Here is a 57671-nt window from a genome sequence, read left to right on the forward strand (position 1 = left end):
CGAACAGCTCGCCGAGGGCTTCCAGGTCAGCGTCGGCACCGTCCACAACTACATCCGCGAGGCCGTCCGCCTGCTCGCGACCCGCGGGCGCAGCCTGCTCGCCACCCTCTGGACCTTCGCGTGGACCCAGAGCAACTTCCTCATCCTCGACGGCACGGTCGTACGCACCAACCGTGTCCGCGCCCACAACAAGCTGTACTACTCGGGCAAACACAAGTACCACGGCATCAACCTCCAGGGCCTCATGGACCCCCACGGCCGGCTGATCTGGATCTCCGAAGGGCTGCCCGGCTCCGTCCACGACCTCACCGCCGCCCGGATGCACGACATCCTCCACCTCGTCGACCGCTCACAGCTCTACCTCTACGCGGACAAGGGCTACGTCGGCGGCGAGGGCGACCGACTCCTCGTCCCCATCAAAAAACCCAAGAACAAGGAACTCCCCGACCGCGACACGGAAGCCAACCGGACCCACGCCGCCACCCGCTCACAGGGAGAACGTGGCTTCGCCGTCCTGAAGAACTGGCACATCTTCGACCGCTACCGAGGCTGCCCACGCCGCGTCGGCACGATCGCCCATGCCATCCTTGCCCTGACCACGGACGGCCTTTAGGAAACCGACTTTGAAAAAGCTCATTGATCGCCGGCTGTCGAGAGGGAACCAGCGGCCTGACGCGTCCGGCGATGCGGGGTCTGTTTAGACCATGCGAGCCCGCTTGATACTGTGCGGATTGCTGTATGAATCGTCCGCTTGTTTCACTACTGCCATGGCCACCGAAGCCGTGAGTTTTAGTCGTCTTCGTCCAGCGTCTCGTCGTCCTGTGTTATCCCGTCGCCGTCTGCTGGAATCGCGGTCTGTGAGAGGTCGCGGCGAGATGGCCCCGAATGCCAGGTCACCTCGCCGCCTTGGGTCTTGCGCCACCAACCTGTGGCGCTCCGGAACTCGTCTTCGTTTCCGTAAAGGATCACATAGCCGGGGAGGGCAGTGGCCTGCCATCCGATGGGGAGCACGTTGATGATCTCTTCGATCACCTGCCGGAAGGTTGTGGCCGTACGCGGGATGACGATCCCTGAGGATTTCGTGACCGATTTTCCCTTAGCGCTGGTGTCGTATCGGAAGTTAAATGGCAACGCCTTCTTCAACGTGGCGAGCGTCGCCGAGACGGACGTCTGGGCGCTCGACAGTATAGCGGGGGTTTCCAAGYTTATGGGGTATTCGGCGTCGAAATGGTTAATCTTCACAAGACTGTGATCGCGCCTGCGACCAGGGTCTTTGTTTCCGAAGCCGTTGTTATTCCATGGAACGCCACCGAGAGGAACATACTTGGCGATGAGCATCCGCTCGGGTGCGACCGAGTCCATGTCCTTGTCGACGTACACGCAGACGAAGCTCATGCGGTCGAGCGACAGGCCGGAGCGGCCGGAGATCTTCTTGAGGTGCTGCCAGAGCCTGGCTGGCAGACCCTTCGCGGTCTTGCCGACGTAGACCCGGTTACCGTCCAGGAAAAGGATGTATACACCCGGCCGGTCTTCGACCTGGTCGAGGTTCTCCGAAGTGAGCGGACTCGGCGTGAGTGGGTCCAAGGCTTCGGCGAGCTGGTCTGCCAGCGCCTTGGTGATACTCAGCTTGAACTCAGCGACCGAGTTCAGCGTCATCCGGCCACTCCTCGACGTCGCGCCCTTCAGGTCACGCCCGATCATCGCAGAGCCTCGGACACGGCCGCCCACAGGTGCCGTGCATGCGGTGGAACACAGACCAACCCCCTTTCAAGATCGAAAACTCCGCGGTACGCTTTGCGCATGACGATCGCCGAGGAGTCGCACGTCACGGCACCGGGCAGGACGAGTGTCGAGTTGTTCGCTGGGGGCGGCGGGCTCGCGATGGCGGTTGAGAACGCGGGGTTCCGTCCGCTGCTGCTCAACGAGTTCGCGAGGCGTGCTTGCGAGACCCTGGTAGTGAACATGGCCGACCCGCACGAACTGGACGGCGTGCGACCGCCCCTCGTCCCGGCCCCCGGCCGGCGACCTCCTCTAGTCATCGGCGACGTGGCCAAGGTGGAGTTCGACTACCTACGAGGGGCGGTCGATCTCCTAGCCGGGGGACCGCCCTGCCAGCCGTTCAGTCTGGGCGGGATCGCCAGAGGCGACGAGGATGGACGTAACGGGTTCCCACACCTGTTTCGAGCCATCCGTGAGATACAGCCCAAGGCCGTGATGTGTGAGAACGTGCAGGGGTTGCTACGACCGTCGTTCATGCCGTACTTTGACTACATTAAGCGGGAACTCGCGTTGCCGTTCGAGGAACGGGCTGACGGCGGGTCCTGGCATGAGCATGACGAGGTCTTGCGACACATGCTTGAGACGGCAACTGTCGACCCTCACGAGCGATACGACGTCGAGCACTTCCCCGTGAACGCAGCGGACTACGGTGTCCCGCAGATCCGCCAACGCGTGATCATCGTCGCGTTCCGCCGAGACGTAGGCGTCGATTGGGAACGCTTCCGGGAGCTGGTACGGCCTCGGTACTCGGAGGCGAGACTTCACGAGTCGATGCTCGACGGTTCATACTGGGAACGGTATCCCGAGGTTCCCGACAGAGTCAGGAAACAGGTCCTAGGCCGGATTCCTTCCAGGCCGGCGATCCCGCTGGTGAAGGACACACCATTGGCCTGGCGTACTCTGCGAGATGCGCTCGCGGGCATCGACGGGCAGCCCCCCTTGCCACCCGTCAAGAAACTTGACCGCAAGGAATATAAACTCGGCGGATTCAACGATCACATCGGATGGCCCGATGCCCGAATCTATCCCGGCCACACACCGAACGAACTTGATAGGCCCGCTAAGACCGTCAAAGCCGGAGTCCACGGCGTCCCCGGCGGCGAATCGGTGTTGTTGTTGGATGATGGCAGCCACCGTTACATGACGGTCCGCGAGACTGCTCGAGTCATGACGTTCCCTGACGGTTGGAAGTTGGTTGGGCCGCGTGGGGAGCAGATGCGCCAACTTGGCAACGCTGTTCCTGTCCGACTTGGMCGAATCTTCGCCGATGCTGTCGCGACTGTTTTGGRCGAGGCCGAGAGAGCGTGATGTGACTGACCAGTCCCCCACGGAGTCGGGGCGTTGGAAGGAGATATCGCCACCCGCTCGCGCGTGGAAGGGCAGGCCCGGCCTCGACCGAGCGGCGCGCACTGCGGAACAGGACCGCRCCGCCGGCGGCCGTGACCGGCGACTCGTCGACCTCGGCGATGGCCGAACGGCCAGAGCATCGATTGAGTTGAAGATCCTCCCCAAGACTCGCCGTATTCGCGCATATCTGCGTTGGTCGGACGGCGGGCGATCGCCTGAACGATACATCGGTGAAGTGTCGGAGACTACAAGAACCCGGAACCTCGCAGCGGCCTGGCGCATGGCGTTCGAGCAAGAGCTCCTCATCGCCCCCGACGCCTCAGGCGTCTCCTGGGCGAGTTCACCTGCCGTACGCACAGTGATGAGAGCTAACCGCAGCAGAGACACCAAATCCGAAATCGCACTACGATCTGCCATCCACAAACTCGGCCTCCGCTACCGCGTCGACGTCGCGCCCCTCGACGGACTTCGCCGCCGTGCAGACCTCGTTTTCTCCCGGCAAAAGGTCGCTKTGTTCTCCGACGGCTGCTACTGGCACGGGTGTCCGGTCCACTATCGGCCCGCTCAGCGTAACAGCGACTTCTGGTCGAGTAAGATCGCGAAGAACCGAGAGCGTGATCGTGACACCGACGCAGAACTCGAGTCGGCCGGTTGGCTGGTCATCCGAGTGTGGGAACACGAGGACCCGACGGACGCCGCTCACCRCATCGCGGGCCTTATAAGAGAACGACAAGCCGCCGGGCCTGCGTCCTCTAGGGCTCAAGCCGGGAGGGATAGCGCACGGAAAGCCCCGCATGGTTGACACGCCCAGAAAATGGTACGCGGGGACGGCCCGACGTTAGTTTCTGCCTGACACGCCGGCGAGTACAGCTCGCTAACCTGAGCTTTTTCTGGCTCGATTGGGTGATCACGAGCTACCTTTCAACCCTTGCTGATGTTGAACTTTTCCGCCCGTCCGGCCGGATGTGGTCGTGGCACGGTGCCCCGGCTCTCGTAGGAAGTGGGTGCCCGGTCCATTTCCGGACGATCTTCTAGCTGACGAGTGGCATCTGTCGGGCAGGACTATCTGGGTGGATGGCCCGAGCAGGGTCGTGATCGCCTAGGTGACGAGCGCCGTGGAGCCGTGACTGTGGCGTCAGTAGACGGACCCTGATCCCCGCGAGCCTGGTGTACACCGAGGTCGACTGGTTACCCGATGTATGGCTCGGGGCGTCTCTCCCAGTAGTGGTCGATGCGGAGCCGGGTGGACGGGGTGATGTTCAGATCGGCCAGGTCCGCCTGCGAGAAGAATCGCGCTTCCTTGGCCTCGCTGCCGTCGGCCAGGAGCTGGCCGCCCAGGACGCGGGTCTCGAAGCACAYGGCGAACTGCTGGCGAACCTCGCCGTCGTCGTAGGCGATGACGTGCCGCGGGTCGCTGTACAGCCCGAGGATCCGCACGACTTCGACATCGAGCCCGGTCTCCTCTTGGACCTCCCGCACGGCCGAGTCCGCCAGCCGCTCCCCGACGTCCATCTGCCCGCCTGGCAGCGCCCACTTCCCGTTGTCCGAGCGCCGGATCAGCAGCACTCGCCCTTGTTCGTCGGGCACGACAGCCGTGGCAGCCGGCACGATCGAGTTCGGTTTCGGTGCCGCCGGGTCATCGTAGAAGTCTCTGCGCGCCATAGCTCAAGCCGCTCCTGCGGTAGAAGGGTTCAAGGCGACCGCCGTGCCACGCGTGTGGACCTGGACGCCGGGCCACCCGATGCATGACCGTAGATGAGTCAGACTCAGCTGGATTCGGGCGGCGACACCACCGAACACACYTTTTCCGCATCGCAGTGCACGACAGATCATGATCAACGAGTAGCCGCCCCAAAGACGATCAGCCTCGGACGGCTGGCGGACAAATGAGCGTCGGCGTAGATCGGCTCAGGGGGCGGTGGCGACGTAGTAAGCCTCGGCGACTGGGACGGTGGTGAGAGGGCCGGTGATGTCGCCGACGAGGACGGTCCAGCGGTTGACGGTCTTGTTAATGCCGCCGGTTGACGAGTTCTGGGGTGCCCACACGTCGCCGTGCGGGCCGCAGGAGTAGGAGCCGACGTAGTCCGGATGGCCCTCTGGGGAGCTCCAAGCGCCGCCGTCGCGCAGCCGGCAGTGGTCGCCGTTCGCCAGGAGCAGTCCTAGCGGTGCGGGGTCCTTCGGCGGGGAGACCTTGGCGACGAGTGCCTGCGCGGTCAGTGCGTCGAGAGTCGTCGTGAACGGGTCGCGGAGGCAGAGCATTCGCTGGGCCTGGGGTGTCGGCCAGCAGGCGTCCGCGCCGGCGGCGCTCGGCGAGCAGTAGTAGATGTCACCGCTGACGGCGGCCGGCGAAGGCGACACTCGGCTGGTGTCGCCGCAGTCGATCGGCGAACTCGGGTCATCGTCACTGCCATCGATGGTCCAGCCAGTCGTTGCCTGGCCGCGCCGGTCGACCGGCGCCAGGTTGACCCGCCGGGTGACCGGGTCGTCCAGCGTGCCGGGCGACCCGGACCGGCCCGGGTCGGTGGGTGTCGCCGCGGCCGGAACCGTCGTCGTGGTGGCCGCGGCCGGCGTCGTCGCTGCCCTCTGGCTGCCCGGCTGCTCGTCGCCGACACAGCCAGCGAGCGCGGTCACCGATGCCACCACCAGGATGGCCGCCCATACGCTCACGCCACCTCCGCGCCGCCCGGTCCCACCTGACCTGCCTGACCGCATGGCCACCCCCGACCAGATCCCGCGTTGTCCCACGACCGACGCGCGGACTGTAACCGCACGCCGACCTTCTCTCCCGCCCTTTCCGGCATCCGGCGACACACGGCCACGCACCGCATTCCTGCGCGCGTTGACCAGCAGGCGGCCGCGCCTGCCAGGGCGGGGCGGGGCGGGGCATGCTCTCGGCATCGGCCTCAGCTGGCGCCCTGCGGCGCCCCGGAGACTGGGCCCGGCGAATGCAGGCGGAGGCCCGGCTCGCGGGTCGGGCGACGTCCGGTCCGCGACGCCGAGCGCAGTTCTCGGAACCCACGCCGCTGGACGCCCGACTCAACGGCCGGCACCGCGCTCACTCCGGTCAGCCGTGAGGGACGAAGCCGCGTCCTGGTCGAGACCGCCGGCCTCGTGAAGAAGCTTGTCAAGGGAACCGACCACGGCGCCGACGAAGCGGTTGTTCCGGGGAAGGCCTCCATTGGCGCGAGAGAAGGCCGCGCGGAAACGGCTGCCACTCCACGCCGCGCATCGAACGCGTGAAGTCATTGCCGCACACACATCCGAGTGTTCCGCCTGCTGCACCAATCGCGTCGACAGGTGACTGCTCGAGCGCGCGGAGATATCGCCAAAGATATCGTTTGCCCGGGAAATCCGACGTTTGACGGTCGGTCGGAAGCGGGCCCGTCCCGGCGGGGGGAGTCGCCGGGACGGGTCCCTCACTGCTTTTCTTGGCGGGGCGGTGTCAGAACTAGGCGGCGGTGACCGCGGTGACGGTGGCGGTGGCGACGCGGGCCTGCTGCTGGGCCGTGTAGGCGTCCCGCTCGTTGAGGCGGGGGAACGGCTCAGCGGGCACCGGCACGCCGAGGAAGGCGCACAGTGGCTCCCAGCCTTCGGCTACGTCGAAGACCAGCAGGCGATCCGCCGGGATCTCCCGCTTCACCTCGGCTATGTGGTCCTCATAGACCCGCAGGGCATGGTCCTTGTCGGCGAAGCGCCCGTCGAAGACGCCGTCCCAGATCAGCAGGTTGAGGAGCCTGATCAGTGGCTTGACCTCGTCCGGCAGCTGCTCCGGGACGTTCAGGATCGCCTGGTAGAGCGTGTTCTTCACACTCTCGTACCACTTCTCCGGGTCGCGTACCGAGAGAACTACCTTCGACTCCGGGTCGTGGGCGGCAAGCTCTCGCCAGAAGCGAGCACCCGGCCAGTCCACGGTTGATCTGTACCCGGCGAACAGGGAATCCCAGTCGGCGGGTTTACCTTCGACCACGTCGAGCCAGTCAAAAACGGTTTCGCGCCGTTTCATCAGTTCAAAGCCGTGATGACAGGGGCCGAACCCCAGCTGCTCGAGAGCCCCCTTGAGCGAGAGAGTTCCGGTGCGCCCGAAGCCCGCRCCAACGATGTCGACCATGTCCCTCCTCTGCAGATTGCTTGGACGCAACGCTATCGAGGTGGGTACTCGAGCCGGAACGGAACCCCCCACCGTCGAGGACAAAGAACGCTCACCGGGAGTCAATGCGTGGGCATGATCGGCTGCGTGATAGCCTCACACGTCGCGCCGCAAAACCGCTTTCCTCACCGGAATTACGGTAAAACGCAGGCGCCGTGTCCACCTGAATACCGTGCGCGATACGGCATCGCCGCAGCCGGACTTTCAGAACTGACGGTCACTCGATGCGTAGGCCTTACGTTCGGTCCGGCTATTCACGCGCGAACACCAGGGTGCCATCAACATCTGAAGGACGGCCGCGGATGGCGGACGGCCGCCGCCCGGCCCGGCCCGTTCCCGGCACGGCACGGCACGGCCGGCGCCGGGCACGAGACGGTCCACGGCGACCCTCGGCGGGCCACGGCGGGCCACGGCGGGCCACGGCGGTTCGTAGCCGGCCGTCGCGGTTCGCGGCCGGCTACGAACCGCCGTGGCCGTTCGCGAGACGAGCCATGGGCACGACGAACGACACATACGACGAGTTCACGCGCATGGCGAGGGTGACCGCCGCTCCGGCCGCGACCGGCGGCCAACCGGCTGTCGGCGGACGGCACACCCGATCCACGCCTCGGTACGTCACGATATCAGCGCGGAGGGTGGGACTTCGCGTTCGCCTCTTGCCTGAAGGCATCCGATCTGTTGCCTAGCGACATTCGGTACCGTGTCGCCACGAATGAGGTGAAGCGACAGCGACGAAGCTGATACCAAACGTCATCGACGGGGCCGACGTGAGCGGCTGCTGTACAGGTTTGGTTGCTAGGCTCCGGCGCCGGGAGGTAGGTGCTGATGCCGGACGAGAAGGACCCAGCCGGACCGGATGCACGGTCCGATGAGTCGAGCGCGCCGGCATCGCCGGCGGACACCGACGCCAAGGAAGACGTCAAGGACGCCAAGGACGTCAAGGACGTCAAGGACGTCAAGGACGAGAAGCGGGAACGGAGCGGCAAGAGACAGGGCGCCGCCGCGCCACCGCCGATCATCCTGTCCGCCTCGGGGATTCCGATGGTTCAGGGTGCGGACGCGGCCGGTGGGCCCGCCGGTGGCTGGGCCCTGTTGCCGCCACCCCGGGACCCTGCTTCCGGGCCATGGGGGCTCACCGCCCCTACTCTTACGGATCGTGACCAGCCCGAATCGTCCAGTGACGCCTCCGACGTCGACGAGGCTGACGCCGATGACGACAACGACGTCGACGACGTGGCCGAGGACCGCTCAGCCCCTCGCGGTGACGAGGAGGCCGGCGTGAAGGTCACCGGCCGCACCTCTGGCACTGACCACGGCGATAACGACCTCGACGCGGACGACGACCTCGACCCTGCCGACCTCGACGAGCCGGACTTCGATGACGAGGACGACGAGGACGACGAGGACGACAGCGACGGCGACGGCAGTTCGCCGGCCTGGCAGAAGAACATCTCCGGCGAGCGCCCGCGGCGTCGCGAGCTCGCCCCGGAGGTCAAGGTCGCCGCGTTCGGCATCCTCGCGGCCCTGTTGCTGACGGTCGGCGCCATCGCGCTCTCGAAGTCGCTCGGCGGCTCGTCATCGTCCGACGACACGGCGAGCGTCGACGCCCAGCCCACCGCGAGCGTCAAGCCGCCGGCGACGTCGAAGGTCGGGGACTGTGTCTACACCGAGGACGGGAACGCGCCTGCTCGTGACGTCACGCTTCCGCCGGCGGGGCCCAGCGTCGACACGAATCCCGCCAAGATGGTGATCACCACCAACCTCGGCACGATGACAGCCACTCTCGATGCGGTCAAGGCGCCCTGCACCGTGCACGCGCTGAGTTACCTCGCCGAGAAGAAGTACTTCGACGGAACGACCTGCCACCGGGAGACCTCTGGTCCCGACGCCGGGATCTTCGTCCTCCAGTGCGGTGACCCGACAGGCACGGGCGGCGGTTCGCCCGGATTCCAGTACAAGAACGAGAACACCACCGGCGTCAACTACAACCGCGGCGTGCTCGCCATGGCCAACGCCGGCCCAGACACGAACGGCAGCCAGTTCTTCATCAACTACGCCGATCCGTCCGGGGACGGCGCCCAGGCACTCGCCGGGAGCTACACGGTCGTCGGCCAGATCACCGAGGGACTCGACATCCTCGACAAGATCACCGGCCCTGGTGCCGAGGGTGAGACAGGTGACGGCGCGCCGGTCACCAAGCCGCAGATCCTCTCGCTCACCGTCACCCAGTGACGTCTGACGGCCGGAACATGATCATCTGGTGACAAGTCCGCGGTAACGCACGACGAAATGGTCATCGCGGTCACCCCGGCATCTCTGCGACGATGCCGGGGTGACCGCTCCGCCCAGCCAGCGAGAGCCCGGCGCGCCCGAACGCTTTGGCAAGCCCATCGCGTCGGCGATGACCGTCACCGCGCTCGTCCTCGGGCTCGCCGTGACAGTCGCGGGCTGCGGCGGTGGCAAGGACTCCGCCGGAACCGCCCGTTCTCAGCCGCTCGCGAGCCAGTCATCCCCGGGCGGCTCCTCAGGGGCAGATGAGGCAGCCTCGGCGCCAGGATCCGGCGGGTCGCCCGGCGGGTCCGGCGGCCCGAGCGTCGCTTCCGGCTCCCCAGGCACCGCACCAGCCGACGATCGCGGCAGGACGATGGACTGTGGCGACGTGATCGACGAGATCTCGTCGCCACCCGGTGAATTTTCCATCGTCGCGGGCGACGTCGCGCTTCCCACCCGCGTGCAGTTGCAGGCGAACCGAGACACCAACCTCCCGGCATCCGACCCGCGGGCGTATTTCGCGAAGTATGGCCTGCTCGTTCGCGCCGGCGTCGCGGTCGACCTGGCACTGGCATCGAACCTCGCCAACGAGGCCGCGATCGGCTGGGGCAGAGGCGAACCGGGCCTGGTCGTCCACGTTCCGGCCTGCCCAGCCCATGGGAACGGCGTCACCTGGGTCGTCTTCGCCGGCGGCTACTACGTCAACACCCCGCGCTGTCTGCCGGTGGAAGTCCACACCCCGGCCGGCCGGGAGTCGGTCAGCATCGGCGCCGGCGCCCCCTGCCCCGGCCAACCCGCCGCCTGAACCTCCGCCGTCTCTGAATCCCACCCCACGCGATCCCACCCCACGCACCGCCTCGGCCAGTCCGGCGGACCTGAGACTGGGCGCGGCGGCAGACTTGGTGGCATGGGCGTCAACGTGCCACTGGATCGGTTCGAGGAACTGGTGGTCGAGGCGCTGGACAGCCTGCCGCCCGAGCTGGGCCGGCGGATGCGCAACGTCGCGGTCCTCGTGGAGGACGACTCGGCGGATGGCCTGCTCGGGCTGTACGAGGGCGTTCCGCTCACCGAGCGGGGTGACTGGTACAGCGCGGTTCTCCCGGACCGGATCACGATCTACCGGGAACCGATCTGCGCGATGTGCGCGAACGAGGCCGAGGTCGTCCGCGAGGTTCGGGTCACCGTCATCCACGAGATCGCCCACCATTTCGGCATCGACGACGACCGTCTCCACGAGCTCGGCTGGGCCTAGGCGAGTAGGTCCGAAGTCTGGGCGAGTTGTGGCTGGGCACGGCACGGGCTTCCAAGGTCCTGTCGCCATGCGAGACCTGAAGCCCTCTGGACCGGCCCGAGTCATRCTCGTTGGGGCCTGGTCCTATCCCCTCAGGGGGTGTGGTGGCCAGGACGACGGTCTTCGCCCCCACGGGCCATGGCCAGATCCCCTGGGGCACGACGGCCAGGTCGTCCGGTCCCTGATCGCCCACTGACCACAGATCGGACCTACTCGTTTAGCCTCCCGGCTGCTCTCGCCTCCCAGCGGCGAACGGAGCTGCCACGGATCGAAACAAACTGGTTACCGATGGCGACTCGCCGGGGATGGCGGCGTGCGGCCGGGGTACGGATTGAGCACATCCGCTGCCCGAGGGGCGGAGGGGGCGGAGGGGCGCCGAGGGGCGGAGGGGGCGGAGGGGCGCCGAGGGGCGGAGGGGGCCGAGGGGCGGAGGTAGCAGGTGGCATCCGTTGAGCCGCATCTGGACCGGCCCGATCGCCGACGGCCGAGCACCTCGCGGGTCTACGACTACTTTCTTGGCGGCTCGAACCACTTCGCTGTTGACCGGGAGCTGGCCGCTCGGTTGTCGGCCACGCTTCCCGACATCGACGCGATCATGCGGGAGAACCGGGCGTTCATGCGCCGGGCCGTCCGCTTCCTGCTGGACGCCGGCATCTCCCAGTTCCTCGACCTTGGCTCCGGCATCCCGACGGACGACGGCCGCGCCGGCAATGTGCATGAGCTGGCGCGGCGGCGGCGCCGCGACCGCGGTGGCGGTGGCGGTGGCGGTGGCGGTGGCGGTCGTGGTGGCGGTGGCGGTGGCACCCGTGTGGCTTATGGCGAGGGTGGCGGCGGCGCCCGTGTCGTCTATGTCGACCTGGACCCGACGGCGGTCGCCCGCAGCCGCGTCGTCCTCGCCGGCGACCAGGACGCGACGATCGTCCAGGCCGACCTGCGCGACCCGGACACGGTGTTCGACCATCCGGACACCCGCCGGCTGCTCGACCTGACCAGGCCCATCGCGGTACTGATCCTGGGCGTCCTGCACGACATCCCGGACACGGACGACCCGCCGAGGATCATCGCCCGGATCCGCGAACGCCTCGCCCCGGGCAGCTTCCTCGCGCTCTCCCAGGGCGCGGTCAACAGCCGCGCCGATACCGGCGGAGCTGTGACGAACGCCTACGACGACGGTTACGCGCGCGGGGCGCCTCGGCTCACGCTGCGCGGCCATGCCCAGACCCTCGCCCTCTTCGACGGCTTCGAGCTGGTCGCCCCCGGACTCGTCTTCCTTGAGGACTGGCGCCCGTATCTGGACGACGACGCCGACCGGCTCGCCTCCCCTGCCCGCGCGACCGGCGCCACGTCGGGCTTCCGGGCCGCCCTCGCCGGCATCGGCATGCGATGAGCTCTCCACCGCTCCGCGAGCGCTCGAGCACGGGACACGGGGCCGGGACGGGCCGCGAAGGGCGAGGCTCACGGTCCGCGGTGCGGGGGCGGAGAGCAGGAGGCAGGGGGCGGGGGGCGGGGGCAGGCGCGCGGGAGCCTGAGTGCGGGCCTACGAGTGGCGGTGGGCGGCGTGGTGCCGGTGGCCGTCGCGAGCCGCGGGGACCAACGAGCCGCCAGGAACGTTCGGCGCCCCCGGGAAGGGGATGCTCGCCCCGCCGGCGGCGAACGCGACGGCCATCTTGTCGGCGCACATGGGGCGACCGAAGAGGTGGCCTTGGCCGAGGTCGGCACCAAGGGCCAGCATCCGTGCCGCCTGCGCGCGTGTCTCCACCGACTCGGCCGTGACGATGTGCCCCAGCCGATGCGCGATCGAGACGATCCCTTCGACCAGCTGGTCCATGGCCTCGGTCTCCGACCGCCCCGCGAGTAACCCAGCCCGCTCCTCGCCACCGGCACCGCTGTCATCGACGGCGGCGGCGACAGCGACGACGGAGGCCGGGGCATCCACAGCCACACCGACGCCCGAGTCCACACCGACGCCAGAGCCCACCGCGACGCCGGAGCCCACCGCGACGCCAGAGCCCACCGCGACGCCAGAGCCCGCCTCGACGCCGGCTTCAGCCTCGCCCTCGCCGACCGTCTCGTCCGTCTCGTCGTCCTCGTCCCGCGCGCAGAACTGGCCGGCGAGCTTGAGGGCACCGACCGGCAGCGTCGGTAGGTACGCGAAGTTCGAGTAGCCCGTGCCGAAGTCGTCGATCGCGATCCGGATGCCCGCGTCGGCGAGCTGCCGCAACGCCTCGGTCTGGCGGCCGAACGCGTCGATCATCAGGCTCTCGACCAGCTCCAGCTGCAGGCAGCGCGGGTCCAGCCCGGCGCGCTCGACGATGCCCAGGATCACCGGCACGAGGTCCGGCTCCTCCAGCTGGCGCACCGAGAGATTCACGCTGACGAAGGGGTCGTGGACAGCCCCGCCGCGCCCGCCCGCCCCGTCCACGCCATCCACACCACCCGCGCCGGACAAACCGGGCAGGCCGTGCGGGACGGCGACGGCCCCGCCTGGCACCACCTCAGGCACCACCACCTCTGGCATCACCCCGCCTGGCACCGCCTCGCCGGCGGAGGCCGCCAGCCGGGCGGCCGCGGCGGCGCTCGCCCAGTGGGCGGCGTCGCGGCAGGCGGTCTCGAGCACGTGCAGGCCGAGCGGCACGATCAGGCCCGACTCCTCGGCCACGCCGATGAACTCCTCGGGCGAGAGCAGGCCCCGGCGCGGGTGCTCCCAGCGCACGAGCGCCTCGGCGCCCTGAATCGTCCCGTCGGTCAGCCGGACGATCGGCTGGTAGTGCACGACGAACTGGCCGGAGCGCAGCGCCGCCGTGATCGAACGGGTCAGCCGCGCCGTGGCGGCCGCGGCCGCCCCCTGCCGGGAGGCCGAGGGGTCAGGAACCGACCGGTCCGTTCCCCTCTCCGCCAGTCGCCGCGGTGGGCGGCCGTGATCCACGCCAGGAGCGTCGCCACGGTCGGGCCCGCCGCTGTGGTCGGCCCCTGCCCGCGGGTCATGACGGCTGGTGACGTCCTCGATCGTGACGGCGTAGTACGAGCCGCCGACGGCGGTGTCGTCGTCGACCATCGCCGCGGTCAGGCAGACCCACACCTCGCCGTCGTCCAGGTCGGCCTGCCGGTCCAGCCGCCAGAAGCCGTGCCCCGGCCGGCCGGCGCGCACCGCCGCCCACATGTCGATCAGCCCGGCCCGGTCACGTGGCGGGACCAGGTCCCAGACGTCACCGATGGACAGGCGAGTCAGGTCACGCCCGACGATCGCGCGCGCGGTGTCGTTGGCCTCCAGGATCGTTCCCGAGTCGGCGACCACCAAGGTGCCGATACCGGCGTGTTCGAAGACGGACCGGAACCGCCTGTCGCTCAGCCGGCGGGCACGCTCGGCCCCGCGCAGGCCGGCGAGCTCCGCGCCGTGCTTGTCGCGGGCGGCCGCCAGGGCGCCCTTGCGGACCGCCTCGCCGTGCCCGGAGGCGACCGCGCCGAGCACGGCGAACGCGGCCGGCGCGCGGCCGGGGCCCGCGGCGGCGGACAGCGGGGGGCCGAGCACCTCCACGGTCCGGGCAAGGGCGTCGGGGTCAGCGAAGCCGATCCGGGCGAGCCGGGCGCCGACCGTACGGCCCACGACCCGGTCGACCGGGTCGGCGGCGAGCGCTCCGAACAACTGGCCGGTGAGCTCACGCAGCTCGGCGCGCATCCCGGCCGCGCCGACGTCACCCGGCTCCTCGGAGGCGGGCGGCGCGGGCGGCGCGGGCGGCGCGGGCGGCACGGGCGGCACGGGCGGCACGGGCGGCACGGGCGGCACGGGCGTCATCGGCGACGCGCAGGCATCCGCCGGCACGATCGGGTCCCGGTCCACAGCGGCCATGGCTGCCGCGGTGGTCCCCGCGTACGCGTCGGGCGACCCGGCGAGCGCCCGCGGCTGCGCGCGCGAGGACGGGTCGACGCGCGCCGCGGCGCGGGGCAGACGCTCGGCGGTGGGCACGGGTGACGTGAGCTGTGTCGGTGACATCGGCGGGCGCGTTGTCGTCACCCACACCGCGTCGTACCAGCGATCGGCGATCCGGTCGTCCACGGCGCCTTCCCTGCGTTCCGGGAGCTCATTGTGTTCCATCCATGGTCGCAGAGGCCCTTCCCCGGCCTCACACTGGCACCGAGTTCGCCGCGGCCCGCGCCAATACCGCGCCACACCTCCTGGCCAGGCCTGTGGGGCTCTCCGCTCCCAAGCCCCACAGCGGCACGCGACGGCACGCGACGGCGCCCTCGCGTGCCGTCGCGTGAAGAACCGCGAGGTCGCGCGGAGAACCGGGAGGCCGCCGGCCAAGCGGAGGGCCAGTTCCCGAATTGCCGTGCCGTGCGGGCGGGCGGGCGGGCGGCGCACACTCACCCGCCGGGCCGCCGCGAGAATCTGGCCGACCGCCCGGTCCCGATGCCTCACCCATCGAACGGCCCATGGCGGCCCGGTGGACGGGCCATCACGGAACGATGTCGATTACCGAGCGCGCCCGACCTGTTAACAATGACGAATCAAATGGCGCACCGGGCTCGGCGTGGTGCGCGCCTGAAATGCACGGTGGAATGCACACCCGATATGCACGTGCACCCAGCATCATTTGGGCCGGCCGCTGTGCCACAGGTGATTCTTCACACGGACGGTCGCGTCGCCGGGGATTCTTCGGACCCGTCAGCCGGCGCAACGGGTCAGCCGGCCCGCGCGACGGATGAGCCTGGCCGGATCGGCCCTCCGCGAGAAACGGCGGTCGGCGGCCGCGGCGGGGTGTGGGGCATGAGCCGCCGGACACCGTGCCACGGCGGGGGTCACGGCTGGACGAGAGCCACGCCGAGCTGGGCGCCCATGGACATGACGAACCGCCGCCAGGGATCATGGCGGCTGGTCACGCGGCTGTCACAGGCTGGTGGCGATCTTCCTCAGGACGTCGGCGGTGCGAGCCGGGGTGGTGCTGTCGACGCAGAGCCGGTCCATGGCCTCCATGTACCGGTCGACGTCCTCGCGTTTGTCCAGGTAGTTGGCGCCGCCGAGAACCTCGATATAGACGACGTCCGGAATGTCCGCTTCCGGGAAGCGAAGGATGCTGAATGYGCCGCCCTCGGCCGCGTGGCCGCCGAAGTCGAACGGCATGACCTGCAGCGTCAGGGAGGGCTGGCTCATCAGGTCGAGGAGGTGCTCGATCWGCGCCTTCATCGTCTTGGTGCCGCCAATCGGGCGGCGCAGCGCCGMCTCGTCGATGACGACCCACAGGCGAGGCGCGTTATCCCTGGTCAGAAGCTTCTGCCGGTTCATCCGGACATTGACACGGGTGTCGATGATGTCCCTGGGTACACCACGGTTACCCTGAGTGATCACCGCTCGCGCGTAGTCCTCGGTCTGCAGCAACCCGGGGATGAACTGGAGTTCGTAGGTACGGATCAGGGAAGCCGATTCCTCCAGGCCAATGTATGGCTGGAACCAGTTGGGCAGGACCTCGGAGAAGCTCTGCCACCAACCCTGCTGGTTTGCCTCACGGACCATCGCCAGGAACGGCGYCCGCTCTGCCTCGTCGGTCACGCCGTAAAGAGTAAGCAGATCCTCGACGTCGCGTTCCTTAAAACTGACACGACCTAGTTCGAGTCTGCTGATCTTTGACTCGGAACCACGAATGTGGTAGCCGGCTTCCTCCCGGGTTACCCCTTTTGCCTCACGCAGCCGCCGGAGCTGGGACCCGAGCAGGATGCGACGAACGGTCGGGCCGCTGCCCGCCGACGGTGTCGTCACGTCCCGCTCCCTCTGGTCCAGTCGTCACAACGGTTAGCTAGCTTGGCCGCGTTCGCGGCCGCCGTCCAGAGCCGATCAGGACAAAGCCGTCTCGACTGCCCGGTTCGGTAGTCCTCGACACGTCTCCGGCCGCGATCCCACGGTGCCGTCGAGTACGTCGAGGCGGGCGCCTGGTGAGCAAATCCGACATTTGTCGCACCATGGACTATTGCCACAACCTCGCCGGACGCCACGACCCGCGCGGATCCGCCGAACGGAGCCATTCTGCCAGCCCGCCCAACAGTCCCGATAGCTGGGCGGGCGACCAGCACTCCAGCGGCTCCTGGCCAGGAGTTTCTCCCGACGGGGATGTCCACGCGGCCAGGGCAGGGGAGTTCACCGACGATGGCCCTCACGGACGTCCCAGACGCCACCCGTGGACGCGAGGTTGCCCTCACGGGCGAGGCATCCACGGGGTGGGCGGTGCCAGGCGCCGCGAACCGGTCGCGACAGGGCATCGACGGCGCCACGCCGTCGATGGGCGCGCCAAAGGTCGGGACGACCGCCCCTGGGCGCGATGCGCCCTCGTCCGCCACCTGACCCCTCCGTCGCGGTCACGACGCGAGATCTCCCATCCCACGCCCCGACTCACCAGACCCAACCGGCCACGGTGCGTCGCTTGGAGATTCCTACACCATCGGCGGCTGGTTGGCATCAGCGACCTGATCTATCACGTTGCGCGCAGATGACAATCGCATGACGCGTTCGAGCCGCGACGGTAGGTGGACAGTCGCGCCGCGCGGCCACAACCGCGGGGACGCCTTTCCACCGCGACCGCGRGCCGCGCACTTTTCCACAAGGGAGAGCAGTCGCTCCCGCACGACCAGCGGCGCGACCGGAGAATGGCCACTCCTCCTCCACCAGACGGCCGATAGATGCCCGGCTGGCTGGCCGAACTCGGTGCCGAACCGCGGCCGCCAGGCCCCACGCGCCCGCCGCGCCGCCGGGCCCCGCCGCCATCCGAGGGGCGCGGAACGCCCAGGCGCGTGACCGCGTCACGAGGCGGCGCGCCGCGACGGGTGGCATCCGAGGCGGGGCCGCGTCCCACGGGGCGCAGGTCATGGGCCCACRCCTTGGCGGGCCCTCCCGGCGAGCGCATCCGGCCCCGGCATCCGAGCCTGCGGATGTGGCCTTCGTTCGCGCCCAACGTTTGCACATGTCCTCTCCCGGGCAGATGCACGTGCATGCGACCGTGCCATACTGTTCTCGCAAGCAAGAAGCACGATGTATCCGCGACTTCCGAGGCACGGAGGAGGGTGGGCTGGTGCACGCGACTCGAGTTCCGGGTCAGCGGCTCCCAGTTGCCGCCACTTCCTCGGCGCGTGTCGCCGCCGCCAGCCCGGGGTTCCCACCGGATCCGGGGTACCCGCCGGATCGGCGGAGCTTGCGGAGCCCGGGGTTCCTGCCGGATCGGCGAAGCCGATCTGGGAGGTCTGCTGGGACGTCCGGGGCGCAACGCCACACCGGCGTCTCTGGTCCTACTGACCGGGAGTCCTTCCCGAGACGGAGGCCCGGCATGAACGACTGGCACCGCTCGCAGACGTCGAGTCGCTCGCCACAAGCAGGCGGCCTGACCGACACGCTGGACACGGATTCGGGGTGTGCCGCATACGGCGGCAGCCCTCCCCGGCATCCTCAGGAGACCGCCTTGACCATGATCTACAACGGCATGTCCGCTGCCGCGCTGAAAAGCGCCACCTGGCAGAAGAGCCAGCGCAGCAACTCCCAGGGGAACTGCGTCGAGATGGCGCGGCTCTCGGACGACGCCGTCGCGGTCCGCAACTCCCGGGATCCGCGGGGCCCGGCGCTCATCTACACGCTCGCCGAGATCGAGGCCCTGATCCTGGGCGCCAAGGACGGCGACTTCGACAACCTCCTCTGCTGATGCGAGCCTCCGCCGCCATCGACGCCACGTCTGACAGCACTCCGCGCCGGTACGGAGGCCGCATGGAAACCTTGACATCGGAGAAGACGCTGACTGGAGAGCGCATCTTCACGTCGAGCGACCTTCCAAGCCTGTCGCTTCCGGACGCCGACGGTCTTGTCACCTGTCGGTGGTTCCAGGATCCGACGCCCGGCAAGCCGGCGTGGCGTGCGCCGAACCAGACGTTCCGGCCCGGATGGACGGCGGAAGCCGCGGTTGACGACGACGAGAGCCTGGGGCAGCGGGGACCCGGCCAGGTGGCCTTCGTCGTGGTCGACCGCTCCTGGCTGGTCCGGGAGGGCATGGACCGGGTACGCACCCGCGCCGTCGACGCCGTGGTGTTGCACGCCAAGTCCAGCCCTCCCGGACGAACCGCCCTGGCCCTGGCCTTCAGCGCCTACCTGCGCAACCGGCAGCATCGGATGGGCCTTGGCGCTGATGTCGTCACCGCCGCCGTCCGCCCCGAGCTCGCCGGTGCCCCCGGGCTCTTCCGGGTTCCGCACTTCGTCACCGTCTCCGACGGGACGGGCACGGTCGCCGACACCACCATCTGGCAGGTGATGAGCGGCCCGCGGTACGACGCCTGGCTCGGAGGCGCACCCCGCCCCGACCACACGGCGATCGAGACGGCGCTGCCCGGGCTGTTGCGGCTGCGGCACCTGTGGCGCACCGGTCGCCTGGACCGCACCCGCGCCGACACCCTCGCCGCGGTGCTCGACGGCGGCGAGCTCACCGCCCAGAAGATCTTCCGCTACCCGCGCGTCATCCTCCCGGTCGCCACCCGGGCGCTGCGCGGGTCCCTGTAGGACGCACCTAAAGCACTGCCCGCTCAGCAGGGTCGCCGGCCAGGCCGATGCCGCCAGCCAGCCCCGCCAGAGTCCAGCCCCGGCGCACAACGGCGTGTCCGGGGCTCTGGCATGTCCGGGCCGGTCAGACGAACGCGTCGTCGATGAAGCAGTAGGCCCAGTCCTCGCCCGGCTCGAAGGACCGCACGATCGGATGCCCGACGTGGCCCGCGTGCGCACGCGCGTGCCGGCGCGGCGACGAGTCGCAACACCCGACATGCCCACAGGTCAGGCACAGCCGCAGGTGCACCCACCTGGATCCTTCACGCAGGCAGTCCTCGCACCCGTCCCGCGTGCTCGGCTCGACAGCCTGGATCATCTCGGCATGCGGGTCCACTGTCATACCCCCCACCCAACGACGTCGAGCCCCCGAGGACAAGCTCCTCCGAGCCCGAGATGGTTTGGCGGAGGCGGGTCGGGGTTGGGCGGGGTCGGAGTCGGACCGGGTTGGGCGGGAAGGTTGTTTTTGGTTCGCTCCGTCCGGGCACGGCGCTACGGCCCCGTACTCGCTTCGCTCGTGGGGGCTTCGCACCCGATCAGTGACTTCCGCCGGATCTGCTCTGTATCGGGCCCGGCCTTGGATTGGTGACGTTCCAGCGCAAAGCAACCGCGCTGGCGCGGAGGCGCGCCTGCGCGGAGGCCCGGCCACGAGCGAAGCGACGTGGTTGGGCCGCAGCGCAGGTCGCCGCGGCGCCCGTGAGCGCAGGAGGACACGGCGCGGAGGTCCCTTGGGAGCGAAGCGAGTAAGGGGCCGGAGCTCGCCGCCCGCACGGAGCGAACCAGCGACACAGCGAACCAGCAACACTGTCGCCACCAGCGGTAACGTCGAGACCGATGGTTACTGCACGGGCACGGCTGAGTTCGCGACCAGGCAGGCAGGGTGGCAGCTATGCGGATTGACGACGAACCCGTCAGGGAGGCCGCCGGCGCCCCGGCGACCGGTGGCGGCCTCCCCGCGACCGGCGGTGGCCAAATCGTCGACCAGGTCATCGATCTGGTGGGCGACACCCCGCTGGTCCGGTTGACGTCGATGGTCGAGGCCGCGGCGGATCTGCTGGCCGGCGCGCGCGGGGAGCATCGCGGCGCCCCCCGTCGCGGCGCCGAGATTCTCGGCAAGCTGGAGTACATCAACCCGGGTGGCTCGGTGAAGGACCGGATCGCCCTCGCCATGGTCGACGCGGCCGAACGCGACGGGCGGCTGCGCCCCGGGGGCACCATCGTCGAGCCGACGAGCGGCAACACCGGCGTCGGGCTCGCGATGGTCGCCGCGATCCGCGGCTACCGTTGCGTGTTCACCATGCCGGACAAGATCAGCGAGGAGAAGCGGGCGGTCCTGCGGGCCTACGGGGCCGAGGTCGTCGTCTGCCCCACGGCCGTCGACCCGGACGACCCGCGCTCCTATTACTCCGTGGCGCGGGAGATCACCCGGAAGACCCCTGGCGCGTGGAGCCCCGACCAGTACTCCAACCCGGACAACCCGGCCGCGCACCGGGCCACCACCGGTCCGGAGATCTGGCGGGACACGGCCGGCCGGGTGACGCACTTCGTCGCCGGCATCGGCACCGGCGGCACGATCAGCGGCGTCGGCCAGTACCTCAAGGAGGTCAGCGGCGGCCGCGTGCAGGTGATCGGCGCGGACCCGGAGGGCTCGGTGTACTCCGGCGGCAGCGGGCGGCCGTACCTGGTCGAGGGCGTCGGCGAGGACATCTGGCCGGCGACCTTCGACAAGACGGTCGTCGACCGGGTCGAGGCGGTCAGCGACCGGGACTCGTTCCTGATGACCCGTCTGCTCGCCCGGCGCGCCGGGCTGCTGGTCGGCGGCTCCTGCGGGCTGGCGGTCGTCGCCGCGCTGCGGCTCGCCGGCGAGCTCGACCCCGACGACCTGGTCGTCGTCCTGCTGCCGGACTCGGGCCGGGGCTACCTCTCGAAGATCTTCAACGACGAGTGGATGTACGACTACGGCTTCCTCGAGCCGCCGTCGGACGAGCCGGTCGTGGCCGAGGTCCTGGCCACCAAGCGCGGCGAACGCCAACCCACGGTCACGCGCGCCACCGGCCCGGCCGGCGGCGGCCGGGCAGCGGGCCAGGCGGGCCCCCCGGAGCTGGTCCACGTGCACCCGGACGAGACCGTCGGCGCGGCGATCTCCTACCTGCGCGAGTACAACGTGTCGCAGATGCCCGTGGTTCGCCACGAGCCGCCGCTGCGGGCGGCGGAGGTGGCCGGCGCGGTGCTCGAGCGTGAGCTGCTCGCGGCCGTGTTCGCCGACCGCGCCGCGGTGGACGCGCCGGTGTCGGCGCACATGTCCGCGCCGCTGCCGACGATCGGCGCGGGCGAGCCGCTGTCCACCCTGGTCGAGGCGCTCGGTGGCGACGATCCGGCGGTGCTCGTGCTCGACAACGGCAACCCGGTCGGCATCCTCACCCGCGCCGACCTGCTCAGCTTCCTGGCGGCCCGGTGACCGCCGCCGAGGCGGCCGGGCGCGACTGGGGCGGTTTCGAGACGCTCGCGGTGCATGCCGGCCAGGAGCCGGACCCGGCGACCGGGGCCGTGGTCGTCCCGATCCACCCGGCGTCGACGTTCGCGCAGGACGGCATCGGCGGGCTGCGGGCCGGTTTCGAGTACGCCCGCTCCGGTAACCCGACGCGCGCTGCGCTGGAGACGTCGCTCGCGGCGTTGGAGGGCGGCCGGGTCGGGCTGGCGTTCGCCTCCGGGCTCGCCGCGGAGGATGCCCTGCTGCGCGCCGTCTGCCGTCCCGGCGACCACGTCCTCATTCCCATCGACGCGTACGGCGGCACCTTCCGGCTCTTCCACCGCGTCTACGCGGAGTGGGGCCTGGAGTACACCCCGGTCGACCTGTCGGACCTGGACGCGGTCAAGGCCGCGCTTCGCCCCAGCCCCGGCGACGGGCCGGCGGGATTCGGCCTCGCCAGCGAGGCCGGCGGGGCTGGATCGCCCGGCGGGTCCGGCGGAACCGAGCGGGGCACGCGGCTCATCTGGTGCGAGACGCCGACCAACCCGCTGCTGTCGATCGCGGACGTCGCGGCGCTCGCCGAGCTCGCGCACGCCGCCGGCGCGCTGCTCGCCGTCGACAACACGTTCGCCTCGCCCTACCTGCAGCGTCCGCTCGCGTTGGGCGCGGACGCCGTCGTCCACTCGACCACCAAATACCTCGGCGGCCACAGTGACGTCGTCGGCGGAGGTGTCGTCGTCGACGACCCCGAGCTCGGCGAGCGGGTTCGGTTTTTCCAGAACGCGACGGGCGCCGTTCCCGGTCCGTTCGACGCGTGGCTGGTGCTTCGCGGCATCAAGACGTTGGCAATTCGGATGGATCGGCACTGTGCGAACGCCGCGGCCGTCGCCGACATGCTCGTCAGTCATCCCGGGGTGGCCGAGGTCCGCTACCCGGGTCTTTCCTCGCATCCGGGGCATGAGGTCGCCGCCGGGCAGATGCGCGGCTTCGGCGGCATGGTGTCGTTCCGGCCGCGCGGCGGCGCCAATGCCGCCGCCGAGATCTGCCAACGCACCAGGTTGTTCACGCTGGCTGAGTCATTGGGCGGGGTGGAGTCGCTGATAGAGCACCCGGGCCGGATGACACACGCCTCGGTCGCCGGTTCGCCGCTCGCGGTGCCGGACGACCTGGTCCGGCTGTCGGTCGGGATCGAACTCGCGGACGATCTCGTCGCCGATCTTCGCCAGGCCCTCGATGCCACCGCGGCCGCCACCGCCCGCGGGGCCTGAGGGGCTGTCCGCCGCCCCGGGCCACGAGAGTTCCCGATTCCACATGCCGATTTGGCATTTTCGCCCATCGCTACACTCCGCGACGATCAAGGACGAGCGGCCGACGGTGGCGGGCGCCCACACGTCCATCACGGACCCCGAAACTGTTTACTGAAGGTAAGCAAAACGAGTTTGCCAGCGCGCCCAAGCGGGTACGCAACGTGATTTTGACGAGGTCAGCGCCCGGCAACCTCACAACTCTCTCCGGGGCATTCCCCGCCCGAAATGGCCATTAAGATCACCATCTGTAGTCGCTGAGGCACATACCCGCTGGTAATGGACATGCCGGCGATGCCGGAAACCGTCGACGCACTACTGTCCAGACTGGGTGTCGCAACAGTGGCGCGAGCACTGGTCACGGGGACCATCGGTGACGCAGAGCCATGCAAACCGCGCGGACCACGCGATCATCGCCACAGGGCGCCCACTGCTAACCGACCACGCAGCGCTATCGGGAGGGGTGGGGCGTGGGGACTGGAAACCCAACAGTCACCGGAGCCTGGCCGGCGGCACCGCCGCCGGGGCCGCGCTCGAACAGTGACGAGGCCGAGGGCATGACCCCGTCGGCTACCGGCACCGCCAGGCGGAAGGGCCCGGCGGGCGGCCAGGCGGGGGCGGCCAGCGACGAGGCGCTGTCGACCGGCGAGCGCGCCGGGCGGCTGCTGCGCGAGCTGCTGACCGGCACCGCTGAATACCGCCGCATGTGGGAATCCCGAGTACGCCGGGCGAGCGCGCAGGAGCCGAGCTTCGCCGCGGTCGCCCGGGTGATCGCGGAGTACCTGTGGAATGCCGGCATCGTCTCCGAGGAGGACCAGGAACTCGACCGAGCACTCAAGGACCGGGTAAGCCGGGCTCTCGGCGGCGGCCGCATCTCCGCGCAGACGATGGAATGGTTCATCGAGGCGTTTGGGATGCGCCGGCATGAGGCCGGGCTCTGGGCGGCGTTCGCCGGCCTGACCGACCCGGGCGTCGACGTAAGTTCCRGCACCCTGCGCGGCGGCCCGGCCATGATCATGCCGCAACGGCATCGCACCGTCGCGGTGTTCGAACGCTATCGGTTCGACGCCACCGGCTCGCTCGTCGAACAGCGCACCTTTCAGGTGATCTCCGCGCAGGAGGACGGTGTCGGAATCTATCCATGGGTGCTGCGCACCGACGCGACCGAGAGCGCGGTCCTCATCGGCGGCGCGCTCGGCGCCCGGCACGCGTACAGCTCCCGCCTGACGCTCATCGAGGTCGAGCTCGAACGGGCGCTCRCCAGGAGCCAGCGGCACGCGCTGGAGCTCCACGCCCGCTATCCGACGGGGCTGCCGACGCAGGAGGTACGCCGCGCCGCGCGGGCCAAGACCGAGAACGTCGACATGCTGATCCAGTTCGACCCCGGCCTGCCACCGCGGGATCTTCGCTGGACGGTGTGGAGCACGCACGAGGGCGGCCTGATCGTCGACGAGGAACCGGTACCGCTCTCAGCGGACGGCACGGTCCACCGCTTCCTGCCGGCCGTCCATCACGCGGTCGTCGGCTTCCGCTGGACCTGGGGCTAGCCGCCAGCGCGGATGGCCGCCGGGGCGGGGCTGGCGCCTCCGCCCCGGCAGGCCGTCGGCAAGACGCTCACCACGGAACCGCCCAGGGCGGGCACCAGCCTGGGCCGGCACCACCAAGCGCCGCACCACCAGCGCTGGCACCAGCCTGAGCTGGCGCGCGGTGCCAGGCTCAGCCGCGGGTGGCCGGGGGGACGCGGGCTATGAGGGCGTCGACGTCGGTGCCGCGGGGCAGGGTGCCGAAGACGCGGCCACCGGCCTCGCCGAGCCGGGTGGCGCAGAAGGCGTCCGCGACGGCGGCTGGCGCGTGCCGGACCAGTAGCGAGGCCTGAAGCACCAGCGCGAGGCGCTCCACCAGGGAGCGCGCGCCGAACTCCAGCTCGTCCGGCCCGAGCCCGCCAAGCTCGTCCAGATCGGCGCGCACCGCGGACCACGCGATGTCGAGCCGCTCGTCACCGCCGGCCGCGAGCTCCACCTCGGCGCGGTAGGCGTCGAACGCCACCGGCTCCCGGCCGAGCGCGCGCAGCACATCGAGGGCGTTGACGTTGCCCGCGCCCTCCCAGATGCCGTTCAGCGGCGCCTCCCGGTAGAGCCGCGGCATGCCGGACTCCTCGGCGTAGCCGTTGCCGCCCAGGCATTCCAGCGCCTCGGCGACGAATGCCGGCTGCCGCTTGCAGATCCAGAACTTCGCCAGCGCCGTCGCCAGGCGCAGGAAGGCGCGCTCACCCGCGTCGCCGCGCGTGCCCCGGTCGACCGCGCCCGCGAGGCGCAGCACCAGCGTGGTCGCCGCCTCCGACTCGAGCGCCAGGTCCGCCAGGACGTTGCGCATCAGCGGCTTGTCGACCAGCAGCGCGCCGAAGGCGGACCGGTGCCGGGTGTGGTGCAGCGCCTGGATCAGCGCGGCCCGCATGCCGCTGGCCGAGCCGAGCGCCGAGTCGAACCGCGTCATCGCGACCATCTCGATGATCGTCCGCACGCCGCGCCCCTCGGGGCCGACCAGCCAGCCGACGGTGTCGTCGAGCTCCGGCTCGCTGCTGGCGTTGGAGCGGTTGCCGAGCTTGTCCTTCAGCCGCTGGATCCGGAACGTGTTGCGGTCGCYGTCCGGCAGCACCCGGGGCACGAGGAAGCAGGACAGCCCGCTGGGCGCCTGCGCGAGGACCAGGAACAGGTCGCTCATCGGCGCGCTGGTGAACCACTTGTGGCCGCGCAGCCGGTACCCGCCGTCCCGGTGCGGCGTGGCGACCGTCGTGTTGGCGCGCACGTCGGAGCCGCCCTGCTTCTCCGTCATCCCCATGCCGGCCATCAGGCCCAGCTTGGTGAGAGGCGGGGTGAGGCCCGGGTCGTAGACGCTGCTGGTCAGCAGCTTCTCGTAGGCGCCTGACAGGTCAGGCGCGGCCCGCAGCGCGGGGATCACGGCGTAGGTCATCGAGACCGGGCACGTGTGGCCCTGTTCGACGGTGCTCCAGACGTGCAGCCCGGCGGCGCGGGCGACGTGCGCGCCGGGGCGTGAGCTGCCCCAGGCCGAGCCCGCCAGCCCCTCGCGCACGGCGACGTCCATCAACGCGTGCCAGGACGGGTGGAAGTCGACCTCGTCGATCCGGTTCCCGTACCGGTCGTGGGTGCGCAGCTCCGGCGGGAAGCGGTTCGCCTCGTCGCCCCAGCGGGCGGCCTGCTCCGAACCGGCTAACCACCCGAGCCGGTGTAAGTCGTCGAGGTAGAAGCCGGCGCCCTCCCGCTCGACGCCCTCGACGAGCACCGGGTCGTCCGCGACGTCGTAGTCGCCGAGCGGCGGCGGCTGGTTGCGTATCTCGTGTGTCGTCGTCGGCCGCGACTGAACCTGTTCGCGCCCGACTCGCGCGCCGGTCCGCCCGGCAGACTCTGGTGCCGTCGACCCTGATGCCGTCGACTCTGGTGCCACCGTCACGAGCCGCGCCTCCCCACCTGCTCGCCGGCCGCCGGCCGGCATCGCCGCCAGCCACGGACGCGGGCTCGCCGAGCCCGACCACGCCGACTCAGCGAACAGGGTATGCCTGTGTGTCAGCGGTAGCTAAGAAACTCGCGGCCCGCCGCATCGATGTGGCTGTGCTCGTTGTACGAGATAAGACTCGTTCCAGACCGGCCAGAGACAATTTTGGTGATGCTTCCGTTAATCATCACTCGATTGAGCGAGATGATGCCGTCGACACGCAGGTCGAGCAGGCGCGCGCACATCGCCGCGATCGGCCCGGCGGAGGAGAAGACCACCGCGGTGCCACCGGAGCCGAGCCGGCGCACCAGGCCGTCGAGCGCGTCCCCCACCCCGTCGCTGAACGCGACATAGCTGCCAGGGCCGGTGGCCGTGCTCGCGATCCACTCCGACAGCGCCACGTCCAGCAGCCCCTGGTAGGAACGGGACGACATGCCCCGCGATGGCGGCAGCCGGCCCTCGCCCCCCGGCGCGCTCCCCACGTCCGCGTGCCGGTTGATGATCCAGTCCTGGTCGTACTCGTTCCACCGGTTGTCGGTTTCGACCTCCCCGGACCAACCGGCGACGGCGACGTCCGCGCCGGCGGCGACGTTCACGCCGGCGGCGGAGTCCGTACCGGCGGCGGCCGGGGCGGCCGAGCTGGCGGAGTCCGCGGCGCCGTTCGCCAGGGCCGCCCCGCCCGCCGCGGCCCCGACGGCCGGCCCCTCGGCGAACGCGGCCAGCGCGGCGGCGGCGGTCCCCCGCTGGCGGCGCAGAGTGCCGGCCACGGCGAGGTCCGCCCGCACGCCGCGGGCACGCAGCTCCGCGCCGACCAGCGCCGCCTGCCGGTAGCCAAGCTCGGAGAGCACGTCATAGTCCGCGGTCCCGAACGACGCCTGCCCGTGCCGCACCAGGTAGATGACGCTCAACGCCAGCCCTCCCCACCAACCCGCCCGGCTGCTACCGGTTTCCAGGTTCAGCCCGAGCGGTCCGGCTGCCCAAGCTATCCGGTCTGCATCCCCAGGTGYGATGGGTACGAAGCCAGCCGGGCGTCCCCGGCCCGGCTGTGGCTGGGCGGTGGCCAGGCGCCGATCAGYTGGTCGCGAGGGTCTCGACCGACAGGTCGCCGACGGCGTACTGCTGGCGTAGGCGCTTCTTGTCGAACTTGCCGACCGACGTCTTCGGCACCTCGGGGATCATCGCCCAGCGCTCCGGCAGCTGCCAGCGCGCGACCTTGCCCGACAGGAACTCGCGTAGCTCGGGGAAGGTCACCTCCGTGTCGGGGTGGAGCACGACGAGGGCGAGCGGGCGCTCACCCCAGCGCTCGTCCGGAACCCCGATCACGCTCGCCTCCGCGACCGCTGGGTGGGCCATGAGCAGGTTCTCGAGCTCGACCGACGAGATCCACTCGCCGCCGGACTTGATGACGTCCTTGGCCCGGTCGGTGAGCGTGAGATAGCCATCGGCGCTGATGTGGCCCACGTCGCCGGTGCGCAGCCAGCCGTCGCGGAACTTGTCCTCGTCGTCGAGGCCGTAGTAACTGCTGGCGATCCAGGGCCCGCGCAGCTCCAGCTCGCCCGCGCTCCGGCCGTCCCACGGCAGCTCCTCGCCGTCCGCGCCGATCAGCCGGGCAGCCACGTTCGCGTCGAACCGGCCCTGGGTGAGCCGGTAGGGCCAGGCCTGCTCGGGGCTCAGGCCCACCGGCGGACGGGCCACGGTGACCATCGGCGACGTCTCCGTCATCCCGTAGGCGTGAATCAGCGTGATCCCGAGCCGGTCGAAGTCCTCCATGAGCGACGGTGGGCAGGCCGCGCCGCCGACGACGGCCTCCTTCAGCGAGGAGACATCGGCCGCGCCCGGGTTGGCCGTGAGATAGGCGTGCAGGCCCTGCCAGATCGTCGGGACGCCGGCCGCCTTGTTCAGCCGGGTCGCCTCGATCATCTTCGCCAGCGGCTCCGCCTGCAGGAACGGGCCGGGCAGCACCATCTCGGTACCGGTGAGGAAGGCGATGTAGGGCAGGCCCCAGGCGAGCACATGGAACTGCGGCACGATGGAGAGCACCCGGTCGGCCGCGGACATGTTCAGCATCGACGGCATGGCCGACGCCATCGAGTGCAGGAAGATCGACCGGTGGCTGTAGACGACGCCCTTCGGGTCCCCGGTGGTGCCGGACGTGTAGCACATCGCGGCGCCTGAGCGCTCGTCCACGTCGGGCCAGGCGAACTCGGCCGGCCGCCCGGCGAGGAGCCGGGCGTAGTCGTGGACGCCGATCGGCCGGCCGGCGGCCAGGGCGAGCGCCTCGAGGTCGGTGCCGGCGTCGGCCGGGCTGTTGACGACGACGTGCTCGATGGTCTTCATCGCCGGCAGCAGCGCGCTCGCCAGGGGCAGCAGGGTGTGGTCGACGAGCAGGACCTTGTCCTCGGCGTGGCTCGCGATGAAGGCGATCTGCTCGCCGGGCAGCCGCAGGTTCAGCGGGTGCAGCACCGCGCCCATCGAGGGCACCGCGAAGTAGGTCTCGACGTGCTGCTGGTTGTTCCACATCAGCGTCGCGACCCGGTCGCCCCGGGCGACGCCGAGCTCGACCAGCGCGTGCGCGAGCCGACCGGCGTTCGCGCCGGCCTCCGCGAAGGTCGCCTCGACCAGGCCGCCCCCGGGCTGGGCCGTGAACATCCTCTGGTCGGCGAAGACGGTGGTGGCATGCTCGAGGAGCCGCCGGATCTGCAGCGGCACGTCCTGCATCGTGCTGATCATCGGATGCTGCCTCCGTCCTTTCGAGCGCGGGACCGTGGGTGCGCGAAACCGTACGAGGTGGAACGTTGACCCGACAACCATCTCGACCGCCGCAAGCCGGGCAGTTGCCCCTTTCAGGCCCTTAGAACCAGGACCAAACGGAATTTCCACGTCCGGAGCCTGGGCAGCCCGAGAGACACGGCCGACCAGGGAGCGGGCTGGGGGCGGCAGACGCGGGCGACACAGCCGCCATCCGGCACGTTCGAGCCAGGTGAGATGTGAGTCAGGTCACCGGCAGTCTGCCGTATTGCGCTCGCTTGAGCCAGATCCGTCATCAGGGCGGTCGGACCGAATGCCCCTCTTGACGAATCCGGCCTGGGCGCCTTCGAGCGGAGCGCCAGGCCTCGCGAGCGGGATGTCAGGGCCGGCGCGACTGCCGTATGGTGTAGCCGATCCATTACCGTTACGACCCGGCCACCCCGGCTCCGTGACTCCGATACCCGCATGGGCCCACACGTGGGGTTGTCAACCAGGGCTTTCGGCGCAACGGTGTCGTCGGGCGTCGCGCGCGTACCAGAGGCGCGGGCACGACGGCGGGCGTTCGGTGACTTTGGGGTGTGCCGAGGCGAGCGAGGTGAGCTGGTGCGAGCCGTAGGATTTCAGCCACTGGGTCGGCGGGAGCCGCCGCGTCCCACCGCGAACCGTGCCACCACGAGCCGCCCCGCCCTGTGTCGTCCCCGCGCGCGCCACGCGTCCGGAGGCCCGGCCCTTCCCCTCCGCGCGGGCGCCACGCCCCGCCTGGCCGGGCGCGTCCGGTGATCTCCTCGGCGAGGCCGGGCTGGCCGGCGGTCGCGACGAGCGGCGCCACGGCGACCACGGCCACGGGGCGCACGGTGGCCCGGGCCGCCGTCGCCGCGTCCGAGGCGGCCGCGGGAAGCGTCGGTACCGACCCCACCCCGCCCCGGGCGCTCGTCGTCGACGACAACGACATGATCCGGACGCTGGTCAGCCGGCTGCTGCGCCACGAGGGGCACACGGTGGACGTGGCCGCCTCCGTCGAGGACGCGCTGGCCCTCCCGACGGCCGACTACCAGACGCTCATCATCGACGTGCGGCTCGGCGCCGGGAGCGGGACCGACCTGATCGAGCGGCTGCGTGCCCAGGACCCGTCCACCCCGACCCGATGCCTGCTGCTGACCGGCGCGATCGACGACGACCTGCCCCTGGACGTCGCCGTGCTGCGCAAGCCGTTCAGCGCCGACCAGCTGATCACGGCCGTACACGGCCTGCGGCGCGCGCGGCGGCCCGCGGCGCACCTGGCCACCGGTCCGGCCGAGCCGTCGGGGCAGTCCGGCACGACGGCGGCGGGCGTCGCGACCACCACCATGATCCCCTCGCCGTCCACCGGCCCGGCGCCCGCGGTCCGGCCGATGGACAGCCCTCGAGGGTCGTCGTCGTGACCGGCCAGGATCTGGACCGCGCGTCCCGCGCCGCGCCCGGCCGCTCGGCACCCGACGCCCGTCAGGATCAGGCCCCCGGTCGAGAGGCACCGGCCGCCGGACCTGTAGCGATCATGGAAAGGGCGCCGTCGGGCCGCTACGGTTTGCCGGTGGATGGCGGATCGGCCAGCACGTGGGCCAGCCGGCGGGCGGCCGGCGTCATTTCGGTATCCGCCTCCGCTCCCCCCGGCCCGACGCCCGACGCCCGGCTGGCGCCCACCGCCGAGGCGCGGGCGGCCATGGCGGCGCGGGCATCCCGGCCGGCCTCCCCGGTCACGACCTCCCAGATCGGCTTCCGGACCTTCCAGATCGCGACCTCCCAGATCGGCACCGCCGATCCGGCAGGGACCCCGTCCGCGAGCTCCGTCGATCCGGCAGGAACCCCGGATCCGGCAGGAATCCCGTCCGCGAGCTTCGCCGATCCGGCGGGAGCTCCGGATCTGGCGAGAGCTCCGGAGGCCGGCGCGGGTGAGACACCGGCCGCCGGGCCGCGGGCGTCCGCCGCCGCGGAGGCCTCGGCGGACCCGGTGAGCGAGGACACCCGCCTACTGCTGCGGCTGCTGGTCGCGAACCAGGAACGCGAGCAGCGCCACCTGTGCGACGTCTTCCACGACGGGCCGATCCAGGAGTTCACGGCCGTGCTGCTGGCCTGCTCGACCGCGCGCCGCACGCTGACCGGGCCGGACGCGGAGCGGCTGGCGGACGTCGAGACCCAGCTGCACAACGCCATCGCCACGCTGCGCCTGCCGTCGCCGGCGTTCCGGGCCAGCAACGACGCCCGGATGATCCTGGAGTCGGCGCTGGCGAGCCGAGTGCGCGGCCCGCTCACGCGGACGCTGGAGACGGTGCTCGAGGTCGACGACCCGGCGCCCACCCGCGCCGAGGTCGCCGAGCTGCTGGGCGCCGTCCAGCTCCTGCTGCTCGAGAGCGACCCGCTGCGGCCGGCGGCGCACGCCGCCGTGGCCATCCGGTCGGGGCACGAGGGCATGACGCTGACGCTGCGCGCGACACCCGACCCGATCTCGGCCGCGGCGAGTCCCGACGCGGCCCGGGACGCGTGCGCCAGGACCGAACGGCTGGGCCGGGTCGCCGCGCTGACCGGCGCGCGGATCGTCGAGGAGGCGCCGGGCGGCTCCTGGCGGGCCTCGCTGGCCTGGCCCCGCCCGGCCCCGCGTCCCCCGGTCACCCACACCCGCATCGAGCAGCGCCCCGGTCTCGCCGCCTACCAGCCCCGCCCGGCCGGCGACCGCGACGGCGGCACCTGACAGCCGCCGCACCCGCCGCACCCGCTTGCCCGGCGGGGCGGCGGGGCGGCGGGGCGGCGGGGCGTGCCTGGATAGACGGCGGCCCGAACAGATGGCGGCCGAGCCCGGACAGACGCCGCCCCGGCACACCCGCTAGCCCGGCGGGCTGGGGCCCGGGCGCGCGAGTCCGGGAACCGGAAGCTCGGCGAGCAGATCGAGGAAGGCGGCCGCCCGCGGCGGGAACGCGGCCCGGGCGTAGCCGACGACCGCGACGACCGGGGCATCGGCCAGCTCGACCCGCCGCGCGGCCAGGTCCGCGCCCACGGCCACGCCCGGGACCAGCGCCACCCCGACCCCGGCCGCCGCGAGCCGCGCCGCCGCGTCCACGGTGCGCGACTCGACCGCCGCCCGCGGGGTGAACCCGGCCGCGCCGCAGGCCTCCAGAACCAGGGTGCGCAGGCCGTGCCCCGGCGCGTACATCACCCAGTCGGACGCGGCGAACGCGCTCAGCGGGACGCCCACCCGGCCGGCGCGCGGGTCGCCGGGCGGCACGACCAGCACGTAGCGCTCGTCGCCGAGCCAGCGCACCGGCCCGGCCCAGTCGGGCGGCCGCGCGCCCACCGCGACGTCGGCGCGCCCCTCGGCCATGAACTCCTCCAGGCCGAGCCGGTCCGGGTGCTCGGTGATCCGCAGCGGCACGTCGGCGAACCGCTCCCGGAAACCCACGACCGCCGCCGGCAGCACCCAGGTGGCCAGCGACGTCAGCGTGGCGACGTGCAGGATGCCGCCGTCGAGCCCGGCGGCGGCGCGGGCGCGGGTCACCGCGGTGCCCGCGTCCGCGAGCAGGCCTCGGGCGGCGTCCAGGAAGGCCCGCCCGGCCGGCGTGAGCCGCACCCCGCGGCTGGAGCGTTCCAGCAGGTCCGTGCCGACCTGCCGCTCCAGCGCGCGGATCTGCTGGGACAGCGACGGCTGCGAGATGAGCAGCCGCGCCGCGGCGGCGGTGAACGACCGCTCCTCGGCGACCGCGACGAAGTACCCCACCTGCCGCAGGTCCAGCCATGACCGCGCCTGCGACCGGGCCGGCCGCACGTCCTCGCCGTGCGCCCTCGCCACCGCACCGTCCGCCCGCGCGCCCTCGCGGGCCGGCCGTGCGCCCTCGCCGCGCGCCCTCGCCACCGCACCGCCTCTCCCGACGCTCGTGTCTCCCGCCGTCGCGGCGTCGGTGATCGCGGCTTGTGCCCTCCGGGGGTCGTCGCCGGGCCTGATGAACCGTCTCCGCGACCACCGGAGGGCACAGATGGCGATCAAGGCACCGCCGACCGCCGCTGGCGGGAGATCGGCGGCGGGCCTATAGGGAGCTCCTATAGGGGGAGGCTATAGCTGGGGGCGGGATTGCGTCTTGGACCTCGGGCCGCGGGAGCGCGAACATGTGTTCCGGGCACCGTCGCCCGGTCCTCGGCCCCTGCCGCCGACCCTCGGCGGACGCTCGATCGGAGAGTCATGCGCGACCCGAACCCAGGTGACGCCGCGGGCGTCACGGTTCTCGCCGGCGGACGGGTGATCGACCCGGCGAACGGCATCGACACGATCGCGGACGTGGTCTGCGCGGGCGGCCGGATCGTGGCCGTCGGCCCCGCCGCCGGCGCCGCGTACACGACGCCACCGGCACAGGCCCCGGGAGGCGATGCCTCGGTGGGCGCTGGCCTGGCCGGCACTGGTCTGGCCGGCGGCGCCTCGGCCGAGATCATCGACTGTGCCGGGCTCGTCGTCACTCCCGGCCTCATCGACCTGCACGTGCATGTCTATCCCGGTCTCGGCGACTTCTGCGTGCACCCGGACCGAGCCGGCGTCGAGGTAGGCGTCCCGGTCGTGGTCGACGGCGGCACCTCGGGGGTGCGCACGCTCGGCATCTCCCGCGCGTTCGCGCAGGGCCCGGCGATCCAGACGCGCGTGCTCGCGTTCATGGACCCATGCCTGCTCTACCTGGCCACGAAGGACTTCATCGCCCATCGCCTCGAGATCGCCAACGACCCGCGCAACCTCGATCTCGACGCCGCCGCGGCGACCGTCGAGGAGCACAAGGACTACGTCGTCGGCTTCAAGGTGCGGGCCACGACCACCGAGGACGACCGGGTCTCGCCGTTCCTGGAGGGCGCCAAGTCCATCGCCGGCGACCTGCCGATCATGATCCACCTGGGCAAGTACCCGTACACGAAGAGCCTGACGAACCTGGACGCGGTGGGGGCGCTGCGCCCCGGCGACATCGTCACGCACGCGTTCCGTGGCCACTCCGGCGCGCTCGTGAACGACGGGACGGCCGTCCACCCGGTGTTCGCCGAGGCCGCGGCGCGCGGGGTGCGCCTCGACGTGGGCCACTCGGGCTCGGACTTCCGGTTCGCCTCCGCGCGGGCGCTGCTCGACCTCGGCTACCCGCCGCACACGATCAGCACCGATCTCAACCTGTTCAACGAGGACGGCCCGGTCTACTCGCTGCCCGAGACGATGTCGAAGATCTGGTCGCTGGGCGTCCCGCTCGCGGACGTGATCGCGATGGCGACGGTGAACCCCGCCGCCTCGATCCGCCGCTCCGCGGAACTGGGCACCCTGGACGTCGGTCGCCCCGCCGAAGTGAGCGTGCTTCGGGTCGAGGAGGGGCCGACCGCCTTCTCCGACGGCTTCGAGACCATCGCGGGCGAGCGCCGGCTGGCCCCCGTCGGCTGCCTGCGTGGCGGTGCCTGGATCGAGGCCACCGGGCCGTTCAGCGTCGCGGCCAGGACGGCCGGTGACCCGGGTACGGCGGGCGCGGAGGGCATGGAAGGCACAGAGGGCACGGAGGCGAACGGGCTGCCGCGCAGGGAGGCCGGGGTCGCCGCCGCGCACGCGGCCGCCGAGTCCCTGACCTACCAGAAGACCTCCCAGTAGGAGGCGGGTAGAGGTGGCCTACGTCATCGGCGAGGCGTGTGTCGACGTCATGGACCGTTCCTGCGTCGACGACTGCCCGATCGACTGCATCTACACCGGTGAACGCAAGCTCTACATCCATCCCGAGGAATGCATTGACTGCGGCGCGTGCGCGCGCAGCTGCCCGGTGGACGCGATCACCTGGGACCGCGACCTCGACCCGGCCAGTCCGGACAGCACCCATCTCGCCGACGCGACGGCGTTCTTCTACCAGCCGCTCCCTGGCCGATCCTCGCCGCTGCGCGAACCGGGTGGCGCCGCGGACCTCGGCCCGGTGGGTACCGACACCGCTCTGGTCGCGGCCATCCCGCGGCAGGAAGCCGAATGAGGCTCGCAGCCTCCCCCCTGGCGTGACGTCTCGTCCCCTGGCGTGMCGTCTCGCCTCGTCCCCACCGCCCGCGGTCGCGGGCACGGGCGCCCCGTCTACGGACGGATACCGGCGGCGCGGGAGGCGGCCGAAGACGCGGGGGGCTGAAAGCGGGGACGGCGAGTGCCCGGGGGTCGGAACGGCGCGACATCGGGGCGCCGATGGCAGATCCACAGCCCATCCGCGGACGCCGGATCCGCGGACGTGGACGTCGGCGGGACCGCGGGCCGCGGTGGCGTCACGGATGCCTCTGGGGTCACGGGCACCGGCGGGGTCACGGACGCAGGCTCGCCGGCCCCTGCCAGCGCGGGGGCGGCGGGCTCACGCGGCGCCGGCGGATCGCAGGCGGGGAGCAGGAGGCTGACGGCGGTGCCGACGCCGACCGTCGAGGAGATCCGAGCCTCGCCACCGGCCTGGGCGACGACGTCGCGCACCACCGCGAGGCCGAGGCCCGTGCCGGCGTCCTCCGGCTTGGTCGTGAAGAACGGCTCGAACGCCCGCGCCTGTGTCGCCGGCGTCATCCCGGTGCCAGTGTCGGTCACCCGCAGGCTCACGAAACGCCGTCCAGGCATACCCGCGACCGCGGGCACGCCAGGGCCACCAGCCGCCTCGACGGCTCCCGCCAGCGGCCCGGAGGGCGCGGCCGCTTCCGGCGGCCCGTCGAGCACGACGTTGCCGGCCGTCATCGTCAACGTGCCGCCGTACGGCATCGCGTCGCGGGCGTTCATCGCCAGGTTGATGATCGCCTGCTCCAGCCTCACCGGATCCGAGCACACGAGCCACAGGTCGTCGTCGAGCTCGACCCGGACGTCGATCCGCTCACCGAGCGGGCGGCGCAGCATGCCGGCCGTCTCACGGACCACCGCGCGCAGGTCGACGGCCCCGACCTCCGCCGGCTTGCGGCGCACGGCGGCCAGCAGCTGGGCGGTGAGCTCGGCCGCCCGCTCGCCCGCGTGCTGGATCTGCGCCACGTCGCGGCGCATCGCCTCCCAGTCGACCTGGCCGGTCGGGCCAGCCGGCCCGGCGGTCCCCACCGGCTGCCCGAAGCGGCCGGCCGACACCGCGGCGCCGCCGGGAGAGGTGGAACGGGCGGCCGCGGCATCCCGAGCCGCCTGATCCGCCTCGGCGGCCGAGTCGAGCGCGTCGGCGACGAACACGGCGTAGTTCCTGATCACCGACAGCAGGTTGTTGACGTCGTGTGCCACGGCGCCGGCGAGCTGCCCCAGGTTCTCCAGCCGGCCCGGGTCGCCTGGGTCGTCCGTCTCGGCGGCGTCCCGGCGAGCCCACGCCGCGTCGTCGGCGGTGAGCGAGGCCCGCGAGCGGTCCACCGCGTGGTCCTCCTGGCGGCCCTCCCGAGTCGGCCCCGCCGACCCGGCGGGAGCCTCGGGCTTGTCGGGCTCGTCGGGCTCGTCGGGCTCGTCGGGCTCGTCGGGCTCGATCGAAGCGGCCGTGCTCGCCGTCGCGGCGCTCGCCGTGGCCGGGCTCGCCGTGGCCGGGCTTGCCGAGGCCAGGCTCAACGTCGTCGTGGCTGTCGGCGCCGGCGGTGGGGTCACCGGCAGGGAGGTGAGCTCGACGGCGACGGAGAAAGGCGAACCATCCTGGTGAAGACCGACGCCGGTAAGTCCGGTGGAGACGATCGCTTCGACAGGCTGGCCGACCAGGTCATCGTTGGCATAGCCGAACAACGCGGCGGCGCGAGCGTTCACCGCGGCAATTTTGCCATCCGCGCCCACCGCGACCGCTGGGTCGGGAACCGTCTCCAGCCAGCCACGAGCGGCGTGGTTGGTCTCGCTGTTCAGCGTCACCACCCCGATGTCACCACCCCGATGCGGTCCTGGTCTACGCGGTCGACTCCGGCTGCTGACCTCGGCCAGATCCAGGCGATCCGTCACGTCCATCCGGGGGATATCCACTGCCCCGGGCTCTCTGCCGGAGCGTAGCGCGCCTGCTACGCCAGAGCGCGGGCTCGCGAACGACCTTGGGCCGATACCGCACTCCCGTGCCAGCTGGAGAGCATACCCAAGCATGGGACAATTGCCCTATTACGCCGATAGCATCCCTAAACTGCCCTCAATTTGCTCTAATCGTCACTAGCCCATCCAGGTGACRCATCCGGCGCTACCGCGTGCCGGAGCCCGCGCCGGTTACCGGCTGTCGTTCTTGCCTGATTCCCCTGGTCCCAAGGGAAGCGCGCGGCTGGTGGGTCGCCAGCCGCCGGAGCCGGCACTCACAGGCCATCCTCAAGAAGAGTGTGGTGCTGGCACCACCGTGCCGGTGGTTCCACCGCCCTGTGCATCGGGTCACCAACAGGGCTGAATTGGCACCATGGAGCAGATCGGGGTGCTGCTAGCGGACGACAACCTGATCGTTCGCGCCGGGGTACGAGCGTTGCTCACCCAGGTGGCTGGGTTGACCGTGGTCGGCGTCGCCGCCGATCGCGACGAACTTGTCCAACTCGCCCGTACCCGCCGGCCGCGGGTCGTGGTCACGGACATCCGTATGCCRCCAACGTTCTCGAACGAGGGAATCGAAGCGGCCCGTGAGATCCGCCAGCACGCGCCTGGGACCGGAGTGGTGCTGCTCTCCCAGTACGACGAGCCGGAGTACGCGGTCGGCCTGCTGGCGGGTGCCGACGCCGGTGGCTGTGCCTACCTGCTCAAGGAGCGCCTGGCCGACCCGGAGATTCTGGTGCGGGCCATCCGGGAGGTGGCGGCCGGTTCGTCGATGCTCGACCCGGAGATCGTCGCCGCCGTGCTCRGCCCGGTTCGCGACGCGAGCGACCTCAGCGAGGACCAGGCGCGGCTCCTGCGCGATGTCGCCGAAGGCCGGTCGATCCGGGCGATCGCCGAGCGCCGCGGCGACACCCCGGAGGCGGTGAACACCGCGATCGACGCGACGCTGCTCCGCCTGGCCCAGGGAGCCAGCAACGGCCGGTCCGGGGCGCTGCGGCAGCTTCGGCTGCTGCATGCCGCGATCGTGCGCCGCGAGGAGCAGGGCGAGGCGCTGTCCCGGCTGCTGCCCGGCGGCCTCGCCGAGAAGCTGCGGTCCGATGCCGGCGCCGGCCAGCGCACCGAGCGCCTCGTGGTCACCGTGCTGATGTCGGACATCCGCGGCTACACCACGATCGCCGAGCGGACGGACCCCATGGTGCTGGCGGGCCTCCTCGACGCGCACCGTCGCGAGATGAACGCGGCGATCCTCGACGAGGGCGGCACCGTCCTGCAGTACGCCGGCGACGCCGTCATCGCCGTCTTCGGCGCTCCCTACCCGCAGGACGACCACCAGACCCGGGCCGCGCGGGCGGCGGCCGCGATGCACGTGCGCCAGCGCGCCCTCAACGTCCGCTGGGAGCTGGAGGGGCTCGCGCCGTTCGGCCTGGGCATCGGGGTGAGCACCGGCGAGGTCGCGGCCGCCCTGCTCGGCTCCGACGCGCGCCGTGAGTACACCCTGGTAGGCGACACGATGAACCTCGCGGCCCGGCTCCAGGCGTTCGCCGGCGCCGGCCAGACGGTCCTGTCGGAGCCGACCGCCAGCGCGCTGCGCGGCGAGTACGGCGCCCGGCTCGTGCCCCTGCCCCCGATGACCGTGAAGGGCCGGGCCGGCTCCGTCGCGGCCTACCTGATGGACGTCCAGGCCCGTATCCCCAGCCAGGCCTCGCGTCAGCCGTCGGCGCCAGAGCCCATGCTGGCCCAGTCCCCGACCCGCCGGCCGGTCCCCGCCCTGCCCCAGCCCGCGGCGCTCGCCCCCGCGCCGGTGCTCGCGCCGGCCGCGGCGCTCACCCAGCCGGCGGCGAAGGCACCGGCGCTGGCCGTCGCCGCCACGCCCAGCGCCCATCCGTTCCCGCCGCTGAGCCCCCGTTCCCGCGCCGCCGCGCCCACCTGCCCGGCCGCCTGAGGCCGGTACCCGGAGACGCCGTCCCCCTGGCCGCCGAAGGAGCGCGGCGGGGGAACGGCGCGGGAGAGGAGCGCGGCGCGGGAAAAACGTCAACGGCCGCCGGCGATGTCCAGGAGCGTGCCGACGACGTAGGAGGACGTCTCGGGGAGGCAGAGCCAGAGGATCGCGGCGGCGACCTCGGCCGCGGTGCCGGCCCGGCCGACAGGTGCCATGGCGCCGACCTCGGCCGCCCGGTCCGGCTGGCCACCGCTGGCGTGGATCTCGGTGTCGATGATGCCGGGGCGGACCGCGTTGACCCGGATCCCCTCGGCCGCGACCTCCTTGGCGAGGCCGATGGTCATCGTGTCGACGGCGCCCTTGGAGGCCGCGTAGTCGACGTACTCGCCGGGGCTGCCCAGCCGAGCGGCGATCGACGACACGTTCACGATCGCGCCGCCGCTTCCCCCGTGACGGGTGGACATCCGGCGGACGGCGGCGCCGGCGCACAGGAAGGCGCCGACGACGTTGACCGCCAGCATCCGTTCGAGCCGTTCGACCGTCACCTCGTCGACGCGGGCCCGGCGGTCGACGATCCCCGCGTTGTTGACGAGGACAGTCAGCGGCCCGAGCCGGTCGGCGGCGGCGAACAGCGCCGTCACGTCATCGGCCGAGGCCACGTCCGCGCGCACCGCGACGGCGCGCGCTCCGGCCGCCTCGCAGGCGGCCAGCACCTCGGCCGCCGCCGACTCGTCCGCCCGGTAGCTCAGGCACACGTCCCACCCGTGCCGGGCCAGCTCGACCGCGGTCACCGCGCCGATTCCCCTGCCGCCCCCGGTCACCACCGCCACACCGCGGCGGCCCGCCCCCGACCCGGCTCCGGCCTCCACGCCAGCCCCCCGCTCCTCCATGCGCCACCCACCCTCGGCGGAACGCCAGTTCTCACTCCCGAGCGCAGCCTCTCACCTTCGACGCCGCGTGCCCGGCCAGGGACTGGCCGTGATCGGGCACGCGGCACCGACCGGGGGCGGCGCCAGCTGGCCGCGCCGGTTGGCGGCGTCAGCTGGCCGCGCCGGTTGGCGGCGTCAGCTGGTCGGCTTGGTGGTGGGCTCCAGCGGGACCAGGGTGCCGCAGGTGAGCTTCGTGGCGACCTGGTACTGGTGCTGGCTGAGCTTGGCCATGGCGAAGCAGGGTGGCGTCGTGGAGTGGTTGAGCGGCCACCTGGTCTCCGCGACCGTGTCCTGCACGTAGTAGGAGAAGTCGCCGCTGTTGAGCTTCTTCAGGAACGTGTCGGCGGTCAGGTCGCGGCCGGTCGCCGTCAGCGCCGCGACGAACATGTCGGCCGACCAGTAGCCGGCCATCGCCGGCAGGGTGAGCGGCTGGTCGGGGGCGTACTTCGCGAAGTCCGCCTTCAGCTGCCGGGTCGCCGGAGTATCGGCCTCCGGGACGGCGAACTGGAGCAGCGTGTGCGCGCCGTCGAGGGKGTCGAGGCCGGCGAGGCGCGGGTCGTAGCCGACGGCGTTGAGCGTGTCGCCCTTGTACCCGTTGGCCTTGAGCGCCTCGGTCACCTTGAGCGTCGACTCGAAGTCGCCGGGGAAGATGACCAGGTCCGGCGGCGCGCCCTTGTTCGACGTCAGGATGTCGTTGACGATCGCGGTCGCGTCGTTCAGGCCGGACAGCGGGATCGGCGACTTGTCGTAGGACACCGGGATACCGGCCAGCCGGAGGCCGCGCGCGACGGCGTCGACGCCGGCCCGTGAGGCGTCCGTGTCCAGCCCGACGACGGCGACGGCCTTCGTCTTCGCCTGTTCGATCGGGCCGAGCACCGAGGTGGCCATCAGGCCCCAGGTGGTCGCGTCGATCTTTGGCTTGTCGGGCAGCAGGCAGCCCGTGATGCCAAAGCCGTTCGCGGTGTCGCAGAAGCCTCCGCCGATGCCCCAGCCGAAGAACGGCACCTTCTGCGCGCAGAAGGTGTCGAGGAAGTTCGAGAACACCGTCGCCACGGGTGCGACGGCGAAGACCTGGTCCTGCTCGACCAGCGCGCGCGCCTGCTGGCCGTTGCGCGCGGGGTCCAGCCCGTCGTCCTTGACGCCGACGAAGTCGATCGTGCGCCCGGCGACGCCGCCGGCCGCGTTCGCGCGCTCGAAGCGCACCTTGGCGCCGACATCGATACCGGCCATCGAGCTGGTGGCCGGGCTGGTGATGACGGCGAGCCCGCCGACCTTGACCGAGGTGTCGGTGATCCCCCGGGTCGGGTTGGTCGCGGCGCCGGCGCACTGCAGCGAGGAGGCGTCGACCTTGAAGCCGTTCGCGTCCCAGCCCTTGGGCGGGCCAGGGGTGAAGTCAGCGAGGTTCACGGTCCTTCCGGGGTCGCCCGAGCCGCCGGACCCACCCGACCCGCCACCGCCGCATGCGCTGGCCGCCGCCAGCGCCACCGCAACCATGGCCACCGCGGCCGTCCGAACAGGTCGCATCGACCGCCCTTTCGCTGGAACCTCCGTGACACCCCCGCCCCACGGCCACCGTCAGCCACCGGGCGCGGGTCAACCGCCCGAATGCTGCCAATCGAAGGAACCTCGAAAAACGCCCAGCCGTGGTGACATATGTCGCTAAATCCGCAATACGCGTCCGGCCAATTACAGAAAGTGACGACATTGACGGAGGCTGGCGGGTCCTTCGACCCAWCCAACCAGGGTCCTTAGGCCGCCCTCTGGACGGATCCCTCGCGGCTGGYACGCCCGGATGCGGGTATGGACACAAGGAACGAGACGCACCTCACTAGCCCTTACACTTGCCTATGAAGTACGTCACAATTGGGCTCAGTCAGATCGGACAGATCGGACGGCGTAACCCCTGAGGAGGGGCCGTGGAGCAGGCGCAGGACCGAGCGGTCGCGACCGCGGTCGGGTCCGGTAGCTGTGTGATCGTCGGTCTGCGCGCGGGTGACCCCGGCGAGCTCGCGGATGTCCTGCTGGCAGCCGAGCTCGCGGCGCGGACCGGCTCGAAGCTGGTGGTCGTCGCCGAACGTGACCGGTGGGCCCGGTTCGCCCGCTGGACGTCCGGCATGTACTGCGCCTTCGGGATGGACGGTGTGGCGCAGGCGTCGCACACCGCCGAGCGCGCCGTCCAGGACGACCTCTACGAGCGGGTCTCAGGAGTGGTCAGCCTGGTCCCGGTCGAGTGGACGCTGCAGTGGGCGTCCGGCTCGGCCGCCCGGGCGGCCGTCCGCTACGCCCGCCGCAACCCGACGGTGTTAGTCATGTTCCGCCCGTCCCCGGGCAACAAGGCGGCCCGCTAGGACGGGGCGATGACGCTCCCCGGCGCGGCCTCTGCCTCCCGACGCGGCGGCCGCCGACGTTCAGGCCTTGATCGTCGTTAGCGTGTTGCCAGCGTCGCGATCTGGCCGTATTCGCGACGATGACAACACGGACCCGGCGATCACCCTGGGCGCGCTAGACGTGCGGGAGGACCTCGGCGGCCAGTAGGGCGATGTGGTCGAGGTCGTCCATGTCGAGGATCTGCAGGTAGACGCGGTCGGCGCCGATCCTGGCGTAGGCGTCGATCTTCTCGATGAGCTCCGCCGGGGTGCCGGCGAGGCCGCCCTCCCGCAGCTCCGGCACCTGCCGGCCGACCGCCTCGACGCGGCGGGTGACCTCGGCCTCGTCCCGCCCGCAGCAGGTCGTCAGCGCCACCGACCGCTTCAGGCTGCCCGGGTCGCGGCCGATCTCCTCGCAGGCCTTCCTGGTCTGGTCGAACAGGCGGGCGGCCTCCGCCACGGGCTGGAAGGCGGCGTTGTACTCGTCGGCGTACCGGGCGGCCAGCCGCGGCGTGCGCACCGGCCCGAACCCGCCGATGATGATCGGCGGCCGCGGCCGCTGGGCTGGCTTCGGCAGCCCCGGGCTGTCGGTGACCGAGTAGTACCGGCCCTCGTAGCCGAAGGTCTCGCCCGCCGGGGCCGCCCACAGGCCAGTGATGATCTCCAACTGCTCGCCGAGCCGGTCGAACCGCTCGCCGAGAGGTGGGAAGGGGATCGCGTACGCCTTGTGCTCGGCCTCGAACCAGCCGGCACCGAGGCCGAGCTCGACGCGCCCGCCGCTCATCTCGTCGACCTGCGCGACGGAGATCGCGAGCGGGCCCGGGTAGCGGAACGTGGCGCTGGTCAGCATCGTGCCCAGCCGGATGCGGCTGGTCTGGACGGCGAGCCCGGCGAGCGTCACCCAGGAGTCCGTGGGCCCAGGGCCCGGATCCCCGCCGCCGATCCGCAGGAAGTGATCAGAGCGGAAGAACGCGTCGAACCCACCCTCCTCCGTGGCCCGCGCGACGCCCAGCTGCTGGGCATAGGTGTTGCCCTGCTGCGGCTCGACAAAGATCCGAAGGTCCATGCCTTCCTGCCTACCACCGCCGGCGGACGCGCGGGTGTATAGGAGCCCGTGCTTTTCGCGACGCGACGACGGCCGCCGGCGGCAGGTCCGCCATGATCGGCGGCGGCCGGGAGGCCGGGACCGCGCGCGCCGACCGCACGACACGGCGCGGACGCATGACAGAGAGCCCGCAGACGGCAAAGCTGACCGACTGTGCGTAGTCAGCGGTATGCGGAAGATGTGTTCCGATTGAGGTCCGCGCTCGTCATCGCGGCGCTCGTCGCCACCGCGGCGAGCGGCTGCGCGGGCGATGGCGAGCCCGGTGCCGCCGCGGTCACCCAAGCCGCCGACAGCGGCGACATGGGCACGATGACCATGCCGGCCGGCGCGACGATGCCGCCGGCGAGCACCTTGGCGCCCACGACGGCCGCGGGCGCCGCCGGGACCGCGGCGGGCGGCGGGCGCGGCGTCTACGCCCACACCGGCGCGGGCGACCTGAGCCCCAGGGTCGCCGGCCAGCGCTCGCTCGTCTACGTGCCGAACAGCGACGGCGACTCGGTGACGGTCATCGACCCGAAGACGTTCAAGGTCATCGACGAGTTCACGACGGGCGCCAAGCCGCAGCACGTCGTGCCGTCGTGGGACCTGTCGACGCTGTACGCCACGAACAACACCGGCGACAGCCTCACGCCGATCGACCCGGTCACCGGAAAGGTCAGGGGCCCGAACATTCCCGTCGCCGACCCGTACAACATGTACTTCACCCCGGATGGGGCGTACGCGATCGTCGTCGCCGAGGCCGAGCAGCGGCTGGACTTCTACGACGCGCGCACCTGGAAGCTCCACCGCCAGCTGCCGGTGGCMTGTCCCGGCGTCGATCACATCGACTACTCGGCCGACGAAAGCTACCTGATCGCCACCTGCGAGTTCTCCGGGAAGCTGGTCAAGGTCGACTGGAAGAACCAGCGGGTGCTCGGCTACCTCACGATCGGCGGGATGCCGCAGGACATCAAGCTCGACCCTCAGGGCGAGGTCTTCTATGTCGCGGACATGGACCAGAACGGCGTCCACCTGATCGACGGTGAGAGCTTCCGCCAGATCGAGTTCATGCCGACCGGAAAGGGCGCCCACGGCCTCTACCCGAGCCGTGACGCCAAGGTGCTGTACGTCTCCAACCGCGGGGAGGGGACGATCTCGCTCATCGACTTCGCCACCAGAAAGATCGTCGACCGCTGGGAGATCCCCGGCGGCAGCCCGGACATGGGCGGCGTCTCGGTCAACGGCGACGTGCTGTGGCTCTCTGGCCGCTACAACCGCGAGGTCTACGCGATCTCCACCAAGGACGGCGGGCTGCTGGCCCGCATCCCGGTAGGCGCCGGCCCCGCACGGCCTGTCCGTATGGCCCCAGCCCGGCCGCTACTCCCTCGGCCACACCGGCATCCTCCGCTAGAACCAGCAGCCGGGCGAGGGGTCCCCGCCGATCTGCCATCGAGCCCGGAAAGGGCGGAACGCACAGAAAAGATCACTCCCGGACCTGGCAGATCGGTGGGGTAGCAGGAGGGGTCCCCGCAGATCTGCCTTTGAGACGAGACACGCGGAACGTACCGAGGGGATCTCCCCCGGACCTGGCAGATCGGTAAGGAAGCGGGAGGGCTCCCCGCCGATCAGGCCTCCCGCCCAGCAACCCCATGAATTCCTTTACCAGCAGCCAGGCGAGGGGTCCCCGCCGATCTGCTGCCGACACGGGCAGGGCGAAACGTGCAGAATCGCGTTCAGCCGGTGCATGGCAGATCGGTGGGGAAGCAGAGATCGGTGGGGAAGCGTATGAGCGTGCTCGATCGATTTCGGTTGGATGGGCGGGTCGCCATCGTCACCGGGGCGTCCGCCGGCCTCGGGGTCGCGTTCGCGAAGGCGCTCGCCGAGGCGGGCGCGGACGTCGCCCTCGGGGCCCGCCGGGAGGACCGGCTCAAGGAGACGAAGGCACTCGTGGAGGGCGCCGGCCAGCGGGCCGTCGCGGTACGGACCGACGTCACCGAGCCGGCCGACTGCCAGGCGCTCGTCGCCGCGGCGATGGCCGAGTTCGGCCGGGTGGACATCCTCGTGAACAACGCCGGGATCGGCACCGCCGTGCCGGCCACCCGGGAGACCCCCGAGGAGTTCCGCTCCGTCGTCGATCTGAACCTGAACGCCTGCTACTGGATGGCGCAGGCCTGCGGCCGGGTCATGAAGCCGGGCAGCAGCATCGTCAACATCTCCAGCGTCCTCGGCATCACGACCGCGGGCCTGCCGCAGGCGGCGTACTCCGCCAGCAAGTCGGGCCTGTTCGGCCTGACCAGGGACCTGGCGCAGCAGTGGGGCACCCGCAAGGGCATCCGGGTGAACGCGCTCGCCCCCGGCTTCTTCGCCAGCGAGATGACCGAGCAGTACTCGCCTGGCTACCTGGAGGCCCAGGCGCCCCGACGGCTCCTGGGCCGCACCGGCGACCCCGAGGAGCTGGCCGCGGCGCTGATCTTCCTCGCCAGCGACGCCGGCGGCTTCGTCACCGGCCAGGTCCTCACCGTCGACGGCGGCTTCTCCATCACCTGAGTCCGCGGGCGGCGGCTAGGTCTGCAGCGGCATGAGCTCGCGGGCGAAGTCATCCAGGAAGGTGGGCAGGCCCTCGGGCCGAATCATGGGGTAGATCACGAACTTGCTGACACCGGCGGCGACGTAGTCGGCGATGGACGCGCGGGCGGCGTCCCAGCCGACCGGGATGAGCACGCCGGGGTCGACGTCCGGGCGCCGCGCCCGGATGCCGGCCAGCTGCGCCGGTGGGATCTCGCCGAAGGCGACCCGCAGGCTCAGCCCGAAGTGCTCCTGATCGACGGCTCGGCCCGCCTCGGCCGCCGTCGCGTTGATGACCTCGATGCCCTCCGTCGCGTCGGCCGGGGTGACGAGGCTCGCGAGCCAGCCGTCGCCGAGCCGGCCGATCCGGCGCAGCGCCGCCGGGGCGGCGCCCCCGAGCCACAGGTCGAGCGGGCGGGCCGGCAGCTCGCCGATCCCGATGGCGTCCAGATGGAAGAACTCGCCCTGATGGGTGACGGACTCCTCGGCGAGGAGCCGGCGCACCACCGTCAGCGCCTCGTCGAAGACCTCGCCGCGGCGGCCCGGCGGCACCGGGAAGGCGCTGCGCTCGGAGGCGCGCGCCGGCCCCAGCCCGACGACCGGCAGCACGCGGCCGGGCGCGAGCGCGGCGAGCGAGGCGACCTGCTTGGCGAACACCACGGGGTTGCGGCCGGGCAGCACGGCGACACCGGTGCCGACCTTGAGCCGGTTCGTGCGCGCCAGCGCCCAGGCCATCCCCATCATCGGGTCCACGGTGCGCGACGAGAGCTGCTCGGACAGCCACAGCGAGTCGATGCCCAGCTGGGCGATCCGCTTGACCAGCCCGGACAGCTCGTCCCCCGGCGCCCCGGCGAACCCAACCCCGATCCGCACCTTCATATGCTTTCCCACCGATCCCTGCTTCCCCACCGATCCACTGCTTCCCCACCGATCCGCCAGGTTCCGTCCCACCGCCGATCCGTACATCCGGCGCAGTCCGACCACTTGGCAGATCGGCGGGGGCCCCGGCCCCACTTGGCGGATCAGCGGGGATCCCGACCCCACCAAACCTCAAAGAACCCATCGAGCTGCTGGGTCCCGTCAGACCGTTCGGCGCCGATTCGCGGCGTCCGACCCACACTAGGTCGGCAAGCCGCCCGGGAAGCGCGCTATTCCACGGCGTCGATCTGGGCGAGCTGCTCGCGGATGTCGGCGGCGAGCTGGCCGATGAGCGGCTCGCGCAGCACGTTGTCGTGGTTACCGAGGACCGTGCGCGCGACCGCGGCCCGGCTGGGGAGAAGAGGTGCCCACAGCCCGTCCACCGGGCGCAGGCCGCCGTCGGCCGCCTCCTGGGAGGCCTGCCACAGCAGCGCGCGGCCGGTCCAGGGCCGCGGCCGGTAGGCCACGGTGAGGACGCGGCCCTGGTTGAAGAAGGCGTCGTACTGGCGCATGCCGGGGAAGCGGACGACACCGGTCAGCGGAAGCCGCGCGAACTGGCCGGCCCGGTCCGCGACGACCCGCAGCGCGTCCGCCGGGCCGCTCGTACCCTCGCGCGGCTGGTGCGAGGGGCTGCCGTCGAAGACCGGCCCGGTCCACTCGCCGGCGGCGGCTCTGGGCCGTTTCGACGGCACGAGCGCCCCGCCCCTGGACAGGCGCATCCGGCCGGGCGGGGCGCTGTCGACGATGGTCAGCAGCGCGACCTCCTCCCCGGCGGCCCGCAGCTGGTGCGCCGCCTCGAACGCGACCAGGCCGCCGAAGGAGTGCCCGAGCAGCAGGTAGGGGCCGGCGGGCTGCAGCAGCCGGATGTGACGGGCGTGCCGCCGCGCGATCGCCCTGACCGACCAGTCGGGGACGCCACGGTGCTCGAGCCCGTGCGCCTGCAGCCCGTAGACCGGGCGCTCGCCGTGGAAGTTCGCCGCGAGCCCGAGCATCGCGATCGCGAGGCCGCCCGCACCGGCGAAGCAGAACAGCGGCGTCCCGGGGCCGCCGGTGCGCAGCGGCATCACGTCGGGGTGGCGCAGCGTGTCGACGCCGGCGGACGAGCGCGAGACGAGCGCGGTGAGCTCGGCGACGGTCGGCACCTGCGCGAGCGCCGAGGTCGGCAGCCGCACGCCCAGCTCGCTCGCCAGCCGGGCGGCGAGGTCCTGCGCGGCCAGGGAGTCGCCGCCGAGCTCGGTGAAGTCGTCGTGGATGCCGACCGTGTCCAGGTCGAGCACCCGCGACCAGATGTTCGCGACGGCCTCCTCCCAGTCGTCGCGCGGCGGGTCGCCGGCCAGCATCGGCGGCGCCGGCGGCAGCGCCATCCGGTCGACCTTGCCGCGCTCGGTGCGTGGCAGGGCGGCCAGCGTGACGATCGTCGCCGGCACCATGTACGAGGGCAGCCGGGAGCGCAGCAGCCGGCGGATCACCGCCGCGGACGGCAGGCTGTCCGGCGACGGCACGACGTAGGCGACCAGCCGGGGCGGGTCGACGCTCCGGTCCGCCGTCACGACGGCGTCGGTCACCTCGCGGGTGGCGAGCAGCGTGGACTCGATCTCGATCGGTTCGACCAGGTAGCCGCGGATCTTGACCATGCCGTCGAGGCGTCCGGTGATCCGCAGCAGGCCGTCGGGCCCGAGCCGGCCCATGTCGCCGCTCCGGTAGAAGGCGACGCCGTCCGGGCCGACGCCGAACCGCGTCGCCGTCTGCTCCTCGTCGCGCCAGTACCCGCCGGCCAGGTAGGGGCAGTAGATCACGACCTCGCCGGCCTCGCCCGCGCCCGCCGGACCGGCGGCCCCCGTCCCCGGCGGCGTTACCTGGGAGCCGTCCTCCCGCAGCAGCCGGACCTCCTTGCCCGGCAGCACCCGGCCGGCCGGGACGACGCCGCCGTCGGGGACCTCGTCGTCGCGCGCTATCAGGCCGAGCGCGGTGAGGCCCGACTCCGAGGAGCCGTAGGTGGTGATGATCCGTGCGTCGGCCGGCAGGTGGGGGCGCAGCAGGTGGACGTCACGGGCGTAGAGCGCCTCGCCGACCGCCTGCGCGTAGCGCAGCCCGTCGAGCACCTCGCCGTGGGCGAGCGCCGCGACGACGTTGCGCAGCAGCGACGGGGTGGCGCACAGGAAGGTCGGGCGTTCCTCGTGTAACCAGGCCGGCAGGTCGCGCATCCCGTGGGCCCTGGGGTCGTACATCGACAGCGTCGCCCCGCCCAGCAGGCTCCGGACGATGATGCTCATCCCGGAGATGAAGCTGTACGGGAGCAGCAGCACCTGGCGGTCGTCCGGGCCGAAGCCGACGGCGTCCTGGAAGAGCTGGTGGTGGAACAGGAAGGTGGCGTGGTTCCACACCACGCCCTTCGGGACCCCGGTGGAGCCGGATGTGAAGATCAGCATCGCCGGGTCATGGCCCCGCCGGCGGGGCGCGCGGGCCGCCGGCCGCGCGGCGGTGGCGACCGCGTCGAGATCGCCGCGATCGCCGGGGCCGTCGAGATCGTCAAGGCCGTCGGGCGTGCGGGCGGCCTGGGCCTCGTACCCGGCGCCGGGGCGCTCGCCGATCGGGAACGGCTCGACCCAGGAGGGAAGCAGGCTGGCCGGGTCGGGCGCCGCGTCCGACCCGTCGGCCAGGCCGCCGGCGCCACCGACGGTGGGCCCGGCGGACGGGCCCGCGCACACGCACAGGCCGGCGCCGGCCAGCTCGAGGATCCTGGCCATTCGCTCGGCCGGCAGGTACGCGTCAAGCGGCACAAATGGCCGACCCGTCTTGAGAATGCCGATCATCGCGACAACGGCGGCCGGGTCGTGCCCGAAAAGCAGCGCGACCGGGCGGGAGGCATCCGTTGTCGTGCTGGCGCGATCCAGCAGCCGGTTGGCCAGATCATCCGACCAGCRGTCAATCTCACCAAAGGTGAGAGTTCCTCTGTGTGAGCGAAGTGCCACTTCATCGGCACACTGGCGAGCGACGAAATGAACCGCTCGAGAACGTTCGCGTCCACCTCGTCCGCGGTGGTTGGTGGTACCCACACCCGCGGGCGCGTGACCTCCGGAGCCGCCGGTCTCGACGTCGCCGTCACGCAGGACCTCCGCCATTTTCCTGTTTCTTATTAACCATGGCCGACGGCTAGATATAGCACAGGCGGGTCATTGCGGAAACGACTTCAACTATCCAGTAACGGCACATTATGTTCCATCACGATGTAGAACATGAAGCTCACACACAACCGCCCGACGCCTCCAAACGCCAGAGCACGCAGGGAACATGTTTCGAGCAATTTTTGACGCGGACGAGCACTACGTCTCACCCTCAGCCGCACTCACCCGGTGCCCTCGGTCGCCCCGCGGGCGGAGCCGATCGGTCCGCCCCGGACCCCCCGCCCCGGACCCATGGACGGGTGAGAGATGTCGATGGACATGCGGGATCGATGGGGGAAGGCGATTGACCGACCACCGGCGGGGACCGACCCTGGATGCATGGGTGACATCGGCAAGCCGGAACGCATCGTCGAGGACGAGCCGATCTCCTGGCCGGATCAGGAGCCGCTGACCGTGCCGGCCGAACCGCTCGAGCCGGCGGAACCCGTCCCGGCCGGGGCGACGGCGGGCACCCGCGGGCGATGAGCCTGCTGGGCTGGCGGCAGTGGGCCGTCGACCGCGCCGGGCTGCTCCGGCCGGCCTGGACGCCCTGGACGCCCCATCCGCCCGAGCTGCTGCTGTGGCGACCGGACGGCCTCACCCGCGCCCACTGCCTGCGCGGCCCGCACGACGGTCCACCTGGAGAGCACGACGAGCCGACGGGCGAGCACGACGAGCCGCGCGGTGAGCACGCCAGGCCGCCAGACGAGCGCGACGGGCCGCCAGACGAGCGCGACGGGACCGGCTCAGGCCCCATCCCGGACGCGGAGTGCGGTTGCGGGCTATATGCCTGGCGCAACCCCGCGGAGCTGGCAGCGGCACCGCACCCCCGCTGGACGTCGCTACCGATCGTCGTCGGCGTCGTCCGGCTCGGCGGGCGAGTCATAGTCGGCCAGCGCGGCTACCGCGCCGAGCTCGGCTTCCCCGTCGCCGTCCTCGACTCCGCCGGTGTCGTCGCCCCCACCTACCAGCTGGCCCGCTACCGCGAATGGCGCGCCCTGGTCTCGGAGTGRCACTCGGACCCCTCCTCCGCGGCCGCCTAAAGCGGTCCCGACCGCGGCACGGCACCGGCACGGCACCGGCACGGCACGGCACCGGCAACGTCCATGGCCATGCCGGGCCAGAACCTGCCCAAGCGACAGGGTTACCGAAAGCGACCAATCCCCCATTACCGGTAAAGTTCCGGGCGACGCGTCGTGGGTGACGACGCGCGCGTGGCCTCGCTGGGCCGGTCTAGGGGTGATATGTCCGCCACCGACGAGCGTCCGATCTCCTCCACCCGCGAGGCGCGCGCCCCCTCGGGCACCGCCGGCCCGGCGGAGGCCCCCAGGCCGACGTCCGCCGAGCCGTTGTCACCGTTGTCACCGACGTCGCCGTTGTCGCCAGGTTCATCGGCGTCCGAGCCTGGCAGTCGCTTCCCCGGCTTGACGGGGCGCCGGCGGGCTGGGCCCGGGCATCGCCGCCGGTCACCGCGACGAGTGCCGCCCTGGCTGTCGCTGTCCGTCGCCTACTGCGCGCTGGCCGTGCTGATGCTGCGCTCGCTGTGGGGGGACCCGGGCGGCCGCGGCTACGGCGTCTCGGACGCGACGCTGTTCACCTGGTACATCGGCTGGGTCCCGCACGCCATCRGTCACGGGATGAACCCGTTCCTGACCGACCTGATCAACGCGCCGGACGGCGTCAGCATCCTGTGGAGCACCCCGGTGGTGCTGCTCGGTGTCCTCATCGCCCCGGTGACGCTGCTGGCCGGCCCGGTGGCCGCGCTGAACACCCTGCTCACGCTCGCCCCGGYCGTGTCGGCGATCGCGATGTACGGCGTGGCCCGCCGCTGGGTGGGAACCGGGCCGGCGGCGGTCGCGGGCCTGCTCTACGGCTTCAGCCCGTACATGGTCGGCGCCTCCCTCGGCCACCTGCACCTGACGTTCGCCCCGTTCCCGCCGCTGCTGCTCGCGCTGTTGCACGACCTGCTCGTCCGCGGCCGAAGCCCGCGGCGCACGGGGCTGCCGCTCGGCCTCGCCGTCGCCGCGCAGGCGCTCATCAGCGAGGAGCTGCTGGCGACGTCCGCGCTGGTGGGCACGCTGGGCCTGCTGATCCTGGCCGCCTATCACCCGTCGTCGGCGCTGGCGAAGGCCGGCCAGGTCGCGCGGATGCTGGGCTGGTGCGCGCTCGTCGCCGCCGTGCTGCTCGCCTGGCCGCTGGCGGTGCAGTTCTTCGGGCCGCACCGGGTCAGCGGCGCGATCCAGCCGCACGATGTCGCGGTCGCCGACCTGTTCACCTTCGCCGTGCCGACGCCGATGCAGTGGCTGGCGCCGGGCCGGGCGCTCGTCCACAGCCTCGGGTTCACCGGCAACGCCGTGGAGGTCAGCGGCTACCTCGGCGTCCCCCTGCTGGTGCTGCTCGCGGTCCTCGCCGTCCGGCTGCGCCGGGATCCGCTCGTCCGGGTCCTCATCCCACTGTTCCTCCTCGTCGCGCTGCTCTCGCTCGGCGGGCATCTGCACGTCGACGGCCGGATCACGCGTGTCCCGCTGCCGTGGGCCGCCGTCGAGGGGATGCCGTTGCTGGGCAGCGCGCTGCCGTCCCGGCTGTCGCTCTACCTGACGATGTTCGCGGGGCTGGCGCTCGCGATCTGGCTGGAGCAGCTCCGCTTCCGGCCGTCGCCGCGGCGCGCGGGCGCGGCGGTGCTGACCGCCGTCGCGCTGCTACCGCTCGCCCCGGCGTCGCTGCACGCCCGCGAGATGCGGGCGCCGGAGTTCTTCACGACGGCGGCGGTGGACGTGATCCCGCGCGGCTCCACGGTGCTGGTGGCGCCCTACCCGCGGCCGGACATACCGGCCGCGATGCTCTGGCAGGCGCACGCCGGCTACCGGTTCAGGCTGGCGGGCTGCTACTGCACCGTGCCAGCGCCGAACGGCGGGGCGCAGTTCCACGGCGCCGCGAGCCCGCTGACCACCGCCGTGCTGAGCGTGGAGGCGGGCACGCTGACCCCCGCCGAGGCGCTGGCACTGCCGGGCCTGCGTGCGGCGTACGCGGCGCTGCACCCCGACGCCGTCCTCGTCGGCCCGGCGCGCAACCGGGCCGCGCTGGTCGAGCTGGTAAGCGGCCTCACCGGCCACCGCCCGGTCGACGAGCCCGGCGACGTCGCGCTCTGGGCCGAGACCTTTCAGCCCTGAGGCAGTCCCTTCCATCTCGCGGCGGGCTTACGGTGACTCGGACGGTCAAAGGGCGTACCGGCGGCGCACGGCGAATGGTGTCTTTGAGTGACGATACGGATTCATTCTGTAGGCGCGAGTCGGTATGCCGACAGAGCTGGGATGGGTGCTGACGACCGGCCAGAGTAGACGCGAGAAGCTGTTCGAGACGGCTGCCCAGATTGCCGTCCGGGATGATGGAATGGCGGYGGGAATGCCCGTTCGGGCCGGAGGGGCGGGGAAATGCTCGCCCTCCGCGCCCGCGGCGGCACACGTCCCAACGGCGTTATGGGGGTGACGTGACGGCCGGTCCAGCCGCAGTCCGGGTAGTGGCGGGACGCTACCGGCTTCTCGCTCCGCTGGGTGCGGGCGCGATGGGGACCGTCTGGCGTGCCTACGACAAGCTCCTCGAGGCCGAGGTGGCGCTCAAGGAGATCGAGTTCGCCGGCGGCGTGCCCGACGAGGAACGCGCCGACCGGGTCGAGCGCTCGCTGCGCGAGGCCAAGCACGCCGCGAAGCTGCGCGCGCACCCGCACGTCGTGACGATCCTCGACGTCGTGCTGGAGKACGGCCTGCCCTGGATCGTCATGGAGCTGGTGGCGTCGCGGTCGCTGTTCGACGTCGTCCGCCAGGACGGGCCCCTGCCGCCGGCCGAGGTCGCCCGCGTCGGCCTCGCGATGGTGGACGCGCTCTCGGCCGCGGGACGGTTCGGTGTCATCCACCGCGACGTCAAGCCGTCGAACGTGCTGATGGCGCATGACGGCCGGGTCGTCCTCACCGACTTCGGGATCGCGACCGGCGACGGCGATCCGACACTCACCGTGACCGGTGTTATCGGTACCCCGCTTTACATGGCTCCGGAACGGCTGAACAACGAGCCAGCGACGTTGGAATCCGATCTATTCAGTCTCGGCGGCACCCTTTACTTCGCTGTGGAAGGTCAGGCGCCGTTCGCGCGGGAAAGCTTCAGCGCGATGCTCGCGGCGATCGTGCTCGCCCCGGCGCCACAGCCGCGGAACGCGGGGCCGATCACCGCCGCGCTGCTCGGCCTGCTGGAGAAGGACCCGAAGACGCGGATGCGCCCCGCCGCCGCTCGGCAGATCTTCCTCGACGCGATCCGCGCCGTCGACCCGAGCTACGTSGACGTCGACGCGACGGCCACCGCCCCGCGCCGCGTCCGCGGCACGACCGTCGACGTCCCGCCCAGCCGGCCGGATACCGACGGGCTCCCGGTCACGGATCCGCCCGCTACGGGCCGGCCGGAGCCCGGGCAGGTGGGAACGGGACGCCCAGCCGGCGAGACCGTCCGCCCCGCGGCCGGTACCCCGGTTCCCACCGGATCAGCGGGGCCTCGGGAGACCAGCCGGGACGCCCGAGTCGACACCGCCCGGGCCGACAGCACCTCCCGGGCCGACAGCGCTCGCTCCCAGCCGGCGGGAAGCCGGCCCAGGCCGCCCGCGGAGCTCACCGCCCTCGAGGAGGACGGCGCGATCGCGCTGCGCTGGGCGCCGTCGCCCACGCCCGGCGTCGTCTACCGGGTGTTCCGGCTGATCGCCGACCCGGCCGCCCCTGGGGGCTGGCGCTCCCGCGGGCTGGGCACCACCGCGGTCACCGAGCTGTTCGACGCCGGCGTGCCCAAGGGTGTGCCCTTCCGCCACCAGGTCGTCGCGACGTTCCGCGACGCGACCGGGCACTCGGGCGGCGGTGGCGGTACCAGCCAGGAGCTGTCGCCGGCCGCGTCGACCCCGGTCAGCAGCGTGCCCCGCATCCTGGTGCCCAGGGTGACGGCGCTGCGCGCCGACCTCGTCGACGACACGGTGGCGCTGTCCTGGCGGCCGATCCCCGGCCACAACGAGGTCGTCATCGAACGGATCTTCGACGAGTCGTCGTCCCTCCACGGGGCGATGCGCCGGTTCCGCGGCTCCGGCGGCCAGTACCTCGACACCGACGTCCAGGCCTTCGCGACCTACCGTTATCGCGTCTGGGTGGCCCCGCCCGTCGCCAGCGCCATGTTCGACCCGTCAAGCTGCGCCGAGGTGACCATCACCGCGGTGCCCCGCCCGCGTCCCGTGACCGACCTCGAGAGCAGGGCGACCCTCGGCGGCACCGCGCTGCGCTGGACGACGGCGCCGGGTGCCGTCGTCCGGATCTACGCGACCCCGGCCGCGACCGGGTCGGGCCTGTCCGGCACGGGGCCCTTCGGGCCCGTGGACCACGAGGTACGCGTCGGCTCGCTGGAGGGCCGTGCCCGGCTCGTCTGCGAGAGCCGACGCGGCCGGTACCTCGACACCGAGGGCGGCGCCGAGGTCGTCTACACCCCGGTCAGCGTGGCCGGCGACCGCGCCGTCATCGGCGCGGCCGTCATGCAGGCCTGACGGCCCAGCCGACCGGCGGACGGCGGGGCGTCGGGCAGGCGGGCAGGCGGGCAGGSCAGGCGGGCAGGCGGCATCGAGCCTGCTGGTGGGTCTCCGGCGGGCGCGCGGGAGACTGGGCTGGTGAGTGACGCGGCGCTGGTGCGRTACGAGGCGGTCGACGAGGCGACGGCGCGGACCGCGAGCCGGCGCTACTGGGAGGACGAGGCGAGCGCCTACCAGCGCGAGCACGGCGCGTTCCTCGGCGACGTCGACTTCTGCTGGTGCCCGGAGGGGCTGCGCGAGTCCCAGGTCCGCCTGCTCGGCGACGTGGCGGGACGCCGGGTACTCGAGGTCGGCTGCGGGGCGGCGCAGTGCGCCCGCTGGCTCGCCGCGCACGGCGCCCACGTCGTCGGCGTGGACATCTCCGCGGGCCAGCTCGCCCACGGCGTCGAGCTCGGCCGGCGTACCGGGATCCCGGTGCCGCTCGCCCAGGCCGACGCGGCCGCGCTGCCCATCGCCTCCGAGTCGGTCGACCTCGCCTGCTCGGCGTTCGGCGCGGTGCCGTTCGTCGCGGACAGCGGGGCGGTGATGCGCGAGGTCGCCCGGGTGCTGCGGCCCGGCGGGCGCTGGGTGTTCWCCACCAACCACCCGATGATCTGGTGCCTGCCGGACGAGCCGGACGAGGCGGGGATGCGGGTCATCCAGAGCTACTTCGACCGGCGCGCCTACCTGGAGCGCGACGGGTCGGGCCAGCCGGCCTACGTCGAGACGCACCGGACCATGGGCGACCGGGTCCGCGAGATCGTGGCGGCCGGGCTCAYGCTGCTCGACGTCGTCGAGCCGGAGTGGCCGGAGGACAACCACGAGGTCTGGGGCCAGTGGGGTCCCGTCCGCGGCCACTACCTTCCCTCCACCGCGATCTTCGTCACCGCCAGACCGCGGTGACCCGGTGACCCCGGTCGCCCCGGGCTCGGCACCGCCGGGTGAGCGGCCCGGCGTCCCAGGCTTTTGGCGATCGAACAAGGCCCAAGGTCCCGGCGGCGGGACCGATCGGTAGGCCGCGCAGCGGCGCGGGGCGCCCGGCGCGGCCATGGTCATGTCACGCGGGATCACCGCTGCCCACCGCACAGCGTCGTGCCAGGTCACCCAGGATGCGGGCTCCTCACGAACGGTCGCCCCAAGTGCCCGACTAAGGTGGTTGATGGCGAAGAGTCGCACTGGCACCACTCGACCCACGAGTGACCCATTCGACAACGCCGCACGCTTCCGCCCCACTTGGAGAACAACGAGCCGGCCTGCCGCAGGCCGATCCGGCTTGCCCCGTTATGTTTGGCCCCGCGTTCGCCGTAAGGGGCTGACTGTGTACCACGCCAACCTCACTACCGGGAGGAATCGCCCACGATGCGGCTCATCCCGGTGATTCGCCTACGTGCCGCGGTCATCCTGGCTGCTGGCGCGCTTGTCGCCACGGCTGCCGGTTGCTCCAGCAGCGGCGATGACGCGACCTTCACCCCGGCGGCGGCGGGCGCCCGAGCAAAGCCAACCATCGTCCCCAACGAGCTGCCACCGATCGGCAAGTTCATCAGGCAGTCCGACGGCAGCTCGGTGACGACGGTCAGCTCGGACTACCTGTTCGACGTCGGCAGCGACAAGTTGGTTCCAGAGGCAAGCCAGGCCCTCGCCGAGCTCGTGCCCACTCTGCGCGAGCACGCGGGAAAGATCCAGATCGTCGGGTACACCGACGGCCTCGGCG

General features: G+C 71.7%; 43 protein-coding genes (1 of these 43 running past the window's edge). 26 read left to right on the forward strand and 17 right to left on the reverse strand.

From position 1 onward, the window contains the following. Nucleotides 1-613, forward strand: a 613-nt coding sequence (locus tag BL253_RS25735) for an IS5/IS1182 family transposase (RefSeq protein ID WP_076819899.1), incomplete at its 5' end; no start/stop codon positions are given. A gap of 176 nt (nucleotides 614-789) precedes the next feature. On the opposite strand, the gene BL253_RS25740 is transcribed toward BL253_RS25735, so the two are convergent. Next, nucleotides 790-1656 (reverse strand): GIY-YIG nuclease family protein, encoded by an 867-nt coding sequence (locus tag BL253_RS25740; protein WP_076819900.1) that lies wholly within the window; start codon nucleotides 1654-1656, stop codon nucleotides 790-792. A 144-nt stretch (nucleotides 1657-1800) separates the two neighbouring features. Between BL253_RS25740 and BL253_RS25745 the strand changes: the two genes are divergently transcribed. Beyond that, complete coding sequence (locus tag BL253_RS25745; protein WP_076819901.1) at nucleotides 1801-3087, forward strand: DNA cytosine methyltransferase; 1287 nt, start codon at nucleotides 1801-1803, stop codon at nucleotides 3085-3087. A gap of 319 nt (nucleotides 3088-3406) precedes the next feature. Further along, nucleotides 3407-3928: a very short patch repair endonuclease gene (locus BL253_RS43020; RefSeq protein WP_198946395.1), complete on the forward strand. Its 522-nt coding sequence runs from the start codon at nucleotides 3407-3409 to the stop codon at nucleotides 3926-3928. Nucleotides 3929-4314: 386 nt separating this feature from the next. Here BL253_RS43020 and BL253_RS25755 read toward each other — a convergent pair whose 3' ends face one another. From BL253_RS25755 to BL253_RS25765, 3 genes are all read right to left on the reverse strand, one after another. Beyond that, complete coding sequence (locus BL253_RS25755; protein ID WP_076819903.1) at nucleotides 4315-4788, reverse strand: NUDIX domain-containing protein; 474 nt, start codon at nucleotides 4786-4788, stop codon at nucleotides 4315-4317. Between the two features lie 246 nt (nucleotides 4789-5034). Next, on the reverse strand, nucleotides 5035-5793 hold the full coding sequence (locus BL253_RS25760; RefSeq protein WP_241835120.1) for a hypothetical protein: 759 nt from the start codon (nucleotides 5791-5793) through the stop codon (nucleotides 5035-5037). A 781-nt stretch (nucleotides 5794-6574) separates the two neighbouring features. Further along, nucleotides 6575-7234: a sulfotransferase family protein gene (locus BL253_RS25765; protein WP_076819904.1), complete on the reverse strand. Its 660-nt coding sequence runs from the start codon at nucleotides 7232-7234 to the stop codon at nucleotides 6575-6577. Between the two features lie 864 nt (nucleotides 7235-8098). On the opposite strand from BL253_RS25765, the gene BL253_RS45185 reads away from it, so the two are divergent. From BL253_RS45185 to BL253_RS25790, 4 genes are all read left to right on the forward strand, one after another. Further along, nucleotides 8099-9505 carry a peptidylprolyl isomerase gene (locus tag BL253_RS45185; protein ID WP_076819958.1) on the forward strand — a complete coding sequence of 469 codons (1407 nt, stop codon included), beginning with the start codon at nucleotides 8099-8101 and terminating at the stop codon, nucleotides 9503-9505. Between the two features lie 100 nt (nucleotides 9506-9605). Then, entirely contained in the window at nucleotides 9606-10349 is a 744-nt protein-coding gene (locus BL253_RS41875; RefSeq protein ID WP_131831571.1) for a hypothetical protein, read from the forward strand. Between the two features lie 114 nt (nucleotides 10350-10463). Further along, nucleotides 10464-10796, forward strand: coding sequence for a metallopeptidase family protein (locus BL253_RS25780; protein ID WP_241835121.1), 333 nt, complete (start codon nucleotides 10464-10466; stop codon nucleotides 10794-10796). 478 nt (nucleotides 10797-11274) lie between these two features. Beyond that, the gene (locus tag BL253_RS25790) at nucleotides 11275-12222 is read left to right on the forward strand and encodes an SAM-dependent methyltransferase (protein ID WP_076819907.1); all 948 of its coding nucleotides are present in this window, start codon (nucleotides 11275-11277) and stop codon (nucleotides 12220-12222) included. Between the two features lie 150 nt (nucleotides 12223-12372). Here the strand turns inward: BL253_RS25790 and BL253_RS25795 are convergent, their stop codons facing one another. After that, nucleotides 12373-14928, reverse strand: a complete 2556-nt coding sequence (locus BL253_RS25795) for an EAL domain-containing protein (protein ID WP_241835122.1) — start codon at nucleotides 14926-14928, stop codon at nucleotides 12373-12375. Between the two features lie 792 nt (nucleotides 14929-15720). After that, entirely contained in the window at nucleotides 15721-16587 is an 867-nt protein-coding gene (locus tag BL253_RS25800; RefSeq protein ID WP_076819908.1) for a helix-turn-helix domain-containing protein, read from the reverse strand. Between the two features lie 1555 nt (nucleotides 16588-18142). On the opposite strand from BL253_RS25800, the gene BL253_RS45905 reads away from it, so the two are divergent. Together BL253_RS45905 and BL253_RS25815 are read left to right on the forward strand one after the other, a co-directional pair. Next, complete coding sequence (locus BL253_RS45905; RefSeq protein ID WP_476644125.1) at nucleotides 18143-18511, forward strand: DUF397 domain-containing protein; 369 nt, start codon at nucleotides 18143-18145, stop codon at nucleotides 18509-18511. Nucleotides 18512-18573: 62 nt separating this feature from the next. Further along, entirely contained in the window at nucleotides 18574-19356 is a 783-nt protein-coding gene (locus tag BL253_RS25815; protein WP_076819960.1) for a hypothetical protein, read from the forward strand. A gap of 124 nt (nucleotides 19357-19480) precedes the next feature. Here BL253_RS25815 and BL253_RS25820 read toward each other — a convergent pair whose 3' ends face one another. Continuing rightward, on the reverse strand, nucleotides 19481-19738 hold the full coding sequence (locus BL253_RS25820) for a UBP-type zinc finger domain-containing protein (RefSeq protein ID WP_076819961.1): 258 nt from the start codon (nucleotides 19736-19738) through the stop codon (nucleotides 19481-19483). Nucleotides 19739-20284: 546 nt separating this feature from the next. Between BL253_RS25820 and BL253_RS25825 the strand changes: the two genes are divergently transcribed. The 3 genes from BL253_RS25825 (at nucleotide 20285) to BL253_RS25835 (ending at nucleotide 24716) form a co-directional block, all read left to right on the forward strand. Beyond that, nucleotides 20285-21853 carry a cystathionine beta-synthase gene (locus tag BL253_RS25825; protein ID WP_274535249.1) on the forward strand — a complete coding sequence of 523 codons (1569 nt, stop codon included), beginning with the start codon at nucleotides 20285-20287 and terminating at the stop codon, nucleotides 21851-21853. Next, the gene (locus BL253_RS25830) at nucleotides 21850-23133 is read left to right on the forward strand and encodes an aminotransferase class I/II-fold pyridoxal phosphate-dependent enzyme (RefSeq protein ID WP_076819911.1); all 1284 of its coding nucleotides are present in this window, start codon (nucleotides 21850-21852) and stop codon (nucleotides 23131-23133) included. Before BL253_RS25825 ends, BL253_RS25830 begins: the two co-directional genes overlap by 4 nt. A gap of 593 nt (nucleotides 23134-23726) precedes the next feature. Then, the gene (locus tag BL253_RS25835) at nucleotides 23727-24716 is read left to right on the forward strand and encodes a hypothetical protein (protein WP_241835123.1); all 990 of its coding nucleotides are present in this window, start codon (nucleotides 23727-23729) and stop codon (nucleotides 24714-24716) included. A 169-nt stretch (nucleotides 24717-24885) separates the two neighbouring features. Here the strand turns inward: BL253_RS25835 and BL253_RS25840 are convergent, their stop codons facing one another. The 3 genes from BL253_RS25840 to BL253_RS25850 form a co-directional block, all read right to left on the reverse strand. Continuing rightward, a complete protein-coding gene (locus BL253_RS25840; RefSeq protein ID WP_076819964.1) occupies nucleotides 24886-26637 on the reverse strand; it encodes an acyl-CoA dehydrogenase family protein in 1752 nt (583 codons plus the stop codon). 113 nt (nucleotides 26638-26750) lie between these two features. Then, nucleotides 26751-27587, reverse strand: a complete 837-nt coding sequence (locus BL253_RS25845; RefSeq protein ID WP_076819912.1) for a histidine phosphatase family protein — start codon at nucleotides 27585-27587, stop codon at nucleotides 26751-26753. A 163-nt stretch (nucleotides 27588-27750) separates the two neighbouring features. Further along, the gene (locus tag BL253_RS25850) at nucleotides 27751-29409 is read right to left on the reverse strand and encodes a long-chain fatty acid--CoA ligase (protein WP_076819913.1); all 1659 of its coding nucleotides are present in this window, start codon (nucleotides 29407-29409) and stop codon (nucleotides 27751-27753) included. A gap of 794 nt (nucleotides 29410-30203) precedes the next feature. On the opposite strand from BL253_RS25850, the gene BL253_RS39565 reads away from it, so the two are divergent. Both BL253_RS39565 and BL253_RS42465 read left to right on the forward strand, forming a co-directional pair. After that, complete coding sequence (locus BL253_RS39565) at nucleotides 30204-30848, forward strand: response regulator (protein WP_241835124.1); 645 nt, start codon at nucleotides 30204-30206, stop codon at nucleotides 30846-30848. Nucleotides 30849-30997: 149 nt separating this feature from the next. Beyond that, the gene (locus BL253_RS42465; RefSeq protein ID WP_158230419.1) at nucleotides 30998-32152 is read left to right on the forward strand and encodes a hypothetical protein; all 1155 of its coding nucleotides are present in this window, start codon (nucleotides 30998-31000) and stop codon (nucleotides 32150-32152) included. Between the two features lie 132 nt (nucleotides 32153-32284). On the opposite strand, the gene BL253_RS25870 is transcribed toward BL253_RS42465, so the two are convergent. Then, nucleotides 32285-33307: a LysR family transcriptional regulator gene (locus tag BL253_RS25870; protein ID WP_241835125.1), complete on the reverse strand. Its 1023-nt coding sequence runs from the start codon at nucleotides 33305-33307 to the stop codon at nucleotides 32285-32287. A 324-nt stretch (nucleotides 33308-33631) separates the two neighbouring features. Between BL253_RS25870 and BL253_RS25875 the strand changes: the two genes are divergently transcribed. Further along, nucleotides 33632-35053 carry an amidohydrolase/deacetylase family metallohydrolase gene (locus BL253_RS25875; RefSeq protein WP_076819916.1) on the forward strand — a complete coding sequence of 474 codons (1422 nt, stop codon included), beginning with the start codon at nucleotides 33632-33634 and terminating at the stop codon, nucleotides 35051-35053. 13 nt (nucleotides 35054-35066) lie between these two features. Then, on the forward strand, nucleotides 35067-35420 hold the full coding sequence (fdxA, locus tag BL253_RS25880) for a ferredoxin (protein ID WP_076819917.1): 354 nt from the start codon (nucleotides 35067-35069) through the stop codon (nucleotides 35418-35420). Between the two features lie 95 nt (nucleotides 35421-35515). Here fdxA and BL253_RS25885 read toward each other — a convergent pair whose 3' ends face one another. After that, complete coding sequence (locus tag BL253_RS25885; protein WP_241835126.1) at nucleotides 35516-37264, reverse strand: sensor histidine kinase; 1749 nt, start codon at nucleotides 37262-37264, stop codon at nucleotides 35516-35518. Between the two features lie 520 nt (nucleotides 37265-37784). Here BL253_RS25885 and BL253_RS25890 point away from each other — a divergent pair. Then, nucleotides 37785-39353, forward strand: coding sequence for an adenylate/guanylate cyclase domain-containing protein (locus BL253_RS25890; RefSeq protein ID WP_076819919.1), 1569 nt, complete (start codon nucleotides 37785-37787; stop codon nucleotides 39351-39353). Between the two features lie 89 nt (nucleotides 39354-39442). On the opposite strand, the gene BL253_RS25895 is transcribed toward BL253_RS25890, so the two are convergent. Together BL253_RS25895 and BL253_RS25900 are read right to left on the reverse strand one after the other, a co-directional pair. Beyond that, nucleotides 39443-40240, reverse strand: a complete 798-nt coding sequence (locus tag BL253_RS25895; RefSeq protein ID WP_076819920.1) for an SDR family oxidoreductase — start codon at nucleotides 40238-40240, stop codon at nucleotides 39443-39445. A gap of 174 nt (nucleotides 40241-40414) precedes the next feature. Then, complete coding sequence (locus tag BL253_RS25900; RefSeq protein ID WP_241835127.1) at nucleotides 40415-41686, reverse strand: ABC transporter substrate-binding protein; 1272 nt, start codon at nucleotides 41684-41686, stop codon at nucleotides 40415-40417. Between the two features lie 509 nt (nucleotides 41687-42195). Between BL253_RS25900 and BL253_RS25905 the strand changes: the two genes are divergently transcribed. Beyond that, nucleotides 42196-42627: a hypothetical protein gene (locus tag BL253_RS25905; protein ID WP_198946397.1), complete on the forward strand. Its 432-nt coding sequence runs from the start codon at nucleotides 42196-42198 to the stop codon at nucleotides 42625-42627. A gap of 154 nt (nucleotides 42628-42781) precedes the next feature. Here the strand turns inward: BL253_RS25905 and BL253_RS25910 are convergent, their stop codons facing one another. Continuing rightward, nucleotides 42782-43711 (reverse strand): LLM class F420-dependent oxidoreductase, encoded by a 930-nt coding sequence (locus BL253_RS25910; RefSeq protein WP_076819922.1) that lies wholly within the window; start codon nucleotides 43709-43711, stop codon nucleotides 42782-42784. Nucleotides 43712-43939: 228 nt separating this feature from the next. On the opposite strand from BL253_RS25910, the gene BL253_RS25915 reads away from it, so the two are divergent. Together BL253_RS25915 and BL253_RS25920 are read left to right on the forward strand one after the other, a co-directional pair. Then, complete coding sequence (locus BL253_RS25915) at nucleotides 43940-45244, forward strand: YncE family protein (protein WP_241835128.1); 1305 nt, start codon at nucleotides 43940-43942, stop codon at nucleotides 45242-45244. A 270-nt stretch (nucleotides 45245-45514) separates the two neighbouring features. Then, entirely contained in the window at nucleotides 45515-46276 is a 762-nt protein-coding gene (locus tag BL253_RS25920) for an SDR family NAD(P)-dependent oxidoreductase (RefSeq protein ID WP_076819923.1), read from the forward strand. Nucleotides 46277-46291: 15 nt separating this feature from the next. Here BL253_RS25920 and BL253_RS25925 read toward each other — a convergent pair whose 3' ends face one another. Next, nucleotides 46292-47173 (reverse strand): TIGR03854 family LLM class F420-dependent oxidoreductase, encoded by an 882-nt coding sequence (locus BL253_RS25925; protein ID WP_076819924.1) that lies wholly within the window; start codon nucleotides 47171-47173, stop codon nucleotides 46292-46294. Nucleotides 47174-47442: 269 nt separating this feature from the next. After that, a complete protein-coding gene (locus BL253_RS25930) occupies nucleotides 47443-50334 on the reverse strand; it encodes a non-ribosomal peptide synthetase (protein WP_081438694.1) in 2892 nt (963 codons plus the stop codon). 381 nt (nucleotides 50335-50715) lie between these two features. Between BL253_RS25930 and BL253_RS43025 the strand changes: the two genes are divergently transcribed. The 6 genes from BL253_RS43025 to BL253_RS25955 form a co-directional block, all read left to right on the forward strand. Continuing rightward, the gene (locus tag BL253_RS43025) at nucleotides 50716-50862 is read left to right on the forward strand and encodes a hypothetical protein (RefSeq protein WP_198946398.1); all 147 of its coding nucleotides are present in this window, start codon (nucleotides 50716-50718) and stop codon (nucleotides 50860-50862) included. Next, nucleotides 50859-51419 (forward strand): hypothetical protein, encoded by a 561-nt coding sequence (locus BL253_RS25935; RefSeq protein WP_076819926.1) that lies wholly within the window; start codon nucleotides 50859-50861, stop codon nucleotides 51417-51419. The genes BL253_RS43025 and BL253_RS25935 overlap by 4 nt, the downstream gene beginning before the upstream one ends. A gap of 435 nt (nucleotides 51420-51854) precedes the next feature. Beyond that, complete coding sequence (locus tag BL253_RS25940; RefSeq protein ID WP_241835129.1) at nucleotides 51855-53546, forward strand: hypothetical protein; 1692 nt, start codon at nucleotides 51855-51857, stop codon at nucleotides 53544-53546. Nucleotides 53547-53863: 317 nt separating this feature from the next. Next, complete coding sequence (locus BL253_RS25945) at nucleotides 53864-55939, forward strand: protein kinase domain-containing protein (protein ID WP_420801719.1); 2076 nt, start codon at nucleotides 53864-53866, stop codon at nucleotides 55937-55939. Nucleotides 55940-56059: 120 nt separating this feature from the next. Next, entirely contained in the window at nucleotides 56060-56863 is an 804-nt protein-coding gene (locus tag BL253_RS25950; RefSeq protein ID WP_076819929.1) for a class I SAM-dependent methyltransferase, read from the forward strand. Nucleotides 56864-57319: 456 nt separating this feature from the next. After that, nucleotides 57320-57671, forward strand: the 5' portion of a protein-coding gene (locus BL253_RS25955; RefSeq protein ID WP_076819930.1) for an OmpA family protein. The gene runs 173 nt beyond the window's last position; 352 of the gene's 525 nt are visible here — the first part of the coding sequence; its start codon is at nucleotides 57320-57322; the stop codon falls past the right edge of the window.

The organism is Pseudofrankia asymbiotica (assembly GCF_001983105.1).
GTDB classification, from domain to species: domain Bacteria; phylum Actinomycetota; class Actinomycetes; order Frankiales; family Frankiaceae; genus Pseudofrankia; species Pseudofrankia asymbiotica.

What these genes read in the sequence shown, in the direction of transcription:
- BL253_RS45185 (WP_076819958.1), top strand. Translation starts at nt 8,099, where the DNA reads ATGCCGGACGAGAAGGACCCAGCCGGACCGGATGCACGGTCCGATGAG.
- BL253_RS25795 (WP_241835122.1), bottom strand. Translation starts at nt 14,928, where the DNA reads ATGGAACACAATGAGCTCCCGGAACGCAGGGAAGGCGCCGTGGACGAC.
- BL253_RS45905 (WP_476644125.1), top strand. Translation starts at nt 18,143, where the DNA reads ATGAACGACTGGCACCGCTCGCAGACGTCGAGTCGCTCGCCACAAGCA.
- BL253_RS25815 (WP_076819960.1), top strand. Translation starts at nt 18,574, where the DNA reads ATGGAAACCTTGACATCGGAGAAGACGCTGACTGGAGAGCGCATCTTC.
- BL253_RS25820 (WP_076819961.1), bottom strand. Translation starts at nt 19,738, where the DNA reads ATGACAGTGGACCCGCATGCCGAGATGATCCAGGCTGTCGAGCCGAGC.
- BL253_RS25825 (WP_274535249.1), top strand. Translation starts at nt 20,285, where the DNA reads ATGCGGATTGACGACGAACCCGTCAGGGAGGCCGCCGGCGCCCCGGCG.
- BL253_RS25875 (WP_076819916.1), top strand. Translation starts at nt 33,632, where the DNA reads ATGCGCGACCCGAACCCAGGTGACGCCGCGGGCGTCACGGTTCTCGCC.
- BL253_RS25895 (WP_076819920.1), bottom strand. Translation starts at nt 40,240, where the DNA reads ATGGAGGAGCGGGGGGCTGGCGTGGAGGCCGGAGCCGGGTCGGGGGCG.
- BL253_RS25910 (WP_076819922.1), bottom strand. Translation starts at nt 43,711, where the DNA reads ATGGACCTTCGGATCTTTGTCGAGCCGCAGCAGGGCAACACCTATGCC.
- BL253_RS25920 (WP_076819923.1), top strand. Translation starts at nt 45,515, where the DNA reads ATGAGCGTGCTCGATCGATTTCGGTTGGATGGGCGGGTCGCCATCGTC.
- BL253_RS25925 (WP_076819924.1), bottom strand. Translation starts at nt 47,173, where the DNA reads ATGAAGGTGCGGATCGGGGTTGGGTTCGCCGGGGCGCCGGGGGACGAG.
- BL253_RS43025 (WP_198946398.1), top strand. Translation starts at nt 50,716, where the DNA reads ATGGGTGACATCGGCAAGCCGGAACGCATCGTCGAGGACGAGCCGATC.